This is a genomic window from Streptomyces sp. NPDC096324, from assembly GCF_044763015.1.
GTDB lineage: Bacteria > Actinomycetota > Actinomycetes > Streptomycetales > Streptomycetaceae > Streptomyces.
Map to the genome: position 1 here is coordinate 55211 of NZ_JBIWFK010000021.1, position 57671 is coordinate 112881.

The following is a 57671-nucleotide window of genomic DNA, read 5'->3' on the forward strand; positions in this document are numbered from 1 at the left end:
TCCGACCGGGGCACGTACGAGGAGTCCAGCTTCTGGAACCCCTCATGGACCACGGCCCCCGGCGCGGTGGAGACCACCGACATCTGCGACCTGGCCCGCTCGGCGTCCGGCATCGGCTCGGGCGAACTGCTCTCCGCCTCCGCCTACCGGGAGCTGCTGAACCCGGGGACGGTCGGTCTCGGCACACCCACCGCCAAATGCCCCGCGACGGTCTGCATCGCCCAGACCGAGGCCACCCACTACGGCATGGGCCTGCTCGTCCTGGGCGACTGGGTGTCTCAACACCCTCTGTTCTTCGGCTACTCCGCCTCCCTGGCGTACCTGCCGTCCCAGCGCCTGGCCATCGCCGTCTCGACGACGCAGGGACCCGACACCCCGGACGGCCACACCGCCCACACGATCACCCAGCGCATCGCCGCGGCCCTGGCTCCCGAGCACCCGATCCCCGACTTCGGCTGACCGGACGGCTCAGGGGCTCAGGCGGTGGGAATGCGTACCGTCTCCACCCAGCTCGGGGGCTGCTGTGAGGCGGCGCCGATCAGGGCCGCGATGACGCGGCAGGGCGGGCTCTCGTCGGGCCAGGGGGTGAGCCCGTCGGTGAGGACCACGACGATGTTCGGGCGGTCGGGCGTCGCGAGCGCGGCCTCGATGCCGACGCGCATGTCCGTGCCGCCACCGCCGCCGAGGGTGATCTGTTCGGTGGCCACCACCCGGGACACGGCCTGCACATCGGCGTCGCATGCCAGCACGGTCACGCGATTGCCCCGTACCCCCACCTCACGCAGGACACCCGTCACCTCGGCGAGGGCGGCGGCCAGTTCGGCGTCGCCCATCGAACCGGAAGTGTCGATGACCACGGCCACCCTCGGCAACGGCCGGCGCAGGCTCGGCAGGACTACACCGCGCAGCGCCGGGGTGCGGCGCGACGGGCGGCGATAGGTGTAGTCGACGGCTCCGCCCGCCCATGCGGCGGCCTCACGGACGGCGCCGGACAAGGCCTGGCGCCAGTCCACCGTGGGTTCCAGGATCTCCTCGGCCCAGCGTTGCCAGCCCCCGGGCAGATTGCCGCGGCCGCGCTGGTGGGCGCGCATCGCGTCGGCGGTCTGCCGGCGCAGTGCCTGCGCCTCGATGTCCCCGATCCGTGCGGTCCCGGCCTCTCCCGGCAGCTCCCAGGACACGGGGCGGCCGTGGGCACCCGATCCGCAGTCCGGCGTACGCACCTCCGGCGGCAGCCGGTCCAGATACACCTCGAACACTTGGCCCTCGGGAAGGCCGAACAGGCGGGGTTCCATGCGGCCCTCGGGCAACCGCAGACCGTCGGAGAGCAGATCGTCGTTGATCTCGCAGTCCTGGGCGACGTTGACGCGGTGCCCGTCGCGCTGGGCGGCGGCGGGGAGCCGGTCCGCCCTGCCGTGGTGGTCGCGCAGCAGGTGCGCCACCTCGTGCACCCACACGCCCGCGAGCTCGGGCACCGGAGTCGCCTCGACGAAGGCGGGGGACACATAGCAGCGCCAGTGCCGGTCCACTCCCATCGTGGGCACCTGCGTGCTCGGTACGACGGTGAGCGAGTACAACGCGGCCGCCAGATACGGCCGGTCGCTCGCCGCCCGGTAGCGGGCGGCGAGCAGTTTGGTCATGTCCAGGGCGCCACGGGCGTCCCCCGTGGCCCCCGCGGGCGTCACCGGCCGCCGCCGGGCAGCGCCCCCGACATCTGCAGCAGGTCGAGGAACCCGTCGATGCCGGGCGGTACGGGCCAGTCGAGGTGCCGCATCATCGCGAGGTCGGTGGCGGCGCGGGCGGCCACGTCCGGTACGCCCGCGTCCACGGCCTTCGCCAGGACCACCCAGCCCGCCTCCCAGCGCGGCCGGGTGAGGTCGCTCTGGATGGCGGCGACCACCGCGATGAGGAACGCCAGCTGCCGGTCTCCGCGGTCGGGCAGGGCGAAGGCCTCCGGGTCGGCGAGGACGCGGTCGGGGTCGGGCAGGTCGAGGTGTTCGAGATAGGAGAGCAGTTCGAGGCCCGCGCCGTCCCCGACGGCGCCGGTGAGCGCGGCGGCCAGCGCCTCGCGGCCGGCACCGGCCGCGTATCCGGTGGCGAGCAGCTTGAGTGCCATCTCCCAGGTGCGGGGAGAGGGCCACGACCGGCCGCGGCTCTCGGCGTCGCCGGGGATGTGGTGGACGAGGCCGGGCCGCGCCGTGAGGAAGCCGGAGATCGCGCCACGGGCCCGCGCGACCGCGCCGGGAACCTTGGCGGCGCCGACGACGGGCACGGTGACCTCGGGCCAGGTGCCGGCCATGCCGCGGGCGACGGTCCGGGGGTCGTGGGTCCAGTCGAGGTGGACGAACCGGTTGGCGAGCGGGGGGCTGAGGTGCCAGCCGTCGGCCGCGCTGGACGGCGGGTTGGCGGCGGCGACGATCCGTACGGCCTCCGGCAGGACCAGGCTGCCCACCCGTCGTTCGAGCACGACGCGCAGCAGGGCCGCCTGCACGGCGGGCGGCGCGGAGGAGAGCTCGTCGAAGAACAGCAGGCCCTGCCCTGCCTTGGCGAGGCGGACCGCCCAGTCCGGCGGGGCCATCGGAACGCCGGTCGCGGCCGGGTCGTCACCGACGATGGGCAGGCCGGCGAAGTCGGAGGGTTCGTGCACGCTGGCGATGACGGTCTCCAGCGGCAGTCCGAGCCCACCGGCGAGCTGTTCCAGGGCGGCCGACTTGCCGATTCCCGGTTCTCCCCACAGCAGCACGGGCTGATTGGCCGTCACGGCCAGTGCCAGTGCTTCCAGTTGGGGGTTCGCGGCGGGCTCGGTGCGGTGCGTACGCAGCCTGCGGTTGAGGTCGTCCGCGGCCGCCAGCGGGCCGGCCGGCGCGGTGGGGGCGCTCACGTCGGTGCTCAAAGGGGCAGCCTCTGCTCGTCGTCGGGCTCGTGCTCGTCTGGGGCCTCGAACTCGCTGGGCTCGAAGTGGTTGGGCTCGAACTCGTCGGCGGGCTGGCCGGGTTCAGGCCCGTCGTCCGCCGCTCGGGGCTCGAACCCGGAGCCCTGCCCGTCGGGTTGGAGGTCGTCCTCGGGCTCGTCGGGCTCGTCGGCGTAGTTCTCCGCCTCCTCCTCCATCCACTCGTCCCACCAGTCGGCACCGATGCCGGGGTGCTCCGCCTGGACGCGCTTCTGGAGGAAGGCCAGGTCGCGCCGCTTGTAACGGCGGACGATCTGGGCGAGCGAGAGTTCGGACTCGTCGACCGCGTCGAGCCGCGCCCCGGCGGCGACGAACGCCTTGACCAGCGCCTTCGAACCGAGGTCGTTGGCAGCCACGTACAGCGGTGTCCGTTCCCGCTGGTCACGTGCCTCGAGGTCGAGCCCGGCCGCCAGCAGTCGCGGCAGGAGCGTCTCGTGGTCGAGGAGGTTCAACAGGTGCAGCAGGCTACGGCCCTTGGGGTCCCGTACGCGCGGGTCGACACCGGCGTCGAGGAGTTCGAGCACGCCGGGGGTGTCACCGTGCTGGGCGCGCAGGAAGAGTTCGTTGCGCTGTGTCCGCAACGCCTTCGGCAAACGGCCGTCTCCGGAGGTCCATGTCTGTTCCATGGCGAAGCACCCGGCGACGGCGCCGCCGAAGGCCCGCAGGGCCCGTTCGCGCTGCTGCTCCTCGTCGGTGTGCGGCATGGCCAGCAGGCCGCCGGGGCGGAAGGCGACCTCGTGCCATTCCCCGCGGCACCTGATCCGCACCGGTTCGGGGAGGGTCGGCCCCGGTGGGCCGGCGGCTGCCGGGGCGGGGAGGGCCGGGAACAATGCTTCGCGGACGAGCGGGTGAAGATGGTCCGGCGTGATGCCTCCGGCGCGCATGAGGTCGAGGTCGGGAAGTCTGCGCCACAGGACCTCGGCGAGCGGCGGAACGCCCTTGACCTCCTCCCGGTCGACGGCTCGCATCAGCAGTCCGCCGGCGGCCGCGGGCTCCAGCAGGATGTAGGTCCGCCAGTGTGCTGCGATGACGAAACGGTCGGCGACGCCCGCGGCGATCTGCCGGCGGATCTCCGGCTCCAGACGGGTGTGGTCGAGCGCGATCCCGCCGAGGAGTTCCTCCAGGTCGACCTGGTACCAGCGCGTCTTCTCGACGGGTGTCAGGTCGGCCTCGATGCCGACGGCGGCGAGGGCGGCCCGCGTCTCGCCCTTCTGGTGCAGCAGCGTGACCCATTCGGCCCGCGCCGCCGCATCGCCCGGGCCGGGATCGGCCGTGGGCAGCTCATCGGTGCCGCGCGGGGTGGCGTCGGCGCGGAAGAACGGCGGCCGGTCGGTGCCGCCGCAGCGTTCGAGCAGTTCGGCCGTGTGCCGTGCGTCCCACAGGTGCCGCGCGTGCCGCCAGTCCTCGGTTCCCGGGCCGAAGACTCCCCCGTCCCGCTCGTCCTCGACCGTGCCGAAGCGCAGGGCGATCCGCTGTGGTCCGTCGACCATCGCGGGCGTGGTGATGTGCAAGTACGGCGCGGTCAGGCGGTCTTCGTCGGCCGCCTTCGGACCGTAGCGCGCCAGGACGACCGTCTTGTCCGTGGCGAGCGTGGTCCGGCCGCCGAGTATGCGCGGCAGATGCCAGCGCAGCAGGTCGGGGGCCAGGTGACGGAGGTCGTTCTCCAGGGCCTTGGCGACGTCGTCGCCGCGGTGCTCGGCCACCTCGGACAGTGTGAAGGCCACGTCGACGTTCGCCGCCGCGCAGGCTCCCCGCCAGTCACCCGCCAGCCGGGCCGCGGTGGCGCGTTCGATCATCCAGCGGGGCACCGCGTACCGGCGGATGCGGCGCCGGCTCGACGCCTCGTCCGCGGGGAAGCAGCGGAGTTCGCCACGAGGGCTCAACGGTAGACGCTCCCTATCGCGCGCAGGTCGGGGTGCGCCCTGCCGACGGGCCGCAGGCGCTGTGTGAAGGACCGCTTCACCTTGCGGGGCAGTCCGGGGCCAAGGCCGACGTACTCCAGGGGCGAGTTGTCGGGGACGGCCGCCAACAGGGTCTTCGCACCCCGCCCCGTCAGACCGGTGTGGCACAACTCGAGGCGGCGCAGCGGGCTTCCGGGCAGGGCGGCGGCCAGCGCGTGGGCGCCTGCGTCGCCGGTGGTGTTGGCGGGGGCGCCGAGGCTGCGTTCCGACAGTGGCCGGCCGAGGTCGAGTGCCTCGATGCCGCCGAGGGAGTCGGCGAGGGCCCGGGCACCGGCGGGGCCGATGCCGTTGCCGCCGAGGCCGAGGCGGACGGGGCGGGTGGAGTCGGCGGCGGCCGCCAGGATCGCGGCGCCCTCGTCTCCGAGGTGGTTGGCGGGGAGGTACAGCTCGCGCACGCCCGCCTCACGGATCAACTCCGCCAGGAGCGGGGCGGCTTCGGCGGTCAGGCCGTTGCCGCCGAGGAAAAGGCGTTCCACCGGGCCGGGCCGGTCGGTGAGCGTCTCGCACAGGGCGCGCAGACCGTCGGTGGTCAGTCCGGTGTTGACCAGGTCGAGGGTGCGCAGCGTGGTGTTGTGGCGGAGCATGGCCGCGAGTGCGCGGGCGCCGTGGTCGCCCACCGGGTTGCGCTTGAGCCACAGGGCGTGGACGGTCTCGTCCGTCGTCAGCGCGTCGGCGAGTGCGTCGACGCCTTCGGGGCCGATGCGGTTGCAGCCGAGGTAGAGGGTGTGCAGGCCGTGGTCGCCCGTGAGGGCGTCGGCGACCGTGCGGGCTCCCTCGTCGCCGATGGCGTTGGTGCCGAGCAGGACGTGCGTGGCGTGCGGGGAGGCCGCCGCCACGGGCATCAGCCGGGCGGCTCCGACCGCGCCGAGTCCCTGCTTGCACAGGTCGACCCGTCCGTCGGCGCGCACGGTGCCGAGCCGGAACGTCTCGTCGGCCTCGACCGACCGGACGGACCGCAGCCGGGCGAGCAGCGGTTCAAGGGCCGCGGGTTCGCTGATCGGGATGTCGGGGTGCTCGATCGCGGGGCAGCGTACGGGCGTCGGCTGCGTCATCACCACTCCACCGGTCCATCGCCGGTGCCCGGCGCGCGGAGAGCGGCATCGCCCTCCGCTCTCCGGGGGTGAACCGACGCCAATCGACATTCCTCCACGAAAAGGGTGGCAAGACCGGCCGGATTCGAACCGACGTCCTCCAGCTCGATGCTTGGGCGCGACGACCTCTGCGCTACAGCCTTGCCACGGTGATCATAACCACTGCCGCATCCTTGTTCGCCACCCAGTTGGCCCAATTCGGCGATCGGGCGACCCGGCCATGGGGCCGACCGCGCGGGGAGCTCGCCCTCAGACCTGCCGGCCGGGTCGCACCTTGGCAGGAACACCACAGTAGGGTTCCGGAACTGCCGTCCGACCGGGGGAACATGACATGCGCGTCATCACCATTCTCAGAGCTCTGCCCGCCATCGGCCTGCTGGCCTCGGTCACCGCCTGCGGGACGTCAGCCGTGCCGGACGCGTCGGGGAGCGGTACGACCGGCCCTGCGACAGTCGAGCGTCCATCGGCAAACCCTCAGCCCGTCGCCGCTGTCATGCCCGATGTCATCGGCGGCAATGCCGGGCGCGCGTCCGAGCAGATGGGCGCCAAGCTCGACATGGTGTTCAAGGACGCGAGCGGCCAGGGCCGTACGGTGGACGACCCGGCGGAGTGGAAGATCTGCGGCTCCCAACCGGGTCCGAACCAGCAGATCACCGATTTTCCGGTGGTCTTCGAAGTGGTGCAGGTTTCGGAGAGTTGTCAGGGCGCGACGTCGAAGTGATGGGCCGCCGGGCCCCGTCGGCGACGGCTCGTCGACGGGGTCCGAACCACTCGACTACGCCTTGTCGGATACGAAACGGTCCAGCGCGGCGGTGAGTTCGGCCGGCTTCTCCACGGGCAGTTCATGGCCGGCGTCCACGATCCGCACCACGGCGTCCGGGTAGGCCTTCGCCATCCGGAGCATCTGGGAGACGGGCAGCTGGATGTCGTGGAAGCCGTGGATCAGCAGGGTGGGAGTGCGGATCTCGCCGAGCCGGTCGAGGACGTCGAAGGACCGCATGGCGCCGTAGCAGGTCATGACCACCTCGCGGGGGGTGTCCGCCGAGGCACTGATGTACTCGCGGATCTTCTCGCGCGGGTAGCCGGGGGCGAAGGCCCGCTGGATGTTGGCGGCCACGAACAACTTGAACGGCACCTTGGTGGACACCGCCATCAGCAGGCCCCTCCCCCGGCTGTACGTCATCCTGCTGATGGAGTTCACCAGCACCAGCCGCTCGACCCGCTCGGGGTGGGCGAGCGTCAGGGTCTGCGCGATCATCCCGCCCATCGAGTGGCCGACGAGGACGAACCGGTCGAGCTCCAGGTGGTCGAGGACGGCGAGTACGTCACCGGCCAGCTCCGCCACGGTCCGCCGCCCCGACCCCTCGCTCTCCCCGTGCCCGCGCAGGTCCAGTCGTACGACCCGCCGCTTCTGCGCGAAGTGGTCCATCTGGTGGTCCCAGCGGTGCCGGTTGGCCGTCCAGCCGTGGATGAACACCAGGGGCACACCGTCGCCGTCGCGGGGGCCCTCGTCGTCGTACGTCAGCGTGGCGCCGTCGACTTCGAGCTGCGGCATGGGGCCTCCTGGGTGCGGTCTGGTTACTGGTCGGTACGGTAACGGGCGACGGGGCCCGCCGTCACCGTCGTTCGCCGAGGAATTCGAGGATGTGGCCGAAGACATCGAGTGCGGAGCCCCGGCCCAGGAACGTGTCGAGGTGGCCGTAGCCGGGGATCTCGGTGTACGACACGTCGAGCTGCGGTTGGCGGTGTGCCAGCACCTCGTGGCAGAGCCGCTGGGAGTCCAGCCACAGTCCGTTCTCGCTTCCGGCGAGCAGCAGCACGGGGGTGTCGATGCGGGCGGCCGCGTCCAGGGCGTTGGGCGGCAGTGCCCGGTAACGGTGGTCGGTGTCGTGCCAGCGGACGACGCTGCGGGCCAGCTCGATACGGCGCAGGTGCGGCAGGATCCACAGCGGCGCGGGACCGAGGAGTTCGGCGAGCCGGTCGTGGGTGGCGTCGGACAGATTCTCGTGCAGGAACAGCGAAGCGCCCGATCCCCAGGCCGAATTGTGAAGGATCTGGCAGGTCGGGTCCGGGCAGGCCGCCCCGCGCGAGGCCAGCGCGAACAGGGGCGTGTACCTCGACCGGAGGCCGACCTTGCGGAAGTCGACCGGAATGTGGTCGATCCGGCTCTTCAGCAGCTCGCCCGCCAGCGTCATCCGCAGCGAGGTGCGTCCCGCGAGCTTGGGCGTCAGGAACACGCCCTGGGAGACGACGCCCGCGAGGCCGGGCACCAGTCCCGCCGTCATGCTCAGCGACAGGGCGAGGGAGCCGATGCAGTGGGCGACCACGAACAGCGGCCGGTCTCCGATGCGTTCGCGGATGCGGGAGACGGCGTCGGGGATGTCGTGGAGGGCGACGTCGTCGTAGGTGTACCTCTGGCCGGTCTCGTTGTACGGCAGTCGGCAACTGCCCCGCCAGTCGAGCAGCCAGGGCTCGTAGCCGTCGTCGAGCAGGACGTCGACCAGGTTGCGGGTCTCCGGGAGCAGGAACATGTCGGCGGACGCGGTGTGGCCGTGCAGGAGCAGCACGGCGGGCCGGTCCCGCTCCCCGCTGTCGATCCGGGTGAGACCGAGTCGCACGCCGTCCCCGGCGCGGAAGGGGATCTCCTCGACGCGTGACGGGTCGAGGCGGTGGCGCAGCGGGCGCAGGGTCGTGCCGGTCCTGACCTTCCGGACCGTGGGCCTGGTACGGGAGTTGGCGCTTCTGAGGATCATCGGTGGCGCTCCGAGGGGGTCGGGGTGCGGCGCAGGTCGAGGAGGTCCGCGGTGGCGCGGGCGAAGGGGCCGAGCAGGCCGCGGCCCATCTCCATGCCGAACCAGGCGAGCCAGGTCATTTTGGCGGCGCGCTTCTCCCGCCCGGTCAGTCGCGGGTCGACCTTGATGCCGTCGATCTGGTCGCGCACATACGTGTCCGCGGGTACGACGAGCTCGCCCGCGAAGCATGCCGCTTCGCCCTCGCGGCCGATCTCGACGCTCAGCGCGCGGGTCTGTCGCCAGACGTCACGGCGGGCGCGGGCGTACTTGTGCCCTTCGAGCCACCAACGGCCTCCGTCGATGTCACGCAACGTGAGCCGGTAGCGCAGGAGTTGGTGGCGCATCCCGTGCCGCTGCGGGATGCCCTCCTCGGGGCGGATCCAGACGTCGCCGCGTTCCACGAGCAACGGCGCGGGATGGACCGCGGCGCACACCAACTCGCCGCTCACGTCAACCCGGCGCTCCTTGACCAGTTGGTACATGCTCGCGATGGAGAGGGTGAGTGCCATCGAGCAGGGGGTGTCGGTGACGGCGCCGACCGGGCCCACGGCACCCTCGGTCGTCTCGGAGAACCAAAGGTACGGCTGGTCGTCCTTGTGGGGAAGCCGGGCCAGCCCGTCCTGGGCGAGGCTTTCGAACGTCCTGAGTTGAGCCTGGGCGTCGTAGCGGGCGGCGGGGTTCAACCCCAGCGCTTCGACGAGCGCGGCGGTTCGTTCGCCCGAAGCGGCCGGCCCCTTCAGGGTCGCCTCGCACAGCTTGAGCGCGGTGGGACTTCGCAACACCCTTGTGAGGAAGTCGAGTTCGGGAACCGGTTCGGCCTCCAGGCGGGCGAGGACGTCGGTGCGCCACTCGTCCCAGTCCTGTACGCGCACATGCATCCCGCCGAACGCCATGTCCCGTACGACGTCGTCGAGGGTGTTGGGCACGCCGGTCAGGTTGTAGTCGAACCCCCAGGCGTCGGGTTCACAGATGACGGCGGCCGCGACCCGGCTCACCCAGTCCACCGGGGCCGCGTTCAGACAGTGGAAGGCGGGCACGGTGCGGAAACGGCCGAAGGCCGCGATGAGGCCGCTGCTGAGGTCCTGCGGGTTGTGCGCGCCCGTCCGGGTATGGCCTCCGATGCCTCCCGGGCGCATCGCGGTGACGATCAGACCGTGGTCGCGGGCCCGCCGCAGGGCGACCTCGGCGGCCCATTTCGTCTGGTCGTAGCCCGCGACGAGGCGGTCGACGTGGGCGAGCGGGTCGTCCTCGCCCATGGAGGTGATCCCGACCTCGTTGAAGACCGCGATCGAGGAGATGTGGTGCAGCGGTTTGGGCGGACCGGTCGCGGCCAGTTCCGCGAGGGTGAGCGCGCCGATGACGTTGCTCTGCCGCAGCGACTGGTAGCCGCGCAGGAAGTCCACTGCCGCCGCCACGCCGACGACGCTGTCCAGTTCGTGGGCGAGCTTGTGCCAGACGTCGTCGGACAGGCCGAGCCGCGGTCGCCTGATGTCGCCGGGGAGCACCGTCACCCGGCGGCGGATCTCCGCCGACCAGGGCAGCCGGTGGCTCTTCAGCGACTCCGCGAGACGCGCCGTGGCGGTCTCCTCGTCGGCCGCGCGCACGAGGCAGTGGACATGTGCGTCACTGTGCCTGAGCAGGTCGAGGAGCAGATGGCTGCCAAGAAAGCCGGTGGCGCCGGTGAGCAGGATCCGGCGGGGCGGCGCGGGCTCGGGCGAGCCGGTCCAGGGAAGGCGGTCGGCGAGGGAGAGGTCGGCCAGGATCTGGTCGAGGTCCTCGGGCCGGGCCGTGGCGTACGACGTGTCGCCACCGCTGGTCCCAGCCGTGACCGTTGCCCTGGGAGCGGCCACGATCTCGTTGCTCACCGGGGCCGAGGCCCGGGCCGGGGTCCGTGTGTCCGCCGGGGCCGCCGGCACGCTCGGGGCCGCGACGACAGTTGTGGCACCCGCGGCGGCCAGCCAGCGCCGGGCGAGACTACGTGGCCGGGCGTCGGCGAACACCTCGTCGAGGTCGACCTCCATGCCCAGCTCTTCCTCCAGCGCCGCGGCGAGTTCCACGGCGCCCACGGAGGTACCACCGGCGTCGAAGAAGTCGGTGTCGGGCGAGAGGTGCCCTCCGGGGACGAAGCGAGCGGCCGCCGCGGCCACGACGGCGGCCAGGCCGTCCGCGTCGGGGGTCACGGGGGCGGCAGAGGAGGTGGCAGGGGTGGGCAGGCCGTCGGCGGTACGGTCCTCCGCGGTACCGGAATCGTGATCCACCGCGGTACCGGTGTCGCGATCCGTCGCAGCACCGGCGTCGCGGTCCATGGCGGTACCGGCGTAGGGGTCCATGGCGGTACCGGAGACGCCGCCAGCGCCCGCACCTGCCGCAGCCACAGCCACTGCCGCTGCACCAGCACCAGCACCAGCACCAGCACCAGCACCAGCAAGCGACTCGGTGTCCGTCACGGGCGCGGGTGTGCCACGAGTGTCCGTCTCCGGGTCCTCCCCGGCACTCCACGCTCCGGTGTCGGCCTCGGCCCCCGCATCCGGAATCGCGCCGGATCTCGTCACCGTGGATACCGGGGCCGCCCGCGCGATCCTGGCCAGCAGGGCCTCCACGCTCAGTCCTCCGTCACCCCGCTCGATCGCCTCGGCGGTCGCCCGCTGTCCGGCGGACGGCGACGCGTCCTCGTTCACATCACGCATAAGAGACCTTCCCCGTGTGCACTGTCCATGTCCCCACTGCCTCCGGCCGCCGGAGCGCCCGCCCGCTCATTGCCGGCGCCAGGAGCGGAAGGCCCGCAGTTGTTCCGGCGTCACCACGGCCTCCAGCTGCTCGTCGTCCTGGTCTCCGCCACCGAGCGCGGCCAGCAGACGCCGTGCCGGTACGTTGCGGTCGGTGCGCTCGGCCGTCAGCCGGACCTTCGCGCAGCCCATCCGGTCCGCGTGGTCGGCCAGTCGGCACAACAGCCGTTCCTCGACGCCCCGGCCGAGTGCGCGGCAGCTCATCTTCCAGTCGAGAACGTCGAGTTGATCGCCTTCCGCGCGCACGGCGAGCAGGCCGATCTGGCCGTAGTCGCCGAAGCGGTCCCGTGCCGCGGCCGTCCAGACCTCGCCCCGCTCCCGCCACCGCGCGAGATCGCCACCGTCGGCGGAGCGGGGACGGAGAGTGAACTGGTTGGTGCGGCGTACGAGTTGTTCGGCCCGCTCGATGTCGGCGTCGGACACGGTCCGGATGTCGACCTCAAGCTCCAACTGGGCAAGGAACTCCTCGAACCCGGCCTGTTCTCGCATCGCGTCCCGCTCGCGCTCCTGGGCGTAGAACCCGGCCCGCAGCTCGTCCTCGGCCGTCGCCGCCGCCGGAACGAGCGGCCACAACCGGCGCAGGAACTCATCCAGTTCGGCCGCCGGAGGGCAGGTCACCGACAGCACCTCGGGCAGGGCCGAGCGCACTCCCCCGATCTCGACCGGGTTGTCGTCGAGGAACAGGAAGCTGTCCAGCCCCAGGTTGAGGGTGCGGGCGGCTTCCGTGAGCCGGCCGGGCTTGGGGCCCCAGCCGGCGGACAGCACGCTGAAGTGTTCCGCCTTCAGGGTGCTGTCCGGACGGTCCAGGACGGCTCGTACGATGTCCTCGTCGTTGTTGCTGACCAGGGCCAGCAGCGCGCCCGCGGAACGCCACCGCAGCAGCGTCCGTGCCAACTGAGCGCGCGGGCCGGTCAGATCCACCGACTCGGGGCCGATCTCCCCGGCAACCCCTCCCCACAGGGTCTCGTCCCCGTCGATCGCGATCACCTTCGGTGCCGGACGCAGGACCGCTCGTACCACCTGGGCCAGTCGCAGGGCCACGGCCGCCTGGAATTGCGGGGTGAACGGGAGATGAGCCAGCCGCTCGGTCCGTCCGTCGAAGCGCTCCGCCACGGCGTGTTGGCGTGTCCAGTCGTCCGGGCCGAGTACCGCGATGCCGGTCGCGTCGGCCAGTTCCGCGACGAGGTCGTGCTCCCATCGTGCGAAGCGGTCGTCGTGCCGTGCCGAGGGCAGGATGCCGACGACCAGTGGTCTGCGGGTCCGCTCGGACAGGGCCCGCAGCGCGGCCGGGTAGGCGGTGCGCAGTTCGGTCAGGACGGCGTCGGTGACCGGGCCGAACCGTTCCAGGTCCACGGCCCGCAGCAGCACCACACCCACCGCTGTCGTCGGATCGGCGAAGACGCCCGAGGGATCACGCAAGGCGGCGAGCACCTGGTGGTACGGCGCCTCGGCCACCGTCGAACCCTCGTCCCGCCCCCGCTTTCCTGCCCTCTCCCGGGCGTCCTCCTCCATCGCCGCCTCGCACAGCAGCGGCAGATTGCCGAGCGCGAAGGTGGCGGCGAGGGCGAGCGAGGTGCGCGGGTGAGCAACCGGGTCTCGCTCGACCGGGGTTGCGGTCGAACGGACCGCTATCGTCGGGTCGTCGGCCGTCGCCGCGAGCAGCCGCAGGAACTCCTGCGCCAGCTCGGTGGTGGTCGTCGCGTCCAGGATGTCGAGATTGTGGTCGAGACGGATACGGCCCGCGTCCGGGGTCATGGTGACCATGAGGTCGAGGTCGGAGTATCCCGTTCCGGCCGGCAGCACCTCCAGCCGGCCGAGGTGGGCCGCCGAGGAACGTACGTAGTTGAAGTACACCTCCACGAGCGGGGCGTTCGCCCGGTGCAGTCCCTGCCTGGCCAGGGTCGCCAGCACGTCCGAGAACATGGCGCCCTTCGCGAGAACGCGGTCCAGGCGCGCGTCCGTGCGACGCAGTACTTCCTCGATCCGCTCCCCCGCGCCCGCCTGTGCCGGGAACGGCACCGGTACGCCGAAGAAGCCCACCGCGTCGTACGCGTCGGCGTGGATGCGCGTGTCGACGGGCACGGCGAGCACGAAGCGTTCCCGTTCACGCATCCTGGCCAGCAGTACGGTCAGGGTGCCGAGGGAGAAGGCGGCGGGGGTGACGGCGAGCGCGCTCGCGGCCGCCGACACCCGCTTCATCAGTCCGTCGGGGATCGCGACGGTCACGCTCCCGGCCCGGTACGAACGCGTCGCCGGGCGGGGCCGGGCGAGCGTCAGGTCGAGACGCTCGCTGCCGTGGAAGGCCTCGCGCCAGTCGGTGCCGGCGGCGCCGGAGCCGTCACCGCCTCGCTGGGCCTCGATGAGCAGGTCGATGTCACGGTTGGTGACGGCGTCGCCGAGCGAAGTGCCGGAGAGTTCGGCGTCGATCTCCCCCGCCACGAGCAGCAGCGACTGCAGGTCGCTCACCGCGTGGTGCGCGCCGAACACCAGGGTCTGACCTCGTGCTCCGGCGTCGAGCAGTTCGAACCGCCACAAGGGCGCTCTCGCCAGGTCGAACGGAGTCTCCAGCAGTCGGGACAGCCGTGCGTCGGCGTCCGGTTCGGCTTCGGCGGGCAGGGCCGTCCAGCGCACAAGCGGATCGGCCGACTCCCGCTCCACACGGAGCTGTCGGGTTCGTCCGTCACCGCCGTCGATGGCTGTGCGCAGGGCCGCGTGGCGCCCGGCGAGACGGGTGACGATGTCGGTGAGCGCCTCGCGGGTGGTGGGTGTGGTGAGCCGGACGGCCAGGCCGACGGCGTGTGCCGCGTCCGGCATGCCGGGCTGGGCGCTGCGCAACAGCCGTACGACATCCCGGGTCGCGGGCCGCAACTCGCTCTCGGGCACCTCGGAAATGACGTCTGGCTGTGGCTCTTCGTTTCGTGGAGCGGTGTCGCGTTCGGGCAGTACCTCGCCCAGGGCCCGCGCGAGGCCTCGGATGTCGGACGCCGAGAAGACGGCGGCGGCCGGGAGTTCGGCGCCCAGCTCGCGGGTGAAGGCGTTGCGCAGCCGGACCAACATGAGGGAGTCCAGGCCCAGTTCCTTGAGGGCCGTGGTCGCGGACACCTCCACGGCACCGCCCGAGACCTGGCCGACCTTGACCCGTACATACGCTTCGAGCCGAGCGGCGCGGTCCTGGTCCGTCGTCGCCGCGAACACCCGGGCGACGAGGCCGTCCGTGCTCGCGGGGCCCGTGGCGACGGTGATCAGGTCGGCCAGGATCGGGCGGGTGCGGGCCGCGTCCGGGTCGAGCTCAAGCGCCGCCAGGTCCAGGGCGAGGGGGGCGAGCTGGCGGCGGGAGGTGGCGAGCACCCGCTCGAACAGGTCGCCGCCTTCCGCAGAGGTGAAGGCGACCAGACCCGAACGGCTGGTCTCCGCGGCCCGGGTGCCGGAACCGGCGACCATGCCGACCTCCGCCCAGGCGCCCCAGTCCAGGCTCAGCGCGCCTCGGCCGCTACGGGAGAGGTGGTGTGCCCAGGCGTCGAGGTAGGCGTTCGCCGCGGAGTACGGGCTCTGGCCGGCCGAGCCGAGGACACCGGCCGCCGAGGCGAAGAGGACGAACCTCGCAGCCTCCGGGGCCAGTTCGGTGAGCAGGGTGGTGCCCAGGACTTTGGGGGCCAGTACGCGCAGGACGCGTTCGTCGGTCAGGTTCGCCACCGTGGCGTCGTCGAGGACACCCGCCGCGTGCACGACGGTGGCGATCGGTCCGGCCTCGCGTCGTAGGGCGTCCAGGGCGGCCGTCAGCGCGGTGCGGTCGGTGACGTCGGCGCGGGCGAGGTGGACGGTGACACCGCGTTCCTGGATCTCTTCGATCCAGTCCTGGGCGGCCGCGTCGGGTTCGCCCCGGCTCAGCAGGGCGAGTCGGCGGGCGCCCCTGCGGACCAGTCGCTCGGCGACGACTCGGCCGAGGCCGCCCAGTCCGCCCGTGATCAGGTGCACGCCGTCGGCGCCGGTCCCGCCGTGCGTGCCGTCGGCGCTGACCCCGTCGTGACCGCTGTCGTCCGGGCGGGTGCGGGCCAGTCGTGGCACCAGCCGGCCCGATTCCCGCAGCGCGACGAGGCGTTCGTCGTCCGCGTGCAGGAGCTGCGTCCACAGGGCGTCGTCGCCGTTCGCGGCCGGGAGGTCGACCAGTGTGGTCGACAGCTCCGGGTACTCCTGGGCCACCGAGAGTCCGAAGCCCCAGGCGAGGGCCTGCTGAGGGTGCGTCACCTGCGTGCTGTCACCGGCGGCCTGACTGCCCCGCACGACCACGAACAGGCGCGGGGCGCGGCTGCGGGGCCGGTCGGCGAGCGCCCGTACGAGGTGCAGGGTGCTCAAGGTGCAGCACCGCGCGGCTTCTCCGGCCGTGGCGGCATCCGTGATGGCGGGGGCGTCGAGTGCCGAGAGCTGCACCACCCGCGCCGGCGGCCCGTCAGGGAAAGCCTCGTCGAACAGACGGCTCAACTGCTCCGGATCTGCGGGATCGAGGACATAGCGATCAGGGCTCTCGGCTCCGAACCCCGCGCCCCTGCGCGCGATCACATGGGGCACGTCGGCCGCGGCGAGCCGCTCCGCGAGCGCCTCGGCCACTCCGGTCTCGTCGGCAAGGACGAGCCAGGGGCCGTCGACAGGCCGGGCATGTGCGACCCGGCGCGGCTGCCAGCGCGTCTCGAAGAGCGCGCCGTCCAGCGGTGAGAGCGCGGTGAGTTCGAACTCCAGGGCTTCCAAGACGAGTTGCTCCTTCTCGTCCCAGAGCCGCACGTCCAGGAGAGCGGTGTCGCCGTCCACGGAGCGCAGTCGGCAGGTCGCCCACGCGGGCGCGGAGCGCAGGCCGGTGTGGCGCAGCCGTCCGACACCGGCGGGCACGAAGGCCCGGCCCGCGGGCGCGTCGGCCGGCAGGGCCGCGGTGTGGAAGGCGGCGTCGAGGACGGCGGGGTGCAGCAGGTGACCGCCGGCGGGCCGCCGGGTGAGTCGGCCGACCGCCGCGGTGTCCGTGCGCCGGCCCTCTTCCAGGAGCCGGAAGGCGGGGCCGTACTCGATGCCGAGGCCCGCGAGTCCCGCGTAGACGGCGGGCAGGTCGGCTTCCTCCTCGCACCGGTCGCGCAGCACGGCCGGTTCCTCACCGAAGTCGGGTGGGGCGACCGCCGGTTCGGCGGCGCCGTCGACGACCCGGCCGGTGGCATGCCGCTCCCAGGCCGCGCGCGGCACCCCGGCCGGGGCGGAAGCGATGGTGAACTCCCGTGAGCCGTCGTCCCCGGTGGGCTGCAGCACCAGTTGCAGCCGTACGGGCCTCTGCGCGTCGAGGGCCAGGGGCCGCACGAACCTCACGTCGGCCAGTCGTACCTGACCCCGCTCTCCCAGCGCGGACGCGGCCTCGAGCGCCAGGTCGAGGAAGGCGGCGCCGGGCATCCAGACCTCGCCGGTGACCCGGTGGTCGGTGAGGTAGGCGAAGCGGCTGTCGCGCAGGTCGATGTCGCTCTGGAAGATGTGCCGGCCGGGTGTGTCGCTGGCCTCGACATGCGTGCCGAGCAGGGGTGATCCAGCGGCGGTCCGGGAGGTCAGGACGGGCGCGCGCCAGTGGCGTTCGCGGGCGAAGGCGTACGTGGGTAGGTCGATCCGGCGGCCCTGGGGGAACAGCACCGGCCAGTCGGGGGTGTGCCCGGCCTCGTACAACTCCCCCAGCCGACCCAGCAGTACGCCCCGTCCCTCCCGTTCACGGCTCAGCGAGCCGACCGTGACCGCGTCGATCCCCGCTTCGGCCGCCACCGCTTCGATCGACGCGGTGAGCGTGGGATGCGGGCTCAGCTCGACGAAGTAGCGGTAGCCGTCGTCCAGCATCCGCCGGATCGTGTCGGCGAAGCGGACGGGCCGTGCCAGGTTCGCGTACCAGTGGTCGGCGTCCAGTCGGTCGCCGGGCACCGGTTCGGCCAGCACCGTCGAATAGAGCGGGGTCGGCGTCGGTGTGCCGCGGATACCGGCGAGGTGGTTGAGCAGGTCCGCGCGAACCGGGTCCATCAAGGGGGTGTGGGAGGCGAACGGCGTCGACAGCCGCCGTACCGGGATGTCCCGCGCTTCGAGGTGCACGCGCAGTTCGGCCAGTGCCTCGGTGTCACCGGAGACGGCCGTGGAATGCCCGCTGTTGACCGCAGCGACGAACAGCCGGTCGGCATAGGGCGCGAGCTCCTTCTCGGCCTCCTCGCGCGACAGCTCAAGGGACAGCATGCCGCCCTGTCCGACCAGCGGGGCCACCGCTCGGGCGCGTCCGGTCACCACGGACACGGCGTCGTCCAGAGCCAGAGAGCCCGCGCTGTACGCGGCGGCGATCTCGCCGAGGCTGTGCCCGGTCACGGCGTCCGGGCGGACACCGAGCGCACGCCAGGCGGCCGAGAGGGCCGCGTTGACCGCGAACAGCACGGGTTGCAGGTACTCGGTGCGGTCGAGCGGCGCGAACTCCTCCGGGGCGCGCAGCACGTCGAGGACCGACCAGCCGACCTGACGGCGCACCGCGTCGTCGATTCGGGCGAGCTCCTCACGGAACGCGGGCGACTCGGCCGCCAACTCCATTCCCATGCCCGGCCGTTGTCCGCCGTGTCCGGCGAAGACGAAGGCCACCTTGCCCACGTGCTCCACGCGGGCCGGGGCCAGGGGTGTCCGTCCGGCGGCCAGCGCGTCGAGCCGGGACCGCAGTTCGTCCCGGTCGCCGGTCACGATCGCCGCTCGGTGTTCGAAGTGGCTGCGGTGTCGGGCCAGGGTGTGGGCGATGTCGGGCAGGTCGACGTACTCGTCCAGGTGCCGGGCCAGCCGTGCGGCCTGCCCCCGCACGGCGGTCTCGCCGCGACCGGACAGCACGAACAACCGTGCACCCGGCCCCGTTTCGTTCACCGGCGGTACGACGGGGGGCGCGGCCTCCTCCACGATCAGGTGCGCGTTGGTGCCGCTGATCCCGAAGGCGCTCACACCGGCCCGGCGCACGCGTCCGCCCGAGACGGGCCAGGTCACCGTCTCCCACAGCAGGTGCAACCCGCTGTCGTCCCAGTCGACATGGCGACTGGGCGTGCCGGCGTGCAGCGTGCGCGGCAGGGACTGGTGGCGCAGGGACTGTACGACCTTGATCAGACCGGCCACGCCCGAAGCGGCCTGCGCGTGACCGATGTTGGACTTGAGCGAGCCGAGATGCAGCGGGCGGCCGTCGGGGCGTGAGGCGCCGAAGACCTCGGCGAGGGCGTTGGCCTCGATCGGGTCGCCGAGCGTGGTGCCGGTCCCGTGCGCCTCGACGTAGTCGATGTCGGCGGGGTCGAGACCGGACAGCTCCAGGGCCCGCCGGATCACCTGCTCCTGGGCCGGGCCGTTAGGCGCCGAAAGGCCCTGGCTGCGGCCGTCCTGGTTCACGGCCGAGCCGCGCAGCACGGCCAGGACCTCGTCGCCGTCGCGCCGGGCGTCGGACAGTCGCTTCAGTACGACCATGCCGGCACCCTCCGCCCAGATGGCACCGTCGGCGTCGTCGGAGAAGGAGCGGCACCGCCCGGTCGGGGACAGCCCCCGCAGACGGCTGAACTCGACGAAGGTCCCCGGCGTCACCATCAGCGTCACCCCGCCGGCGAGCGCCAGGTCGCACTCGCCCGACCGCAGCGCCTGTGCCGCGAGGTGGACCGCCACCAGGGAGGACGAGCACGCGGTGTCGACCGTCAGCGCCGGTCCGTTCAGGCCCAGCGTGTACGCGAGCCGGCCCGAGGCCACGCTGGCGGCCGAGCCGGTGCCGACGTAGCCGTCCAGTTCGTCGAGCCGGGTGCCCGCGAGATAGTCGCTGCCGAACATGCCCACGTACACGCCGGTGCTGGTGCCCGCCAGCTCGGCCGGGACGATCCCGGCGCGCTCCAGTGCCTCCCATGCCGTCTCCAGCAGCATGCGCTGCTGCGGGTCCATGGCCGCCGCCTCCTTCGGTGTGATGCCGAAGAAGCCCGCGTCGAAGGACTCCAGGTCGTCGAGGAAGCCGCCCTCTCGTGCGTACGACGTGCCCATGGCCTCCGGGTCGGGGTCGTACAGCGCTTCCATGTCCCAGCGGTCCGCCGGGAACGGGCCCACCGCGTCACGGCCCTCGGCTACGAGACTCCAGAGTCCCTCGGGGTCGCTCACGCCGCCGGGCAGTCGGCAGGCCATGGCCACGAGGGCCAGCGGCTCGTCCGACGTCGCCGACGTGGTGCGGTGGGAGCGCGGCTCGGGTGCCCCGCGTCGCGTGGTGCGGCCGTCCGTGGCGAGTGCGGTGGCCAGCAGGTGGGTGGAGAGGCGGGCCGCGGTGGGGTGGTCGAAGAGCAGGGTCGCGGGGAGCCGGGCGCCGATCCTGGTGCCGATGCGGTTACGGAGCTCGACCGCCGTCACGGAGTCCATGCCGAGTTCGCGCAGTGGCTGATCGGGGCGGACGGACTCCACCGAGGGCAGGCCGAGCGCCCTGGACGCCTCTTCGCGGACCAGGGCCAGCACGCGTGCGGCGCGGTCGGCCTCGGGGAGCCGGGCGAGCCGTTCCGCCAGACCGACGCCGGCCTCCTGGCCGGTGCGACGCGCGGGCAGCAGCGAGCGCCACAGAGCCGCCGAACCGACGTCCATGGCGGCCGTGGTCGTGCGCAGGCGGGGCAGGTCGAGGGCCGAGGCGATCAGGTGCGGTGCGCCCCGGCGCACGGCGAGTTCCACGAGTTCACGGCCCTGGTCGGGAGTGAGGGCACGGTGGCCCAGCCGGGCCATGCGGTCGAGGTCGGCGTTCTCCGCGGCCAGCCCCTCGCCCGCCCAGGCGCCGAAGGATACGGAGACGGCGGGGAGACCCAAGCTCCGTCGGTGGTGGGCCAGTTGGTCGAGGAAGACGTTGGCTGCCGCATAGTTGCCCTGGCCCGGGTTGCCGAGCACGCCGGCGGCCGAGGAGATCAGCAGGAACAGGTCGAGCGGTGTGTCTGAGGTGAGCCGGTGCAGATGGGCGGCGCCGTCCACCTTGGGGCGCAGCACCTGGGCGAGACGTTCGGGCGTCAGCTCGGCGACCACCCCGTCGTCCAGGATTCCGGCGCAGTGGACGACGCCGCGCAGCGGGAAGGTGTCGTCGACCCGGGCGAGTACGCCGGCCAGGGCGGCCGCGTCCGCGACATCGCACTCCGCGATCTCGACCTCGGTTCCCAGCGAGGCCAGTTCGGCGGTGACCTCGGCGGCACGCGGGTCCGACAGCCCTCGGCGCGAGGTCAGAACCAGTCGGGGGGCACCTCGTTCGGCGAGGAGCCGGGCGATGTGCAGACCGACGGCCCCGAGTCCACCGGTGATCAGCACGGTGCCGTTGGTGGGCGCCAGGACGTCGCGGCCGGTGAGGACCGGGATCGGCGGCGCGTCGGACGGGCGAGCCCGCACGAGCCTCGGTACGAGCAAAGAACCCTGTCTGAGGGCGAGTTCGGGCTCGCCGGTGTGGAGGGCGGCTGCCGTCAGAGCGTCCGCGGGATCGGAGCTCCCGAGGTCGAGGTCGAGCAGGGTCAGCCCGAGGTGCGGATGTTCGGCGCGGGCACTGCGGGCGAGACCCCACAGCACCGACTGGGCCAGGCCGGGCACGGTGTCCCCGGCATCGGCCGCGACCGCACCCCGGGTCACCCAGAGGGTCCGGGCGGGCAGCCGGTCCTCCGGGAGAGCGATCAGGTCGCGCAGTTCGGCCAGCGCCAGGGCGGCCAACTCGTGCGCGGCGGCGGCCGGTTCGAGATCAGGAGCCGGACGCGGCCAGAATCGTACGACGATGTCCGCACCCGTCTCGCGCACCTGGACGCCTGCCGCCTCCAGGCCCCGCAGGGTGGCCGCGACATCCGAGTCCAAGGGGTCGCCCTGGACGGCCCAGGCGGCAGGCCGCTCTGCCGCGGCGGGCTGTTCGGTCGGGGCCGTCCACGCCACCTCGTACAGGTGACGGCCGGTCTCAGAGACGCCGTTCAGGTCAGCCCGGTCGACGGCCCGCAGTCGTACGTCCTCCAGCCGGCCCGCCGGAAGGCCGTCGGCGTCCCACAGGGTCACGTCGAGGGTGCGGTCCGTCGCCGAGCCGCCCGTCCGCCGTATCAGCGCCGTGAGGTCGCCCGCTCCACCGGGCGGCAGGACGCAGCGGCCCACCGCGACCGGCAGCAGCACCCGTTCGTCGGACGCGTCCAGCGCCGCGGCCACGTGCAGGGCGGCATCCAGCAGCGCCGGGTGGACGGGGTAGGGATCGTCCGTACCCCGGGCCACGGCGGGCAGCGACAGCCGGGCCAGCAGCTCGCCTTCGGCGGTGGTCGTGGCCGCCGACCGGACGCCCTGGAAAGAGGGGCCGTAACCGAGACCGAGCGCGGCCAGCCGTTCGTACGTCTCGGCGCTCCAGACGGACTCGGCGGCCTCCGGCCACACCGGCGGCCCCTCCCCCGCCACAGGGGCGGGGGCGGACGCCGAGGCGGTGGCGTGAAGAGTCCAGCCCAGGGCGTCGCCGCCGCGCGGGCGGCTGTACACGGTGACCTCCGGCGCGGCGCCCGTGGTGACGACTTCGACGGACACCTCGACCGTGCCGGCTCCGGGCAGTACGAGGGGCGTGAGCAGGAGCAGATCCGTCACGTCGCCGGGATCGTCTGGGCCGGCCACGGCGAGCGCCGCGCGGCACAGCTCCATCATGGTCGTGCCCGACACCACGGTCCGCCCGAATACGGTGTGGTCGGGCAGCCAGTCGGCGGTGGCCGGGGACCATTCGTTGCGGAAGGTCCAGCGGGTCTCGTCCGCCGACTGCAAGTGAACGCCCAGCAACGGGTGGGCGGCGCGGTCGAAGAGGCCGGAGGCCACGGCGCCGGACTCGGGTGCGGACTCGATCCAATAGGAGTGGAGATCCCAGGCGTACGTGGGCAGTTCGGCCACTTCCGCGTCGGGAACGACGCGGTGCCAGTCGATCCGCCGTCCGTGGACGTGGAGTTCGGCGGCGGCCCGGTCCAGGCAGGTGGGCCCGTCCTCGTCGCGGCGCAGTGACCCGACGGCGACCAGGTCCTCGTGGCCGTGGTCCTCGGCGACCGTGCGCACGGCGGTGACGAGGGAGGGGTGGGGGCTGAGTTCGACGAAGTGTCGGTAGCCGTCGGCCGCCATGCGTTCCACGGTGGGCGCGAAGCGCACGGGTTCCCGCAGGTTCGTGTACCAGTAGTCGGCCTCCAGCTCCCGGGTGACCGGCTCGCCGGTGACCGTGGAGTACCAGGCGACTGGGGTCGGGGAGGTGGTGACGCCGTCGAGTTCGTCGAGGATCGTCGCGCGCAGCGGCTCGACCCGTGCACTGTGGGAGGCGTAGTCGACGTCGAGTCGGCGGACGAACACCTGCTCACGGTCGAGGTCGGCGAGCAGGGCGTCGAGAGGTTCCACTTCGCCGGCGATCACCGTCGAGCGGCCGCTGTTCACGGCGGCCACGGAGACCCGGCCGCCGAGGTCGGCGAGACGCGCCTCGACCTCGCCGTGCGGCAGGGCGACGACGGCCATGGTGCCGGTGCCGGACACCTCCCGCAGGGCCTGGCTGCGCAGGGCGACCACCGCGGCGGCGTCGTTGAGGCTCAGCGCCCCGGCGACGCAAGCCGCGGCGACCTCGCCCTGGCTGTGTCCGATCACCGCGTCCGGCCGGACGCCGCGGGCCCGCCACACCGCCGCCAGGGAGACCATCACGGCGAAGAGCACGGGCTGGACGACGTCCACCCGTTCGAGGGAGGGTGCGCCCTCGTCGCCGCGCAGGACAGCGGCCACCGACCAGGTGGTGAACGGGCGCAGTGCGGCGTCACAGCGGTCGAGTTCGTCGGCGAACACCGGTGAGCGGTCGAGGAGTTCGCGGGCCATGCCGGACCACTGGGCACCCTGGCCGGGGAAGACGAATGCCAACTTGCCCGGTGGCAGGGTCTCTTGCGGGCCCACGATCAGGTCGGGGTCCGGAGTCCCCTCGGCGAGGCCGCGGAGCGCGGTGAGCAGTTCGTCGTGGTCGGCCGCCTGGACGACGGCACGGTGCTCGAAGTGTGTGCGGTGGTGGGCCAGCGTTCCGGCCACGTCGGGCAGTTCGGGTCGCGGTTGCGCGGCGAGCGCGTCGAGCAGGCGCGCCGCCTGTCCCTGGAGGGCCGGAAGCGTGCGGGCGGACAGGGGGAAGAGGGTGGGCTTTTCGGTCGGTGCCTGAGTCGTGGTCGGCGTCGGCTCCGCGGCCGGTGTCGGACTGGCGGCCGGGGTCGGCTGCGCGGCCGGTGTAGGACCAGTTGCCAGAGTCGGCTCAGCGGGCGATGTCGGACCAGTGGCAACGGTCGGGTGCGCGGCCGGTGTCGGATCGGTGGCCGGAGTCGGCAGCGCGGCCGATGTCGGACCAGTTGTCAGAGTCGGCTCCGCGGCCGGTCGGGTCAGGTCCGCCGGGGATTCCTCCAGCACCACATGGGCGTTGGTGCCGCTGATCCCGAACGCGCTCACCCCGGCCCGCCGTACGCGGTCGGCGCTCCGTGGCCACGCTTCGGCGCGGCTGCGCACCCGCAGCCCACTGTCCGCCCAGTCGACGTGCTCGGTCGGGGTCTCCGCGTTAAGGGATGCCGGGATGCGGTCGTGGCCGAGGGCCAGGACCGTTTTGATGACGCCGCCGATGCCCGCCGCGGCTTGTGTGTGACCGATGTTGGACTTCAGGGAGCCGACACTCAGCGGCCGGTCGGCCGGGCGTCCCGGTCCGAAGACCGATGCGAGCGCCCGTCCCTCGATGGGGTCGCCGAGCCGCGTACCCGTGCCGTGCGCCTCGACGTAGTCCAGGTCCTCCGGCCGGAGTCCGGCGTCGTCGAGCGCGGCGCGCAGCACCCGTTCCTGCGCGGGACCGCTGGGCGCGCTCAGGCCCTGGCTGCGGCCGTCCTGATTGATGGCCGACCCCTTGACGACCGCGAGGACCCGGTCGCCGTCCCGGCGTGCGTCCGCGAGCCGCTTGAGGAGCACCAGACCGCAGCCCTCGGCCCACACCACACCGTCCGCGTCGGCGGAGAACGGGCTGCACCGCCCGGACGGCGACAGGCCGCGCAGCCTGCTGAACTCGACATGCCCGCGCGGTGTCACGAGGAGGGTCGCGCCACCGGCCAGCGCGAGGTCGCACTCGCCGCCGGCCAGTGCCCGGGCCGCGAGGTGCAGGGACACGAGAGAGGAGGAGCAGGCGGTATCGACCGTGACGGCCGGCCCCTGGAGTCCGAGGCTGTAGGCGATGCGCCCGGACGCCACGCTGGCCGCCGAGCCCGTGCCGACGTGCCCGTCGAGCCGGTCCAGCGGGGCCGAGGCGAGGTATCCGCTGTCGTACAGGCCGACGTAGACACCTGTCCGACTGCCGTTCAGCGTCTCCGGGACGATCCCGGCACGCTCGATCGCCTCCCAGCCGGTCTGCAGCAGCAGCCGTTGCTGCGGGTCCATGGCCGCGGCCTCGCGCGGCGAGATCCCGAAGAAGGACGCGTCGAAACGGTCGATGCCGGACAGGAAGCCGCCGCGCAGGGTGTACGCCTTGCCGGAGGCGTCCGGGTCGGGGTCGTAGAGCCCGTTCGTGTCCCAACGGCCCGCGGGCACCTCGCCCACGACGTCCTCACCCGCGGCCAGCAGGCGCCACAGGGCCTCCGGGTCGTCGGCTCCGCCGGGGAACCGGCAGGCCATGGAAATGATCGCGATGTCGTCGCCGCTCCGCACGGACGGGTCGACCGGCACGGAGGCCGAGGCCGGAAGCGGATCGGCCGCGCCCGGGGACCGTTCGTCGAAGACGACTTCGGCGATGCCCGCGATCGTAGGGTGGTTGAAGACGACGGACGGATCGAGGGGCCGGCCGGTCCACTCGGACAGACCCGCGACCAGCCTCACCAACTGCACGGATCCCAGGCCGAATTCGGCGATCGGACGCTCCGGTGCGACGGCCGACGGGGCGAGCCCGGCCGCTTCCGCGACGGCGGACGTCAACCAGGCCCGTACGTCCTCGGAGGTCGTCGGGGACATCTCGGGGTACGGCTTCGGGGACTCGTTCGCAGGCATCTGGGCTGGTGTCCTCGTGAACTTGGGCTCAGGTGGATTCGGTACGGCTGACGCGCCGGGCGCGGACAGTGGCGTACGACTGATGGCGCCGGCGCACAGCGCGCGACGCACGGCGGGGGCGGGGGGGGACGGCTGACAGCTGACAGCTGACGGGCGTGGAACTGGCCGACCCCAGGCCCCCCTTTGAGCCTCCGACAGCGCGCCGCGCACGCCGCCGGAGGGGGAGGTCAACTCGTCGCGGGCCCGCCGACCAGGGAGAGCGTTCCGTCTAGATACGCCGCCCGAGTGGCACGGCGCTGGATCTTCCCGCTCGACGTCTTGGGGATGGTGCCGGGGTGGACGAGTACGACGTCACGTACCGGCAGGCCGTGTGCCTCACTGATCGCACCGCGGATCAGATCGATGATCTTCTCGGACTCGCCCACCGCCTCGGGTGCCGTCTCGGCGACCACGACGGGCTGCTCTCCTTCTCCTCCGCCGTCCACTGAGAAGGCGGCGGTGCAGCCGGGCCGCAGCCCCCAGTGGGACATCTCGGCGGAGAGCTCCAGGTCTTGGGGGTAGTGGTTGCGTCCTTCGATGACGATCAGGTCCTTGAGACGACCGGTGACGAAGAGTTCGCCGTCCCGCAGGAATCCGAGGTCGCCGGTGCGCAGGAACCGGCCCTCGCGGCCTTCGAGCGTGGCCCGGAACGTCTGCCGGGTGGCGAGTGCGTTGCGCCAGTAGCCCTTGGCGACGCTCGCGCCCGACACCCAGATCTCGCCGACCTCGCCCTCGGGAAGTTCTTCCTGCCGTTCGGGGTCGGCGATCACCAGGGTGACGCCGGGGCCGGGCCGGCCCGAACCGACCGCCGCCGCGTCCATCGACCTGGTGTCCGGCACGGTTGGCCCGGTCTCATCGATGGCATGGGCAACGGCGAGTGTGGGCGGGGCCTGCACCGAACTGCCGGTGACGATGAGCGTGGCCTCGGCCAGGCCGTAGCACGGATACAGCGCCTCACGGCGGAAGCCCGCGGCGCCGAAGGTCTCGGTGAACCGTCGCAGCGTCGCGGCCCGCACCGGTTCCGCGCCGTTGAAGGCGACCCTCCACCGGCTCAGGTCGAGTCCGTCGACGAAATCCGGTGTGGCGTGCTTCAGACTCAACTCGTAGGCGAAGTTGGGCCCGCCGCTGGTGTGCGGACGGTACCGGCTGACGGCGGTCAGCCAGCGCTCGGGCCGCTGCAGGAAGTGCAGCGGAGAGAAGAGCGTGGCGGTCACGCCGAGGTAGGCGGCGTTCAGGACCGGGCCGATGAGGCCCATGTCGTGGTAGACGGGCAGCCAGCTCACGAAGAGTTCATGGTCGTACTCCTCGATCACGTCCGGCGTGTGGCCCATCCGCTCGGTGATGACACGCTCGTTGTCGAGCAGATTCCCGTGGGTCACCATTACCCCGCGGGGGGCGGAGGTGGATCCGGAGGTGTACTGGAGGAAGGCCACCGAGTCGGCGGTGAGGTCGGGTTCACGCCAGGAACCGGCCGCCTCGTCGGGGATGTCCTCGGTGGCGACGCAGGTGATCTCGGCGAGTTCGGGCAGGTGTTCCGACATGCCGGCGAGTGCCGCGATCGCCTCGCGGCCGCCCAGGATCACCTTGGCGTCCGCGTCGGCGATCAGGCGCTTCATCCGGAGCAGGGCGCGGTGGTTCTGCGAACGCCCGTGCGGCGGCACGCCGGGTACCGCGACGACCCCGGCCGAAAGACAGCCGAGATAACCGCAGATGAACTCGAGGCCGGGCGGATACAGCAGCATGGCGCGGGAGCCGGCCAGGCCGCGCTCCTGCAGCCAGGCGGCGATGGCACGGGACCGCTCGGCGAGCCGCCCGTAGGAGATGTCCTGGATCTCTCCGTCGCAGTCGCCCGTGACGAGATACCGGTACGCGGTCCGGTCGGGTTGCCGGGAAGCGTGCATGGTTAAAAGATCGACCAGGGAACGAGCCATAAGAGGAGTCTCACCTGTTCGGATGAGTGAGCGAAAAGACTGGAGTTCGAAGGCCGCGTCATACCTACGCGCAGATGCCGCGTCCGCCTGGCCCCCTTGCCAGAACGTCCGTCTCGGCCGAATCCGCCCGGGAAACGACAGCGACATTCGCGCCGACTCCCCGAAGCCCCCTACGGATTGCTACCAACGAGTAACACCCTAGCAAGCCAGATCGGCTTCCCAGATGTAACTCCCGGTACTAATTACGCAATTGCACAGTCTGACGGTCGGTCACGGGGCATGAACCGAGCGAAGTGGCTGGTACGCGGGATACACCGGCGGCACGTGTGTGCCGCATCACGCACTCCGAACAACGTTCGAGCAACCCGGCCCACCGGTCGGCCAGGGAGACCGAAGGCCAAGTCGTCAGGGACGCCCCTGTTCGCTGCCGTCCGCACACTTCACACTGACGTGATGGCCGACCGATCACGCTATGACGAGCACCTCGACCTGCTGATCGCGCTCATCACCTATATGGCACTGACGAGGTGGCGAAGCCGCTCCCCCAACGGGCTGGCCTCGGACCTCGGACTGCTCGAGTCAGACGTGAAACGAACCCTCGACGAGTTTCCCGGGCTCTTCCGGAAGAGCGCGAATTTCTACGCGACCGCTCTCGGCCCGCAGAACTCGTACACGCTCCACGCGCGCTTCGCGCGAAGACGTCCCCGGGGCATCGACCCCGCCGGTCAGCAACCTCCCAACACCCAGAACCTCGCGCTCCTCAGCGATCCGGAGCCGACCCAAGAGGGATCCGCGAGGAGTTGGACGCTGACACGCTCAGGGCGCTGTTGGATTTCGTGACAGGCCGGGCGGACGCCGAACGGACGGCTCATCTGCATTCCGCTTCCCAGAGGTATGTGCTGCTCGGTGCGGTGGTCGCATCGCTCGTGAGCCTCACGGCCACGGCCATCCAGGTATTCCACTGAGCGGCACCGCAATAGCTCCGCACTCCCGGCTCCAAACTGAACGGCTCCGCCCGTAGGCCGACGCCGGTGGGCGTCGAAACCGTACGGACGGAGCCGTTGGAGCCTCCTAGGGCGCGGAAGTAGCCCCGGATACCTGTGTCAGGAGCGACGTGCGCGGCGAGACATGACCACGGCGCCGGCTCCGGCGACGATCACCAGGGCCGCACCCCCCGCGATCGGGCCGATCGGGCCGCTCGCACCGGTCTCGGCCAGCGGCGGCGTGCTGTCGCTGGGCGACGGCGCCGGAGTGGCGGGCGGCGTCGAGGTCAGCGGCGGCACGTCCGGCGTGGTGGAGGGCGTGCTGGACGGCTTGGGGCTGGCGGGCTCGGTCGTCTCGTCGGCGGGCGGCTCACTGGACGAGGGGGTCGCGGGCGTGGCCGGAGCGGACTGCGACGGAGTGGGCGAGTCCGGCGTCGCGGGGGTGCACGCCTTCTCGCCGCCGTTCCAGGCGGCTATCAGGTGGTAAGGGGTCGCGACGTTGTCGGGCTGGTAGGGCAGGGGGCCGTGCCCCTCCCCGGTCTTGCCGTCGTACGAGACGTCGTCACCGTACAGGTCGATCTGGCCGTAGCAGTCGGGCGCCCGCACCTCAAGCTTCTGCCAGGTCTGCTTCGCGTCGCCCGAGTCGGCGACGTCCGCGGCCGTGAGGTAGACGGTGGCCTTGTCGACCAGGCTCTGGTGACCGGAGACGAACCAGTTCGGTCCCTCGGTGGTGTATTCGGCGAGGGAGACGGGGTACTTGCAGCCGTCGCCGACGCTCTGGCTCGGGGCCAGCCGGACCTCCACCGTTCCGGGAACGCTGTCCCACTGGTGGAACCCGCCCTGGGAGGACCAGTCCGCGCCCACGGGCTTTCCGTCCGCGTCGACGATGCGGTACTGGACCGTGGCGGACTGACAGTCGCCGGACGTCGCGGCACTCGCGGATCCCGCGCCGACGAGCGGAATCACGGCACCTGCGAAGGCGGTCGCGGCGAGAGCCGTGAGAATTCTTGTTTGTTGCGAACGCGACAAGATAGGCCTCTGTGAAGGTCAGGGTGTGGGAGGTGGCAGAGTGCGAGCGGTCGACAGGGGCGGGTGCCATGAGACATGGCCGACGAAGACATGGCCGCCTGCGTCACTCGCGTCGCTTCGCTCTCTTCAGACACAGCGAAGCGAGCCGTATTCTTGTCGCCATTCACAACTCCCGTCAATTCTGCACGGGTTGAGCACAGAGACGACCTCGGCGGACGGCTCCACCTCGACGATCGAATGGGTGAGGCCGCCCCGTTTCCACCCGGAATGGCGACCTGCGCGCCGCCCGTCGCGGGGTCCTCGGCGCCGCCGACGAGTTGCCCCGTAGTCCGAGTTCCACGTCAACTGCCGCTACGGGCAGGGCTTGTCCGCCCGCACGGCGACGGGGTGAACGACCCGTTCGCTCTTCCCGTCGGAGGCGGTGAGCACCGGGACATGTGGCCAACCGTTCGCGCTCCCGGCCCAAAGCCTCGGCGGCGGACGGTCACGGGTCACGGGTCACGGGTCACGGGTTGAACACATGGGTCTGAAGCGAGCGCTTCACACACGATGATGCTTCCTCGGCTCGCACGACTTGGGGGGACCATGCGCACCAGCAGCAGCACTACCGCCACCACCGTCACTGTCACCGTCGCTCTGCTGCTGGCCGCGGCCACGGGCTGTACCGGAGGCGGCGCCACCGCGAAGCCGACCACGAAGTCCGGCACGACACGGGCTGCCGAGAGGAGCACATCCGCGAAGCCGAGCCCGAACCCGAAGGGGCCTCGCGCGTTCGGCGGGTCGTTCGTCTACACGACCGACGGAGCGACGATGGCCATGACCGCGCTCCGCTACGAGCAGGGGAACTTCCACCTTCGACGCTCCGCCGACGAGGAATTCGGTACGACCGGATACACATGGGCCGTGGTCGAGATGAAGGCGTGCCTGAAGAACGGCTTCGCCGTGGTCACCCGCAACTCGTGGGTGCTCGCGTACGCGGACGGAGCACGGATCAAGCCGAGCAGCGTGACGTACGACGACTTCCCGCGGCCGAAGTATCCCCGCATGGCAACCGTGAAGGCGGGCACGTGCGTTCGCGGAAAGACGGTATTCGCGGTGCCGGCGAAGCTGCGTCCGGTGCGGGTGCTGTACACCTCGACGACGCCGGAGAATCCGGCGGAGTGGTCGGTGCCGAAGGGATAGGCGGTGTCGTGGTTCGTGGTGGCTGGTTGTCTCAGGCCCACCTTGATGAGTGAAGGGAACCGGACGGCCGCCCAGGTTCAATGCCTCGCGCTTGCCCGCCCACCTGCTGTGACAATAGTCCGATGAGCGAAGCCCCCACCGCGTCGATGCCCGTCATTCTCGGGATAGACGACCTCCGACCCGTCCCAGATGCACGAGGATCGCCCGCACCAGCCGTGAAGGCATCCAACTCCTCGAAGAGCACCGCCACAGCTACATCGACGAGCTTTGGCTCGACCACGATCTAGGCGGCGACGACACCATCATGCCGGTGGTGACCCTCTTGGAAGAGGCTGCCTTCAACGGACGGCCCTTTCAGGTCGGAACGGTCTTCGTTCACAGCGCCAACCCCATCGGCGCCGAAACCGTCATGCGCTCACTCGCCCGCTGGAGCTACCGCGTCGAGCGGGCCACGGCATAGAACGCCCAGCGTTCCTTAGTCCCTGTTGCCTCGGGCCTGGCGGTCCAGGAACTCAATCAGCCGTGTTTCCGAACGTGCAAGCCTCTCCCGTTGTTCGTCAGCAAGCGAAGCGAGGGCGTCGACCAGGACCCGCTTTCGCGGGACGTGCACCATATCGCCGGAGTAGATCCGGCAACTGGAACACCAGGCGAGCCCGATGCACCGCTCGAACATGGACGACTCGGGCGGATAGAAGCGGTACTGGTACGAGCGCACGGGCGTTCCGCAGGCGGCACAGATCCGGCAGTCCCCGTCGGAGACCGTGTCCCAGGTCCCGACCTTGCGCCAGTGCTGCCGCCCGGCCGGTGCTCTTCAAGTCGTCATGCCCGGCATTCTCCCACGGCAATTCGCCCAGCACGTCCGTCCCGGCGAAGGTGGGGCCGGAGCAGACCGGAAGCCGGGGCGCACCGGGCCGAGGAACGTGCACGACAGTGCCTTCAAAGACCTGCCCGAAGCGCAGTCTCCTCCGCAACCGAGTCCACTCGGCGTCCATCACCACGAGCGCACGCCCTCGCGCCTTGGTCCAGGCCGCGAGAACTCTGCTCGGCGGCAGAGTCCCGCGAAGTGGCGACGAGGGCAGGATTCGAACCTACGTCCACCCGGGATCAGAGCCGGGCGCTCCTCCGCAGAGCTTCCTCGTCGCCGCGTCGATCATGGATGAGGCAGTATTTCTGGGCAACTCATTTACCCAGGGACCTGGAACCAGGGCACGCGGTCACAGCCACTCTCTCGCCGCTGCGCGCTTGCCCTGGCCGGAGAACACACCTGCCGACCGGAGGGCACTGGCCATGAGGGGGTCCGCCACGGCGACACCGTGCACGAGTTCGGGCGTCCGGCGGAACGCGACAGCCTCGGCGGTCGGCCGGGGCGCGGTCCAGGCGCCGGCGACGGGATCCCTGCGGTGTCGGACGCAGACCGCCTCGACCAGCGAGCGTGGACATTCCTTCTCCCCCCGGAGTACTTCCCAGGGCAACGGCAGCTCCGCCCAGATGTAGGTGTCAGGGTGCAGCCCGCCACCGCTCATCCGGTGCCAGTACGCCACATCGGCAGCCATCAGGCGGGGAACCTTGCCCGGGCAGAGCCGGTCCAGAATCTTCTCCTGGCCCAGCTCGGACAGAACGGCGAACCAATGAGCTCGGGCCGTGTTCCACGCCTGCGCGGCTTGGTTCCACGTCGATGAGTCGTCGCCACGGCGCACGATCATCGTTTCGCGCTCCAGCGGATGCCGGTTCCAGGCATCCTCCAAGAGGTCCGCGACCTGGCGCAGGAAGCCGTTCCATCGGACCAGCAGTTGAGTGAGGTCCTCGTCGGAGACGGCCGCCAGGACCTCCGACGTGGGATGCACATGCGCGACCGCAGACCAGCAGGTCCGTTCTGGCCGCGCACGCAGGCGCTGGAACAGGGCTTCGGCGACCTCGTCGTAGGCCTGCCGCTGGCGACCGTTGGTGAAGACGCTGCGCATGTAGCCCCGCGCCGTGATGTAAGCGATGAAGGCCGCCGTGTCCGGGTCCGCGACGAAGAGACCGTACGGCAGTACGTGCGCGAGCGCTCCCTTGCCCGTCATCGTCACCTCACGGCGGCGTTGCTCGTGGATCAGCCGCGCCAGTTTGGACTCCATGCGGCGCAGCAGACGGAAACGCTTGTTGTACTGGCGCTTGGACACCTCGCCGAGACTGGCAGCGAGCCGCTCAGCCCGGTCGAGACGGTCCATCCCGAAGTCGTTCTGGCCGTAAGCCCGGCCTATGGACTCACCCGCACGACGAATCACGGTCTCGATGCGGTCCGGATCGTCCCCCGCGCTCTCCGGAAGCACCGGCACATCGGTGAACAGGGTTGACGCACGGGCGAGTTGTCGCTGCGCGCCGACCGGGCAGGCGAAATCCTCCCGCATGGAGGTGTAGCCGTGCCAAACGTTGCGGAGCGAGTGTTCGGCGGCTTTGGCGAGGGCCGCCTCAGTGACCTCGTCGACTGCGGTGCCCTGTGCCGCGTACAGATCCTGGATGAGCTGGGCCACGTCCTCCGGACGCTTGCGCAGCGTGAGCGAGGCGTGCAGTTCCCGGAGGAGTTCTTCGACGGTGGGCGACGGCATGTGCGTCACCCTGTCATTCCTCGGCCAAGTGCCCAACTGGATATCCCCGAGCCGCCACCACGGAGGGCTTGCTCCCTCGATCGCGAGACTCCTTTGCCAGGTTCTCTGAACCGTCTCCTCAATCCGCTCGTCTGCAACTACGGCAGCAGTTGGGTCCTTGATGATTGGACAGCGGGTGGAGAACGAACGGCGTCGCCCCGATTCGGCGGACCTCGTCGTGGCCGGAAGTGGATGGCTCTTGATCGTCACTGTCGTCGCGCTACCCGGTCTCGCCCTGAATGACGGGCCGCTGACGGCGTACCTGATGTCAGTCGGTGGCTTGATCGGGTTCCCGTGGGCCCGCAGGAGGTTGACGGTCCGCACTTACTGACTTCGCGAACTCCGGATGTCAGAAGCGAACGCCAAGGGGCGGGATTCGACGGAAGCGCTCATGCCCGAAATCCGCAGGGCCGTTCGCCGCCATCGCGCTGGTCAAGGGAGTTGTCCGCCCGTGCGAGGAGCAGGCGGATCGGGTTCGAGGTGACGGGCCAGGGCCACCCTGGAGCGCACCCCGAGTTGGGTGAAGATGTTGCGCAGGTGGTACTCGACCGTGCGGGTGCTGATCGACAACTGGCGTGCCACTTCACGGTTGGTGGCGCCCTGGGCCACCGAGTGGGCGATGCGCTGTTGCTGCGGGGTGAGCCGAGTCAGCGGTTCCGTGTCGGATCGGCGGGAGGTCACGGAGGTGGGCGTCTCTCCGGCCGCTCGCAGCTCCGCGTCGGCCTGCTCGGTCCATACGTCGGCGCCGCATTGGTCGAACCCCATGACGGCACGGCGTAGTTGGGTACGTGCCTCTACCGGACGGCGTCGACGTCGCAGCCACATCCCGTACGCGAGGTGCGTCCGGGCGTGCTCGTAGGGGCTGTCGACGTTCTCGTGCCGGGCCAGGGCCGCGATGAAGAGGTCCTCGCTCTGCTCGTCGCCCGCCACCAGCGCCCGGCAGCGCAGGACGACTGCCGGGGCTTGCGGGTCAGCTCCCCGCGAAGCCCACTGGGCGTACTGGTCGATCAGTCGCTCCACATCCGCGTCCACGTCGTCGCCGGTGAGAACCGCGGCCTCGACATAGCAGGGAACCGCCATCATCCACAGACCGAAATGGCCCTGCCGCGGTCCCGCGTGAACGAGCGGAGCCAGTCGCGCGGCGGCGTGTTCGGCGTTGCCGTGGCCCAGGTCCGCGCGGGCCCGGGCCCACTCGGCGAGGGTTCTCGCCTGGCCGAGCCCGTGGGCGTGGGCGATGTTCAGAGCCGACTGCGCATGCGTGGCGACCTCGGCCGGGTCGCCCGCGATGGAGGCGGCCAGGGCGAGGACCGCGGACAGTCCGGCCGTCACATTGCTTTGCGAGTGCTCGACGGCGGCGCGCAGTCCGGCCTCCGCGTGCACACGGGCCTGGTGGTATCTGCCTTCCCGCAGTTCGGCGTAGGCGAGGTGTTCCAGGATGCGGGGAAGGAACGTCGGCGTCCTCTCGGAGCGTGCGGTGGCCAGTGCGAGGCCGAGGACCTGTCGTGCCGTCGCGAGGTCGCCCAGCATGAGCGCGATCGTGCCCGCTGACGAAGCCGCGAGGCCTCCTGTTGCACCCTCAGTACGTTCAGTACGGGGCCGAGCAGTGCGTTGGCGCGTTCGAAGTCACCGTGCAGGGCACTGCGCATGCCGTCACGGTATGCGCGCCAGAAGACCTCGACCGCGTCATGGCCGGCCTCGGCGAGAGGTTCCCTGTCGGGAGACACGGCTGGAAGGGCGGCTGGAGGGCAGAGCTCGTCGAGCGCCGCGAGGTATCCGTCCCGATCGCCCGCGGACCAGGCTGCCAGGGAGGCCTGGACGCCCGCCTCGCGAGAGCGGGCCGGGTCGGTTGTTCGCAGGGTTCTGGAGGCGAGGAGCAGAAGGTTGTGGGCGTCGCCGACGGGACCGTCGCGCAACAGACGAAGGCCGAGCGTCATCTCCGTTTGAGCGGGAGGCTGTTGCTCGGCTCGTGCAGGTGGAGCTTCCGTTTGGTCGGGATCCCTGCCAGTCGCTTCATGGCCCACGCGCACCACCGTTCTCTGTGGTCTTGCCGTGCCCGATGGTAACGAGCGGCCGACAGGCGCGGATCCGGTTCCGCGGCATTGCCGACTGTCCATCCAACAGGCGTGCACCGGTGATCGACTGGTGATTCCACCGATACGTGTGGGGCGTGGCGCTTCCTACGGTGCTGTTGCGCTCGGAGAACGAACCCCCGTCTCGGGCGCTCGTACCACCGCTCGAGAAAGAGGAACCCCATGTCCCGTCATGCGTCACGGCGTCGTCTCACTCTCGTGTCCCTCGCCGGCGTCGGCGCCCTCAGCGCGGCCGGCCTCACCCTGCTGCCCTCGATGGCGTCCGCGGCCCCGTGCTCCGACGTCGAGGTAGTCTTCGCCCGGGGCACCGGGAAAGCCCCGGGGCTCGGCATCACGGGAACCCCGCTGGTGAGGAACATCAAGAGCGCCCTGCCGGGCAAGACCGTGTCGTCGTACGCCGTCGGCTACGCGGCGAACTTCTCCCAGACGAGCGCCGGACCCGGCGCCACCGACATGACGAACCGCGTCAAGTCCACCGCGGCCAACTGCCCCAACACCTCCTTCGTATTGGGCGGCTATTCGCAGGGCGGCAGCGTCACGGACATAGCCCTGGGGATCTCGACCCGGCTGGGCACCGGCCGCACCATCCCCGCCGGGCTCGCCGGTCGCGTCAAGGCGGTCGTCGTCTTCGGCAACCCGCTGCGGTTGTCCGGCCGCACCATCGCCTCGGCCGGTGACCCGTTCGGCTCCAAGGCCAAGGAGTTCTGCAACACCGGCGACCCGGTCTGCGGCAACGGCCGCAACAGCGCCGCGCACCTGACCTACCACCTCAACGGCAGCGTCGAGCAGGGCGCGCGGTTCGCCGCCGACAGGATCAGCCGAGGCTAACCCCTGGGTGAACGTGGCCCCCGCGCCTCTACGGAGGATCCGCCGCCCGAGTCCGAAGCCCCAGGCGGCGGATCGCCGACGGTGATCGCGCCGGCCACTCCCGCACCTCGCGAGTGCCTGGACGGGCTGGGTCAGGACCATGATTGAGGCGAATGTTCATGAAACTCGGCGACACTGACCCCACCTCACCGGTCGGATGTCATGATCATTCAGTGGCCTCACGCCTCGGCACGTACTCCGGTGGCTCCGGGCCGCATCGTGACGACCTGACCAGCGGAGGGCCCCGCCATGCGCAAACTCGTCCACTACATCGCCGCCACTCTCGACGGCTTCATCGCGGGACCGGACGGCGCCGACCCCACGGGTCCGAACGGCTTCTGGCCCATCTCGACGGACTACATAGAGCATCTTGTCGCCGAGTACCCGGAGACGTTGCCCGTCCAGGCCCGGCAGGCGCTGTCCGTCACGGCGGAGGGCACACACTTCGACACCGTCCTCGAAGGCCGACGCAGCTACGAGATCGGCCTCGCCGCCGGAATCACCAACGCCTACCCCCACCTCCGACACCTGGTTTTCTCCCGAACCCTGACGGAGAGCCCGGACGCGGCCGTCGACCTCGTCGCCGACGACCCCGTAGCCACCGTGCGCGAGCTCAAGCAGCAGGAGGGCAAGGACATCTGGTTGCTCGGCGGCGCCGAACTCGCAGGCTCCCTGTACGCCGAGATCGACACCCTGATCCTGAAAATCGGCCCGGTGACGGTCGGCGACGGCATCCCGATGTTCTCCCGCAAAGCCGCCTTCGACCCGCGCACCTGGGCCCTCGAGGACCACACCGTTCTGCAGAGCGGCGCGGTGATCCTCACGTACTCGCGCGCCAACGACTGAGCGCGCTCTGGGCCGACCCCGCCGCGCGTGCCGGGGCGCGGGTCGCCTCAAGTGAGCGAGGTCCTCGAGGGCACAGCGACATCAAACCCGGCCGTGTGCCATCAGGGCTGCGTGAGGCAACAGCAGATCACCGTCGGGACCGGTGAACTCCGTGCAGAGCGAGTCGAAGTGGCCTTTGATCTCGGCGATGACCACCGGGTTCTGACTCGTCACGATCTGGCCGATCGTCGCCACTCCGGCGGCCGGTCCGCTCCACCATTCCTCAGGCGTCGTCCGGTGGTCCCAGGTCACGGTGTCGCAAAGGACGTCTGCCAGACCCGCCTCGCCGAGCAGCGCGGCCAAGCCCTGTTCAGTACGGGGAAAGTCGTCTTCGGAAGCAAGAGTCGGCAGGTGAGCCGGACGTGTGACGCCTGCTGCCTGGAGAGCCCTGCCCAGCAGAGCCTGGCCGGATGCCTGGGGAACGGCCCAGATAGTGAGGGCGATCCGCCCGCCGGGACGCGTCACCCGCCGCAACTCCCCCAACGTCGCCCGAGGTTGTCCGACATGGTTGAGAACGAAGTTGCCGACCACGGCGTCGAATTCGTCGTCGGCGAAGGGCAAGCGGGGCAGCGCGGCAAGCCGCACGTCAGCCTTCGGAGCCGCCAGCGCGGCCTGGGCGACCATCCCGGAGTCGGCATCCGTCGCCGTCACCTTCGCTCCACGCTCACAGGCAAGGGCGGCGACCGTGCCCGTACCCGTTCCCACGTCGAGGACCCGTACCCCCTCCCCGATCCCGGCGGCATCGAGGAGTCCAGGCACCGAATAGGCGCATAGTTTTCCAAAACTAACGGCATAGGCATCGGCTCGCCCCGCCCACATCCGCCGCTCGGACTCGTCAAACGCCCTCTGCACTACGCATTACCTCCCGGAACAGCGACTACCCCGACCACAAGCCTGCACCCTGACGCTAACCCACAGCTGATCAACAACACCGCAGGATCGGAAGCAGGTGCCTTGCCGGCTTGTTCAGTCGGCCCGGGCCAGGAGATCGATCTCCCCGACCGGGCACTGAAGTGGGCCGCATGACGGTCCCAGGCCGCCGAGCTGTGGGCCACCCCCCTGTGCAAGTCCGTGACGACTGCGCCGGCCCCGGTCAGCCTCCCTCGCACGGACTACAACCCTCAACGAACCTCGGGTGTCTTCTGGGTGAGCGGGAGAAGGCGCAGCTCTCAACTCGTCGTCTGACAAGGGGACTCGTATGACTCCAGCCGCCGTGCGCCAGGCGCGAAGTCATTGCTGCCCTCCCGAACCGCAGACCCCGTCCGCCTCGGCCGAGCCGGACGCCGCAGGCAGTCCAGGAACCCAAGGAGGTTCGCTCCTGTGCGTCACATCAACCGTGCGGCCCTGACGGCCGCGGCGCTCTTCGCTCTCGGTGGCGGCGCGGTGATCGCGGCCCCCGCGGCACAGGCCGTAACGCCATTCCCATCCATCGGCTGGCAGCAGCACAACTGCGACTTCGACGGCAACGGATTCGACGACGTGCTGATCGGCGCCCCGGGCGCCACGGTGGGCGGCGCCAAGTCCGCCGGCTACGTCTCCGTGCAGTACAGCTCGTCGAGCGGTCTCAGCACCACCAAGAAGAGCGTCCTCCATCAGAACACCTCGGGCGTTCCGGGCGCTGCCGAGGCCGGCGACGGCTTCGGCAGCGCCGTGGCCTCCGGTGACCTGAACAATGACGGCTACGACGACGCGATCGTCGGTATCCCCGGCGAAGACCTCGCCGGGCTGTCCGACGCGGGCGGTGCCGTCGTCTTCTGGGGCTCGCCGAGCGGCCTGCACGGGTCCGACAGCACCTGGCTGAAGGACACCGACGACCTACGAGCCGGTGCGAAGTTCGGTCTGGCCATCGAAGCCGCCCGGTATTTCGCCCCGGACCCCGCGCACCCGGACGCCGACCCTCGCGACAGCATCGCCGTCCTGGAGAACGACACGCTGCTGTTCTTCACCTCCGCGCCAACCGCGGCAGCCCGGCAACTGAAGTCGGTGGACACACGGGTCCGCGCTCGGGACGTGAGTCCGCTGGACACCGGCTTCGCGTTCCGGAGCCTCAGCCACGGCAACTACAACGAGGACTCCTGGGCCGACCTGGCGATCTCCGGTGTCACCACCGGCGACCAGCCCGGCGTGGGCGCCACCCAGGTACTCCACGGCGCACCCGACATCGATGCGCTGGGCGACGGCGGTGCGTTCGCAGGCGGTCCCGCGATCGTCTCCAGCGACTTCAACCACGACGGCCAGGACGACCTGGCCATCGGCGACACGGGCGTCGGCTCGGCCGTCGGGGGATCCGTCTCCGTCTATCTGGGCAAGGGCGACCTCTCCGGCCTCGAACCGACGCCGGCGCAGACGTGGACGCAGGACTCTCCCGGCGTCCCCGGCGCATCCGAGGCCGGCGACCGGTGGGGCGCCGAGCTGTCCTCCGGTGACACGGACGGCGACGGCCGTCCGGACCTCGCCATCGGGGCGCCCGGGGAGGACGTGGGTTCCGTGTCCGACGCGGGCGCGGTCTGGACGCTGCGAGGCGCGCCGGGCGGGCTGACCGCATCCGGCGTGCGCAGCTTCGACCAGAACTCCTCCGGCGTTCCCGGCGCGGCGGAGGCCTCGGACCGCTGGGGCGCCCAGGTGCGGCTGATCGACGCCAACAATGACGGACGCTTCGGTCTTCTGGCGGCGGCACCGGGCGAGAACACCGACGACGGCTTCGTATGGGTCATTCCCTCGTCGTCATCGGGCCTCACCGCCAAGGATTCGTGGACCTATGACGGAGGCCGCCTCGGGGCACCGACGGCCAACGCACGGTTCGGCACGGCGATCGACGATTGACATCCTCCCGGTCTTAAGGGCCGGGGATTCCCGCCTGCACCCAGCCGGCCGGCTGACTGCTTCGGGTGGGTTCCTGCATCTTCCGCACCGGGGTGCGGATTGCGCGCTGTGCCGGTACGGATACCGGCCTTACCTGCGCTCCACAGGCGTTTTGGGTCTCCGTCTGTCCGGCGGCGACCTTGGATCCTTCAGTTCGGACGTTGCGGGCCGCGTTGACGTCCCGGTCGTGGACGGTCCCGCAGCCAATGCAGGTCCACTCCCGGACGGCGAGGGGCTTGGGGCCGTCCTTGAACCCACACGCCGAGCAGAGCTGGGAGGAGGGGAAGAACCGGTCGACGCGGGTGAAGACACGTCCGTACCGGGCAGCCTTGTGCTCCAGCATCGACACGAACTGGGCCCAGCCGGCATCGTGGACGGACTTGGCGAGGCGTGTGCGGGCGCGGCCTTTCACCGCGAGGTCCTCGACGTGAACCGCTAGGTTCTCGCGGATGATCGTCGTGGACAGCTTGTGGTGGAAGTCCTTGCGGGCGGCGGCCGTATGGGCATGAGCCCGCGCGACCTTCACGACAGCCGTCTTGCGGTTGCTGCTCCCCCTCGCCTTGCGGGCGAGGGACTGCTGTGCCTTGCGAAGCTTCTTCTCCGCGCGCCGGAAGACCTTCGGTGCTCTGATCTTGCGGTCGTCGGACAGGACCGCAAAGTGAGTGAGGCCCAGGTCGATGCCGACCTCACCCGTCGCCTCGGACAGAACCTCACCGCCGCCGGTCTCCACGACGAACGAGGTGAAGTACCTCCCGGCCGCGTCCTTGACCACGGTCATCGTGGACGGCGTCGAGGGGAGATTGCGGGACCACCTGACCTTGACGTCGCCGATCTTCGGCAGGCGCAGCTTCCCGCCGGGTGTGATGGACCAGCGGGCGTTCGCGGTGAAGCGAACAGCCTGCCTGTTGTCCCGCCTCGACTTGAAGCGCGGGGCACCCGATCGCGGTCGCTTGCCCAAGCGACCGCTCTGCCCCCGGCTGAGGTGAGCAAGGCAGATCCATGCACACCGTTGTGGTCAGAGCAGTTCTCAGAGTTGCTTCACCACCCTGACGGACGGTGCACCGCGAATGAATCCGGTGGCGAAAGACCCAAGGAGGCTTGAGAGTTCGGCAGATTCGCTTCAGAAATCACCAAGCTGTACACCGGCCCGTCGGTCAAGGAGCGTAAGCGGGAGCGGATTTCGGACCCGACAGCCGCACCGTACTCGCCACCAACGCCAGACAGCCCAGGACGAAGAACCACGCACCCGATTCGAGGAAAGACAGGTCCCCGCGGCCTACGAGGCCCAGAGTGACGTAGAGGACGAGCAGTCCTCCCGTGAGAGTAGTCGCCACATAGTGTAGGCGCCGGACAACACGGGGAATCGGCCCCGTCGGGAAGCGGCGCAGCTTGGCCAGCACGACGACGCAACTCGTGACGGCAAGCCCGGCGGCGAGCACGAACGGCCAGGTACCGCCGAAAGGCCAATCGGTGGACCACCACGGCCACCAGCCAGTGAACAGGAATGCGAACACGGAAGCGCCACCGCCGAAGGAAAGGCACAGTGCCGGCACGAACGCGATACAGGCGACCGAAAGGAAAAGAACGCGACGTACTGCCCAGGGATGGGGACCGACGGGTGCGACGGGCGTTACTGAGGCCTTGAGCTCTCCGGGGAGCGCGGGACGGGTGGCGGGTGCCTTCGTCGCTGTCGTCGACCGGGTGGGCGGTGGGTCTACCGCGGCGCTGCGCGTTGGCTCGGCGGAGACCGTGGGGGGTGCGGGCGCCAGAGCAGCGGTCGGTGGAGCAGCGGGCGCTGGCTTCGGGCGGTCCGGCTTGCTGCCGGACGCGGACGCCGCCGCCGTCCTGGGCTTCCGCGGCACAACCGCGCCCGGAACAGCGGGTGTTGGCGCGGTACGTGGCGATATAGCCGCTGCCGGCACTTTGGCTGCCGTGACCGTTGCCGAAACGGCGGCCGCCAGCTGCTCCGGCAGCCACGTCACGGTGTCGCTGACGATCTCGGTAGGCGTGTACCCCAAGTCTCCCGCCATGTGGGCGAGTTCCCTGATGAGAGTGCTCACGTCCGGTCGCTGTTCCGGAGCTTTCGCCAGGCAGCGGGCCACGATCTCCAGGCCCTCGTCAGGCAGCGCGTCCAGCCGAGGTTCCTCGTACGCGATACGGAAGTTGAGCGACTGGGCGGATCCGGTCCCGAACGGGCCTACGCCGGTTGCCGCATAGGTCAGTACGGCACCGAGCGCGAACACGTCCGTGGCGGGTGACACCGGGTCCCCGGTGAGTTGCTCGGGTGACATGAATCCGGGCGTGCCGACAGCGGTACCGGTGCGCGTCAGCACCGTGGCCTCGGCCGCCACGGAGATCCCGAAATCGACCACCCGGGGCCCGTCGGGAGCGATGAGCACGTTCGACGGTTTGAGATCGCGGTGGATCAGACCGGCCTCGTGGATGGCTTCGAGCGCTTCGGCCAGTCCCGCTCCGAGCGCCCGTACCGAGGCAACGGGCCACGGACCATGCGCGGCGACCGCCTGGTCCAGCGCCAGCCCCGGCACGTAGGCGGTGGCCAGCCACGGGGGTGAGCCGTCAGGGTCGGCGTCCACGAGCGCGGCCGTGAAGAAGCCGGTGACCTTCCGTGCGGCCGCCACCTCCCGGGCGAACCTGCGCCGGAACCCGGGGTCGTCGGCGAGTTCCGGCCGCACCACCTTGACGGCGACCAGCCGCCCGCTGGGCGAACGCCCCAGGTACACGCGGCCCATCCCGCCGGCCCCGAGCAGCCTCGCGATGCGGTACCGGCCCACTTGCCGCGGATCGGTCGGCTTCAACGCCTCCACCGGGCTCCCCCTGACTCCCCCGGATCACTGTGCATGCGTCATTACACAGGCACTCCTGGCGAGCAGGGCGAGCCTCACGCGCCCGGCTGAAGTCCCGGCCCGACCACCGATCTCAGGCTCGCCCCTCACGCAGTACCGCTTGTGCGGGAAGGCTGACGGCAAGCAGGCCGAGACCGACCGCTGCCGCGGCGAAAGCCCCGTACACGAGCGGGGGTATGTACGGGGACTCCCCCGTCAGACCGCGCGTCATCGGGATCAGCGTGGCGACGGCGATGCTCGTACCCAGGACCACACCCGCCGTCGCCACCAGCAGCCCCTCCCAGCGGAGCATCCGCATCACCTGGACGCGGGTGGCGCCGACCAGACGGAGCATGTCCAGTTCCCGGCGTCGGTCGAGGACTGTCATCACGAGCGTGTTGGCGGCGGCGACGGCCGCGAAGCCGCCGAGGACCGCGGCCATCGTGTAGTTCGCCCAGGCGTTGAGTTCGCTGTCGGTGGTCCGCTCGACGGCGTAGCCGGAGGCGTCGGTGACCTTGCCCAGGGGCGCCAGGGCCCTGGCGTCGCCGCCCCGCACCAGCAGTGTGCCGTCGAAGCCCGACGTGACGTGGGCGGCCAGCGACGCCCGGTCCATGGTCACCGCCGCCAGGCCGAGGCCGCGCCCGTAGACGGCGACCACTTCGGGGCTGACCTTGGTGCCGTCGGGAAGGTAGAGGGGCAGTTTGTCGCCGATCCCGACCTTCGCCGAGGTGGCGAGCGTCCTGTCGATGGCGATACGGCCCCGGCCGACCCGGTCGAGGTCGCCCCTGCGTACGTCGAGGTCCTGCACCTTCGCGAGCTGCGCGCCGGAGCCGGAGATGCCCTGGGTCGCCGCGCCTTCGAGCCATCGGTCTCCGCCGGAGCCGACGGGCACGAGTACCTGCGTCGCGAGCAGGCCGACGGCCACGTCGACGCCCGGCGAGCGGACGGCCCGGGAGACCGCGTCGGCGGGCAGTCCAACCGGATCCGTGACGACGTGGTCCGCGGTGACGCCGACACGCAACTGCTGAGCGGCGACGTGACTCTCGCTCGTGTGCAGGAAGACGAGGGTCGACGCGAACGCCATGGCCAGCACGATCGGGGTGATCGCGGACGCCATCCGTCGTGCGTTCGTACGGGAGTTGGCGGCGGCGAGTGAGGCCGCGGCGCTGCCGTCGCGCAGCGCCAGCCCGAACAGCGTGGCACACAGCCGCGCCACCAGAGGGCCGAGGAGGGCGACGGCGAGCATGAAGAGCATGACGACGCCCAGGGCCGCGTTGGCGGCGTCGTCCCCGGCCGAACGGGCGGCGAGACCGGTGAGGAACCCTCCGCCGACGAGGGCTCCGATCCCCAGTCCGGTACGGATCACGCCGGGCCGCAGCCGCTCCACCGACGCGTCGGTGAGCGCCTGGCCCGGCTTGGTCTTCGCGGGCCTGCGCCCGGCCGCCCAGCCGGCCACGAGCGCGGTCAGCAGGCCGAGGCAGACGGCGACGACGAGCGGGATGAAGGACACGTGCAGGTCAACGGCTTCGGGGATGGCTCCGCGGTCCTTCAACTGCCCGAACCACCAGTGCGCGAGGCCGACCCCGGGCAGACAGCCGACCAGCCCCGCGAGGGGCGCCACGAGCAGTGCCTCCGCGGCGACCGCGCGGCGGATCTGCCGCGGGGTGGCTCCGATGGCGCGCAGCAGCGCGAATTCCCGGGCGCGCTGGGCGACGGACAGAGCGACCGTGCCGGCCGCCGTGAAGACGGCGACCACGGCGGCGATCCCGCCGAAGGACCCTCCGAGGCCGGTGAGCGTCTCCTTGGCGTAGCCGAGCCCGTGCTCTTCGACGGCGCCGCGATCGTCGCCGGTGTACACCTTGGCCCGGGTACCGGCGAGCGCCTTTTGCACACCGTCGGCAACGGCGTCGGCGTCCGCCCCGGGCTTCGCCAGTACGGCGATGGCGTCGGCCTTGCCCGGGTGCCCGGCGAGCGCCGGCGCCTGAGCGTCGGAGAACCAGCCCGTGGCACCCCTGGGCACGTCACCGGATCCGGCCTCCGCCAGCCCGGAGATACGGAACTCGGCCCGCCCGGTGGCGGTTTCGAGGGAGACAGTGTCGCCGACGCCGGCCTTCACCGCCCTCGCGGCCGCCTCGTCGAGCACGACCTCGCCGGTACGGGGGGCGGTCCCGGAGACGAGCCCGGCATCGGTGAAGGCATGCGATCCCCAGCCGTGCCCGGTCAGCGCTCCGTCGCCCTCACGCACGGGGAACGTGAAGTCCGGCACGGCCGACTTCACTTGGGGCACGCGGGCCGCCTTGTGCGTCAGTGCGGCATCCACGCGGGCGGTGTCCGGCAGCAGTCCCGGTGAGTCCGAGCGGCTGTCGCCACTGCCCGTGACCACGTGGGCGTACTGGTCTGCCGCGACGACGACCGCGGACTTCGCATACCGCTCCGCCGGCACCGAGGCACGCGCTCCCGTCTCCAGGAGGATGCCGCAGGCGCAGACGATCAGGGCCGACATCATCAGCGCGACGAACGTGCCCGCGAACGAGGCGGGTTTGAAGCGAACGGCCGCGCGGGCGAGCCCGTTGGGGGCGAGGCTCTTCACGCCGCGGCCCTCGCCATCGCGCCCGTCGGGGAGGTGAGGGCGGCCATCCGCGCCGCGATCTGCTCCGGCGAGCCGCGGTCGAGGCCGCCGGCGAAGGCGCCGTCCGCGAGGAACAGCACGCGGTCGGCCCAGGTGGCGGCGGCCGGGTCGTGGGTGACCATGACGACCGTGGCGCCGAGGGCGTCCACCGCGTGCCGGAGCAGACCGAGGATCTCGGCCGCGGTGTTGGTGTCGAGGGCGCCGGTGGGCTCGTCGGCGAAGATCACGTCCGGGCTGGTGACCAGCGCGCGGGCGATGGCGACGCGCTGTTGCTGACCGCCGGAGAGTTCGCCGGGCCGGCGTCCGGCCTTGTCGGCGAGCCCGACCCGCGCCAGGACCTCGGCGGCGCGGCGGCGGTCCCGGCGCTGTCCGGCCAGCCGCATCGGGAGCAGCACGTTCTGCTCGACGGTGAGGGACGGCAGCAGGTTGAAGGCCTGGAAGACGAAGCCGAGGCGGCTGCGGCGCAGCTCGGTGAGCTGGTTCTCCCGCATTCCGGTGATCTCCGTACCGCCGAGGCGTACGGAGCCGGCCGACGGCCGGTCGAGCCCGGCCGCGCATTGCAGGAACGTGGACTTGCCGGAGCCGGAGGGGCCCATGACGGCGGTGAAGGTGCCGCGCGCGAGGGCGAGGTCGACGCCGGTGAGGGCGTGCACGGCGCCGTTGCCGCGGCCGTACTGCCGCCGCACGCCGCGCAGTTCGACGGCGAAGGCGGACGTGCCCCCGACAGCCGCCGGGCCGTCTGTCGTCCGCCGCTTGTTCCCGCGCAGCCTCAAGGTTCCGCCCTCTCATGATCTTCTCGTAGCGACACCTCGACGCTACGCATCGCGGTCACCGCGGACCATGACGGTTGCTGGCTGATCGAGGGTGGGGTTAACCCGAGGCCGGACTCCTCGCGGAGGGCGGAGACGACAAGGCCGAACCCTTCGCGGAGCATGGAGACGAAAGGCCGAACTCTTCGTGAGGCACAGAGACGACGAGGCCGAACTCTTCACGAAGCACGAAGACGATGAGGCCGACGCGGGAGCGCACACGTCACCGTCCAGCCCGCACCGGCGCAGAAGGCCCGACACTAGCCGCCGGAGTGGCGGCCCCCCGTCCGCCACTCCGGAATCCGACCACGCCGCATGCACGGTCCGGGCAGTTCAAGCCATCTCGCCGGCCGCTCAACTCCGGGGATCCGCCGACCGATTCGAGAAGCCTTCCTCCCGGCTCCGCCCCAGGCCATCCGGTCGGCTCGCGGACCGGTGCCCGACGCCGAACGGGCCGATCGGATTGTCCGGATCTCGGCACCGCGTCCACCCGATTGTCAGTGGCGTGACCCAGGGTTCCGTTCCTCTGCCCATCCACACCCACTGAGGAGACCGGTGCTTTCGACGCCCTCACGCAATCCCCCGTTCGGGTCATGCCTTCGCCGCTGCCCCCTGGCCGAGTGAATCGAACGGGCATCGACGCAACCCGCGCCTGCCCGCCGCGCCCCATCTCGAACCTGCGCTCGAACCGTCGCCCGGTCCGCCCCGTATCCGCCTCGTGACCAGCCGCGTTGTCCGGGGTGCTCCACTCGATCCCTACCGAGGAGAAGTCCGTGAATCCCGTACGTCCCCTTCCCGCCGCTCACCCCTCGTTCGAAAATCCTCCCGCTGTGTCCGTCAAGCCCGTGGTGCTCCAGCGCCCGGCGGACGCGCGCCGCGCCCCGTTCGCATCGGCATCACGACCGTCACCGAGGTGGGGGGCATGAGCGACGCGAAGGCACTTCCCACGGCGCTGCGCGGCTGGGCCGAGCGGGAGATCGGGGCCGTCGCCGAGGTCCGGGACGCCTCCCACCCGCGGCGGACCTCCCGGGTGTGGGAGCTCGTACGCGGCAACGGCTGCCGGTTCTACCTGAAGGTCTCCCGCACGGCGCGGACGTACGAGCGGGAGACGTTCGCCCTGCGGCACGCGGTGCCCGCGCTGGGAGCCGGCCGAGCGCCCCAGCTACGGGCCTCCAGCGCCGAGCACTTGACGCTACTGACGACCGCCGTGCCCGGCCGCCCGGTGCAGGAGCTCACGCTCACTGCGGCCGAGGAGTACGAGGCACACCGCCAGGGCGGTCTGCTCCTGGCCCGGCTGCACGCGGCCGGCGACCTGAGGGGCCGCTGGCGCATCGAGGCCGAAGGAGCCCTGCGCGCGGCGACACACGACGTGGAGAGACGCCTGGAAGATGCCGGGGATCGGCTGACGGAGGCGGAGCGCACGCTCGTACGCACCCTGACCGAACAGCTCCGCTGGGTGGGGCCGTTGCCGCTCGGATTCATCCACGGCGACGCCTGGCCGAGGAACCTGCTCTGGTCGGAGCGCGTGGCCTGGGTCGACTTCGATCGGTCCCGATTCGCCCCCGTGGTGCAGGAGTTCGTCGCGCCGGCCTGCGGTGTGTGGGCCGACAGACCACGGCTGCGCACCGCCTGCCTGAGCGGGTACGGACGTGAGCTGACACCACCGGAGCTCCATGTGCTGAAGTGTCTGGCCGCCGTCGACGCGGTAAGCGCCCTCAACCAGGGCGAGGAGCACGACGATCCATGCCTCGCCGCACGCGGGCGGCGCACCCTTCACCGGCTGATGACGGGGGTGTTCGCGTGAAGCGACTCCGCAGCACCGGCAGGCCGCCGACGGCCGCCGTGCCACAGACAGTGTCCGCCGCAGGGGACAGCACGGCGGCCGTTCCCGGCGCCCGTTCGGCAGACCCTCAGCCCTCGGCTCCCCCCGAGCTGGACTACAACGGGCGCAAGCACCGCCGGGCCATGGACGACGCCACCTTGTGGGAGATGGCCCGCCGTATCCCGATGGCGCTCGCCCAGTCGGCCCGGCTGGCCTGGTCCGTCGACCGACGTATGACGCTCACGATCCTCCTGTGCCAGCTGCTGTCCGGCCTCGGCACCGCCGTCATGCTCACCGCGGTCTCCAGGGCGCTGCCCCACCTCGCCACCGCCGACGCCCGCACCGGGCTCCGGCAGGCCTGGCCGGCCCTGACCGTCGCGGTCATCGCGATGGCCATGGGCGCGGGTATGTGGATCCTCGCCGACTGGGCGACCCGCCGCCTCAATCCGAAGATCGCCTCGGCCGCCGATCTCACCCTGGTCGACCTCCACATGAGGGCCGAGCTCTCGGCGTACGACACGGAAGGGTTCACCGACCGGAGCCAGGCCGCGGAGATCGGGGCGCTGCGCGCGGTCGACCTCGCCGACGACGCCAAGACGCTCACCAACGGCTTCGTCCAACTGGTGTCCGCCGCGACCGTCCTCACGTCCCTCCACCCTCTGCTCCTGGGCGTGTTGCTGCTGTCGGTCGTCCCCAGGGGCCTGGGCGGAGTCATCGCCGCGCGCATCGACTACCGCGTCCATGACCGCACCCTGTCCGCCCGCAACGTGCGCGGCATGATGCGCTGGTGGCTCACGACCTCGGAGCTCGCCGACGAACTGCGCGCCAACACGATGCGCCCCTACCTGCACTCCTGGTACCGGGCGATGTGTGACCGGGTCGAGGGACGCGAACTGCAGGGAGCCCGACCGTACTTGCTGGTGACGCTCCTGGCGGCCTCCTTGGCGGGCCTGTTCACGCTCGGCATGTGGGCCTCCTTGGCGGCGCTCGCCATCTCGGGAGCGATGTCGACGGCGATCGCCGGCACCGCTGTCGTCGCCTCCCAGACGGCCGGCCGCGCCCTCAACTCGATCGTGCGGTACGGCGCGGTGATGTTCCACCACGGCCTCTACCTCAGCGACTACTACACGTTCATCGACGAAGTCCGCTCCATGACCACCGCCCGCGGCACCACCCGGGCCGAGGCGCCGCGGCAGATCCGCCTGTGCGACGCGGAGTTCACCTACCCCAACAAGGACGCCCCCGCCCTGCACCCGATCACCCTCACCCTCAACCGCGGCGAGGTCGTCGCGCTGGTCGGCGAGAACGGCGCCGGCAAGTCGACCCTCATCCGCCTGCTCACCGGGCTGACCATGCCGACCGGCGGAACCGTCCGGTGGGACGACACCGATCTCGCCGCCGCCGACGCCGAGTCCGTCTGGCGGCACGTCGGCCTCGTCCCCCAGAAGAACGGACACTGGCCGCTGCGCGCCCGGGAGAACATCACCCTGGGCCAGCCCCGTGAGCACGGCGACGAACGCGTCTGGGACGCCGCGGAACGCGTGGGGATGGCCAAGGTCCTTCAAGGGCTCCCGGACCAGCTCGACACCCTGCTGGCCCGCTCGGTATGGGGCGGGCACGAGTTGTCCGGTGGCCAATGGCAACGCCTGGCCTGCGCCCGGGCGATGTACCGCGAGCCGGCCGTGCTCGTCCTCGACGAGCCGACCAGCGAGATGGACGCCCGCGGCGAGCACCTGATCTTCCGCAAGCTCCGCGAGATGGCCCCGGACCGGATCACCGTGGTCGTCACACACCGCTTGGACAACGTGAGGATGGCCGACCGCGTCATCGTCCTCGACCGAGGACGCGTCCGCGAGGAGGGCACCTTCGACACCCTCGTCACCACGGAGGGAAGCCTCTTGGGCGAGCTCTACGCACTCGCCCAGGACCGCTGACCCCTCATCCACCCCGGCGGGGCCGTGTCGGACGCGGCCCCGCCCCTGACAGCGGTGGGGAGTTGGAGCAGTCGGTGGTGCCGAGGCTGTAGAGCACCTGGCACGGACACCACCTCACACACAACACCTGCGCACGGAGCGTCGGTTGCCGTCAGGCCTTCCGGGCCATCCCCGCGGCGATGAGGTGTTCCCAGACGGTGAGTTCCCTTGCGCCGCCGTCGTTCCACGGGTTGTCTTCGTCCACCGCCGCGGGTCGCCACAGCGAGGCGGCTACGACTCCGGGGTCGAGGATCTCCAGACCGTCCAGCAGGGACGCGATCTCCTCGTCGGTACGCCAGCGGCCACGACCGAACGTCTGCTGGAGGACCTTCTCCGCCTCGGCCGTCTCCGGGTTGTTGCCGGACCGGAAGTGGCTGACGAAGAAGTAGCTTCCGGAGGGCACGCGGTCACGCCAGTAGCGGACGATCCCGGCAGGGTCCTCCTCGTCGTTGACGTGATGGAGGATGGCACTGAACACGACGGCCACTGGGCGGTCGAAGTCGATCATTTCCCGGGTTTCGGGGTGGTTGTAGACGGCTTCTGGGTCACGGACGTCCGCTTCGATGACCCGGGTCCGGTCGTTCTCCTCCAGCAAGGCCCGTCCGTGGACGAGCACTTGGGGATCGATGTCGACGTACACCACGCGGGACTCCGGGGTATGGCGCTGCGCGACCTGGTGCACGTTGTCGGCGGTCGGCAGACCGCTGCCCAGGTCGATGAACTGGGTCACCTCGGTGGTCGTGGCGATCTCCGCGACCGCCCGGGTCAACGCGGACCGGTTGGCGAAGGCGATCGCCACCGAGCCGGGAAGATCACGCTTGAACACGTCACCGATCTCCCGGTCCACGGCGTAGTTGTCCTTGCCCCCCAGCAAATAGTCGTACACACGCGCAATGCTGGGCCTGGTGGCGTCGATCGAGGTGCCTTCGCTCGTCATGACGACCATCCTCCCCCGCGAGAGAACGCGCTGCCCAGCACTTTGGACCATCGAACTGCCAAGTCCTGCTTCTTCGTTCAACCCGGCGGCCAGCCTGCGCGGGGAACTACGCCATAGCTTCCGGTCGCGAGGGACGGCTGAGCATCTCACGCTCGACTTCAGCAACTCGCTTGTACTCATTCAAAATCTCGCGCATCCTTCAAGCATGACTTCACAGGAATCGCTGGAAGACATCTTCGCCATTCGCTGGCCGCGGCCGGGCCTCCCCGAGGACGAACAGGCCCCTGTGGCAGCGCGTCACGCCGCGTTGGACGCCAGAGGTAAGTCCCAAGCGGCCTTCTTCGAGAAGCTTCGAGCCGCAGAGAAGGAACACGGACCGGACCACGATCCGCTCCTCGTCGCTCTCGAGGAACTCGCCGAGATCAAGCGGGTCGCCGATGAACAGATGCGCCTGCTCCTGGCCTACGGCCGGGTCTACGTCACTCCGCGCCCACACACACTGGAGACCCTCGGCCAGGCCGTCGGCCTCACCCCTTCCGGTGTGAGCCGCGCCTTCGGCGCCAAGGAGGTTCTCGCCGTCGGGAGCCTCACCGGCCAGCGCCCCACCGCAGTCGAGATCCGCGATCACGACCCCGAGTTCTTCACCGGTGACGCAAGCCGACGGCGTTGCACTTGGGGCGGCAGCAAGGACAACCCCTGCACCGACGAGCCCAAGTACGCCGTCACCGACAAGTCCGGCACCAAGTGGGCTTGCTGCGACCGCCACTTGCCCGGCTACCTCCGCTCCCGTCCGCGAACCTGAGCGGCCCGGTTCCCCATGCTTCTGGGAGAGCTCTTCACTCCCGTCGCCTCGTAAGCCTCACGAATCGGCAAGGGGATGCGCCCTCCATCATTCACGAGATAGCCGTTTGCGCGTGCTCTCCAGTCTCGCGAGGACACTGCTTCCAGCCTGTCCGCCGCCTCTACGGTTGCACCTCCTCCAAGGCCATCTGACGGCTCACCCTGGTCTCTGACACGCAGGCAGCCCTGCCCGGTTGCGGGAACCGGGTCCCGGTGATCGCCCAACTGGTGCAGGCCGACGAGGACACCGTCCGGGATGTGATCCACCGGTTCAATGAGATCGGCCTGGCCTGCCTGGACCCTCGATGGGCGGGAGGCCGTCCCCGCCTTCTCAGTACCAACGACGAGGACTTCGTCCTCCAGACGTCCACCACCCGCCCGACCAAGCTTGGCCAGCCCTTCACCCGCTGGTCCATTCGCAGACTCGCCGCCTCCCTGCGGAAATTCCATGGCACAGGGTCATCCGCATCGGCCGCGAGGCATCACGCCGCCTGCCGGCCCGCCGCGGCATCACCTTCCAGCGGACCAAGAGGTGGAAGGAGTCCCCGGACCCCGACCGTGAGGCGAAGCTGGACCGAATCGAGCATGTCCTGGAGCGCTTCCCGGACCGGGTCTTCGCGTTCGACGAGTTCGGCCCGCTCGGCATCCGCCCCACCGGCGGTGCGGGCTGGGCCCCCGCCGGCCACCCCGGGCGGGCACCCTGCGACCTACCATCGCACCCACGGCGTCAGGTACTTCCACGGGTGCTACCCGATCCGCGACGACACGCTCTGGGGCATCAACCGCCGGAAGCAGGGTGCCGCGAACACGCCGACCGCGCTCAGGTCGATCCGAACCGCCCGCCCGGACGGCGCCCCCGTCTACGTCATCCTGGACAACCTGTCTGCCCACCAAGGGTGAGACGATCCGTCGCTGGGCGAAGAAGAACCGCGTCGAGCTGTGCTTCACGCCCACCTACGCGTCCTGGGCTAACCTGATCGAGGCGCACTTCGGGCCGCTGCGGCAGTTCACCAGCACCAACTCCGACCACCACGAACTCCGACCACCGCAACCACATCGTGCAGACCCGGGCCCTGCAGTCCTATCTGCGTTGGCGCAATATGAATGCCCGTCACCCCGACGAGCCGCCAGCCCAGCGCCGCGAGCGGACCCGCATCCGAAGCGAGAGGGGTATCCGCTGGGGAGGCCGCCCACTCGCCGAAGCGGCCTGACCCAACGAGAAGAGACACTCCGATGGCAGTAGAGATCATCTACGAGACTCACGCCACCACCACCGACAACCAGGCGGGCATCGCTACCGGCTGGCTCCCGGGCCGGCTCTCGGAACTGGGCCGCCGCCAGGCCGGGGAACTGGGCGAGCGCCGACGCGACGACGCGCTCGCGACCGTGTTCACCTCCGACCTTCACCGCGCCGTGGAAACCGCCCGGATCGCGTTCCCCGGCGGCAAGCCCGCGATCCATCAGGACATCCGACTACGCGAGTGCAACTACGGCGACCTCAACGGAACATCCGCCAACCTCATCGCCGCCCAACGGGCCCGCCGGATCGACGACCCCTTCCCAGGCGGACAGAGCTACCGCCAGGTCCTGGCGGCCACCGACGCATTCCTCCATGACCTGGCCACTGACTGGGACGGCTGCCGGATCCTGCTGATCGCCCACTCGGCCAACCGATGGGCTCTGGACTGTCTGCTCACCGGAGCATCACTGGATGACCTGCTCGAAGCCCCACCTGCGTGGCGCCCGGGCTGGCGCTATACGCTTCCCGCCGACTGGCCTGCCCCAACCCGGTGAACCTTCTGAGTCACGGCACTGGCCACCGGCGCCGGCTCCTCAGCCCGGGTATGCGATCGAGCCCAGTGGCGGGCAGGGGCCGAGCAAGGTGCCGGCGCCGGTGCGTTCGACGAAAGCCCGAGCCGCGGCGGCTCGGCGTCGCTCGGATTCCAGCTCGTCGGCTCACCAGGCATTACGCCTTGCACGCGTAGTCCCATGAGTCGTCGATGACACTGAGGCTCATGTTTCCGGTGCTGCGCTGCATGTCCGATTTCGTGGCGGCCTGCTGGAATGCCGTCTGGGCCGCGGCGAGATCAATGAGTTCGCTTTCCGGCGGCCGCTCTGGCAAGACTGGGCGGATGACAGCCGGCGCGCCCAGAGGACATGTCGACCCTCCACGCATCGTCACCGAGCACGCGGAGGGGCGGCCTGTGCGGGCCGTATGGCAGAACAGGCTCGGCGGGCTGACGTTCCAAGTCGGCTCGGGTGATACGCGGCGGTTCGTGAAGTGGACACCGGCCGACAGCGGAGTCGATCTCGCGGCCGAGGTGGCACGCCTGCGGTGGGCGGCGCGGTTCACCCTGGTGCCGCGGGTACTTGGTGAGGGTGCCGACGCCTCGGGGTCTTGGATCATCACCCAGGGCCTGGCCGGGTGGATGGCGGTGGACGATCGCTGGAAGCACGACACCGGTACCGCCGTACGCGCGATCGGCTCGGGGCTACGGGCTCTCCACGACACCCTGCCCGTCGCGGACTGCCCGTTCGACTGGTCCGCCGAAAGGCGACTGGAGCGCGCGCGGTCGCGAGCGGCGGCGGGCCGGATACACACGGCGGACTGGCACCAAGACATTCAAAGGTTCGGCACGGTCGAGCGCGCACTCGGCGCCCTCGCCGACATTCCGCCCGTCGACCGGCTCGTCGTGTGTCACGGTGACGCCTGCGCTCCCAACACCCTTGTCTGCGCCGACGGTACGTGCGGCGGACACGTCGACCTCGGCGCCCTCGGCCTCGGGGACCGTTGGGCCGACCTCGCGGTCGCCACATGGAGTACGCGGTGGAACTACGGTCCGGGATGGGAAGAGCCCCTGCTCGATGCCTACGGGATCGAGCCGGACCGGGAACGGATCACGTACTACCGGCTGTTGTGGGAACTGGCGGACTGAACAGCGGCCCCGGCACCGAGTCCGGGGTCGGACACTCCGGACGGTCGGTCACCGGTTGGATGTCGAAGAGGGTTTCCTCCTGCGATGGAATCGGAGGGTCGAGGGTGTCGCGGAGGCGGGCGATGCCTTGGCGCCACCTCGGCCCGTCCGGAGCCCCGTCCCACAGTCCGCGTGTTCGGTCCACGGCCCGTCGGAGCCGTTGCCGAACCTCCCTGCCGACTTTCGAACACTCGCCGTCGACGCCCTGGACCAGGTGATCGCTGAGGTAGCCGAACTCGCCGAAGCTTCGGAGATCGTCGCACCGACCACTGACAACAGGGGCGACGGGCTCGGGGAGCCCATCTCCCCTTGGCCGTCACGCCATTGGGAGTGTTACTTGCGCTTCGCCCTCGGTCCGAGCCCTATGCCAGTTGATGCTTGTCGGTTCCCAGTGGCTCGTCTCGCAGCGTTGGCCGGGCAATCGATCTGCTGCGCCGATTTCAGGGGGGTTACGCAGCCGAGTTCACGCAAGACCGGCGAGGGGGGCACTGGGCTGCCAGGAGACGGGCAGGACAACGTCGACGCCGTCACGGCGCGCCAAGGGCATCAGTCGGCTCATGGTGGTGTCGAGGTCGTCGAACAGGTAGGGCATGGGGCGCAGTGGCCGGTCCAGGCCCAAGAAGAAGTCGTCCCAGTGCACCAGGATGACCCGCCTGGCCCCGGTCGCGGCCACCACCTCATCCCAGTAGGTCCGAAGGAACTCGGCGGGCTGCTTCCCCAGCATGCCGACGCCCAGGTATACGACGTCGGCGTGATGACCGCGCAGCGCACCGAGCCGGTAGTTGGCGCTGGCGTGCAACAGCACGCGGCCGTAGGGGTGGGTGACGAGCACGGAGTAGGCGGTGCCGGTCTTCCAGGCACCGGCGCGAGCCGGCGGGATCAAAGGCTGGTCAACGGTACCGGGGTAGTGGTCACCCGGGCTGTGCACGGAGTCCAGGAAGGTCAGCGTGAAACTGCCGTAGGTCACGGTGTCGCCATCGCCCACCACCCTCAAGGACGACTCGGAGACCTCCAGGCCGCGCCCAATGTTGGCGGTGGACTCCGACCCGACCAGGTCGGCGCCGGTCTCCAGCGCCCAGACCGGTGCGTCGAGGGCGTGGTCGTAGTGGGAATGGGCGCACACCACGGCGGCGAGGTCGTCCACCCGAAGCCGCTCGATGGCGGCCCGGACCAGCGCGCGATTCGGGGCGATCTTGCCCATGCCCACGCGCATCATTCCCGGGCGGGTGACGAACCCGTCGCTGAGCACGGAGGTCTGCCCGTCCGACAGCAGTACTGAACTGGTGCCCAGGAAGTGAGCGCTCAGCCCCTCATGGTGCGCTGCAGTGCGCTGCTGGTAAGGCAGATAGGGCCGCAAACTCGGCCGGCCGATCGGCACCTTCATGCGAGCATCTTCGGACCCCAGGTATCGCAGTGCCAGCTCTGGACCCAGTGTGCCCGCTCACAAACGATCGAACGGTCAAGCCGAGGGAAGCGGTGTCAAGCATCCGGTGAAGGCATCAACCGAGACAAGACAAAGCCCCGAAGCCCCAGCTTCTAAAACTGCCGATCATCGTTGACACCTGGGTCTCTGATCACTAGGAGATCCACATGTCGAAGACACCCCCGCTCGATCGCGAGGCCAAGCGACGCCTGGCCGTCATACGCCATGTCGAAGAGGTCACCGGCAACGTCGCCATGAGCTGCCGGTACTTCGGCATCAGCCGGCAGGCGTACTACATCTGGTATCGCCGATAGCAGGCCGAGGGCGTCGAGGGGCTGCGCACTCGCTCGAAGGCGCCCAAGCACAGCCCGCACGCCACGCACGTGGAGGTCGTCGGGAAGATCATCTATCTCCGGCAGAACTACCACTTCGGGCCCGAGAAGATCGCCATGTACCTCAAGCGGTACCACGACGTCACGATCAGCAAGTCGGGCGTGTGGCGGATCCTCAAGCGCCTGGACATGGGCCGCCTGCCGGCCTCCCAGCGCTACAAGCGCCACGACCGCAGATGGAAGCGGTACGAGAAGCAGCTGCCCGGCCACCGCGTGCAGATCGATGTGAAGTTCATCGAACCGCTCGCCTCCATGCCTCAGGGCCGGCGCGGCGGCCGCAACAAGTACTACCAGTTCACGGCGATCGACGACTGCACCCGGCTGCGGGTCCTGAAGATCTATCCGACGCTCAACCAGGCCACCGCTATCCAGTTCGTCGACTACGTCCTGCAGAGGCTGCCGTTCCAGGTGGAGGTGATCCAGACGGACAACGGAGCCGAGTTCCAGTCCGCCTTCCACTTCCACGTGCTCGACAAAGGTATCGGCCACGCCTACATCAAGCCCCGCACACCGCGGCTGAACGGAAAGGTCGAACGCTCTCACCGGATCGACGGCGAGGAGTTCTACCGGCTCCTGGAGGGCGTCGTCATCGACGATGCCGAGGTCTTCAACGACAAGCTGCGCGAGTGGGAGGACTACTACAACTACCATCGCCCCCACGGCGGCCTCGGCGGCCAGACCCCTTGCGAACGCCTCAAGCAGAAGACCGCACCCCAGGCGTAAACGATCATCGTCGGTTGCACAAGGCTCTGTCAGCCATTGAGTAACAACCTTCTTTACGGGTTCAAGCCCCGGCTGCGCTCCGCTCCGCCGGGCGCGCTCCTGGCTCCGCTCCGCCGCCGCTCCTGCCTTCGGCCCGCTCCGGCGGGCTGCGCCAACGCGCGCCACGAGAGAAGGCCGAGGCGTAAGGAAGCTCCCGTAAACCCGCTGA

At 70.7% G+C, this 57671-nt stretch carries 32 protein-coding genes, 2 tRNA genes and 2 pseudogenes (1 of these 36 cut by a window edge); 15 read left to right on the top strand and 21 right to left on the bottom strand.

All coding sequences use genetic code 11. The features are described from left to right. On the top strand, nucleotides 1-459 hold the end of the coding sequence (locus tag ACIQ7M_RS37355) for a serine hydrolase domain-containing protein (protein WP_403652684.1). It extends 774 nt beyond the left edge of the window; only the last 459 of its 1233 coding nucleotides appear in the window; the start codon falls outside the window, past its left edge; the stop codon is at nucleotides 457-459. Between the two features lie 17 nt (nucleotides 460-476). On the opposite strand, the gene ACIQ7M_RS37360 is transcribed toward ACIQ7M_RS37355, so the two are convergent. The 5 genes from ACIQ7M_RS37360 to ACIQ7M_RS37380 all read right to left on the bottom strand — a co-directional run bounded on the left by ACIQ7M_RS37360 (nucleotide 477) and on the right by ACIQ7M_RS37380 (nucleotide 6142). After that, nucleotides 477-1637, bottom strand: coding sequence for a VWA-like domain-containing protein (locus tag ACIQ7M_RS37360; protein ID WP_403652687.1), 1161 nt, complete (start codon nucleotides 1635-1637; stop codon nucleotides 477-479). A gap of 41 nt (nucleotides 1638-1678) precedes the next feature. Further along, nucleotides 1679-2890 (bottom strand): sigma 54-interacting transcriptional regulator, encoded by a 1212-nt coding sequence (locus ACIQ7M_RS37365; RefSeq protein ID WP_403652690.1) that lies wholly within the window; start codon nucleotides 2888-2890, stop codon nucleotides 1679-1681. Further along, a complete protein-coding gene (locus ACIQ7M_RS37370; protein ID WP_403652693.1) occupies nucleotides 2887-4830 on the bottom strand; it encodes an ankyrin repeat domain-containing protein in 1944 nt (647 codons plus the stop codon). The genes ACIQ7M_RS37365 and ACIQ7M_RS37370 overlap by 4 nt, the downstream gene beginning before the upstream one ends. Next, complete coding sequence (locus ACIQ7M_RS37375) at nucleotides 4827-5960, bottom strand: gala protein (RefSeq protein ID WP_403652696.1); 1134 nt, start codon at nucleotides 5958-5960, stop codon at nucleotides 4827-4829. The genes ACIQ7M_RS37370 and ACIQ7M_RS37375 overlap by 4 nt, the downstream gene beginning before the upstream one ends. 106 nt (nucleotides 5961-6066) lie before the next feature. Then, nucleotides 6067-6142: transfer RNA gene (locus ACIQ7M_RS37380), tRNA-Arg, on the bottom strand. A gap of 188 nt (nucleotides 6143-6330) precedes the next feature. Between ACIQ7M_RS37380 and ACIQ7M_RS37385 the strand changes: the two genes are divergently transcribed. Next, nucleotides 6331-6720, top strand: coding sequence for a hypothetical protein (locus tag ACIQ7M_RS37385; RefSeq protein WP_403652699.1), 390 nt, complete (start codon nucleotides 6331-6333; stop codon nucleotides 6718-6720). Nucleotides 6721-6774: 54 nt separating this feature from the next. On the opposite strand, the gene ACIQ7M_RS37390 is transcribed toward ACIQ7M_RS37385, so the two are convergent. From ACIQ7M_RS37390 to ACIQ7M_RS37410, 5 genes are all read right to left on the bottom strand, one after another. Further along, nucleotides 6775-7554 carry an alpha/beta fold hydrolase gene (locus tag ACIQ7M_RS37390; protein ID WP_403652702.1) on the bottom strand — a complete coding sequence of 260 codons (780 nt, stop codon included), beginning with the start codon at nucleotides 7552-7554 and terminating at the stop codon, nucleotides 6775-6777. Nucleotides 7555-7615: 61 nt separating this feature from the next. After that, nucleotides 7616-8752, bottom strand: a complete 1137-nt coding sequence (locus ACIQ7M_RS37395) for an alpha/beta hydrolase (protein WP_403652705.1) — start codon at nucleotides 8750-8752, stop codon at nucleotides 7616-7618. Continuing rightward, nucleotides 8749-11121, bottom strand: a complete 2373-nt coding sequence (locus ACIQ7M_RS37400; protein ID WP_403652708.1) for a thioester reductase domain-containing protein — start codon at nucleotides 11119-11121, stop codon at nucleotides 8749-8751. The genes ACIQ7M_RS37395 and ACIQ7M_RS37400 overlap by 4 nt, the downstream gene beginning before the upstream one ends. Before the next feature lie 423 nt (nucleotides 11122-11544). Continuing rightward, nucleotides 11545-25602, bottom strand: coding sequence for an SDR family NAD(P)-dependent oxidoreductase (locus ACIQ7M_RS37405; protein WP_403652710.1), 14058 nt, complete (start codon nucleotides 25600-25602; stop codon nucleotides 11545-11547). A 227-nt stretch (nucleotides 25603-25829) separates the two neighbouring features. Then, nucleotides 25830-27572, bottom strand: coding sequence for a fatty acyl-AMP ligase (locus tag ACIQ7M_RS37410; RefSeq protein ID WP_403652713.1), 1743 nt, complete (start codon nucleotides 27570-27572; stop codon nucleotides 25830-25832). 453 nt (nucleotides 27573-28025) lie between these two features. On the opposite strand from ACIQ7M_RS37410, the gene ACIQ7M_RS37415 reads away from it, so the two are divergent. After that, the gene (locus ACIQ7M_RS37415; RefSeq protein WP_403652715.1) at nucleotides 28026-28412 is read left to right on the top strand and encodes a hypothetical protein; all 387 of its coding nucleotides are present in this window, start codon (nucleotides 28026-28028) and stop codon (nucleotides 28410-28412) included. 263 nt (nucleotides 28413-28675) lie between these two features. Here the strand turns inward: ACIQ7M_RS37415 and ACIQ7M_RS37420 are convergent, their stop codons facing one another. After that, nucleotides 28676-29521, bottom strand: a complete 846-nt coding sequence (locus tag ACIQ7M_RS37420) for a hypothetical protein (protein ID WP_403652718.1) — start codon at nucleotides 29519-29521, stop codon at nucleotides 28676-28678. Nucleotides 29522-30169: 648 nt separating this feature from the next. On the opposite strand from ACIQ7M_RS37420, the gene ACIQ7M_RS37425 reads away from it, so the two are divergent. Next, nucleotides 30170-30766, top strand: coding sequence for a hypothetical protein (locus tag ACIQ7M_RS37425; protein WP_403652721.1), 597 nt, complete (start codon nucleotides 30170-30172; stop codon nucleotides 30764-30766). A gap of 223 nt (nucleotides 30767-30989) precedes the next feature. Next, nucleotides 30990-31226, top strand: coding sequence for a cyclic-phosphate processing receiver domain-containing protein (locus ACIQ7M_RS37430; protein WP_403652789.1), 237 nt, complete (start codon nucleotides 30990-30992; stop codon nucleotides 31224-31226). A 604-nt stretch (nucleotides 31227-31830) separates the two neighbouring features. On the opposite strand, the gene ACIQ7M_RS37435 is transcribed toward ACIQ7M_RS37430, so the two are convergent. The 3 genes from ACIQ7M_RS37435 to ACIQ7M_RS37445 all read right to left on the bottom strand — a co-directional run bounded on the left by ACIQ7M_RS37435 (nucleotide 31831) and on the right by ACIQ7M_RS37445 (nucleotide 34920). After that, nucleotides 31831-31906, bottom strand: a tRNA-Gln gene (locus ACIQ7M_RS37435). A gap of 74 nt (nucleotides 31907-31980) precedes the next feature. Further along, complete coding sequence (locus tag ACIQ7M_RS37440; protein WP_403652724.1) at nucleotides 31981-33354, bottom strand: hypothetical protein; 1374 nt, start codon at nucleotides 33352-33354, stop codon at nucleotides 31981-31983. 471 nt (nucleotides 33355-33825) lie between these two features. Beyond that, complete coding sequence (locus ACIQ7M_RS37445; RefSeq protein WP_403652727.1) at nucleotides 33826-34920, bottom strand: LuxR C-terminal-related transcriptional regulator; 1095 nt, start codon at nucleotides 34918-34920, stop codon at nucleotides 33826-33828. A gap of 725 nt (nucleotides 34921-35645) precedes the next feature. Here ACIQ7M_RS37445 and ACIQ7M_RS37450 point away from each other — a divergent pair. Together ACIQ7M_RS37450 and ACIQ7M_RS37455 are read left to right on the top strand one after the other, a co-directional pair. Next, entirely contained in the window at nucleotides 35646-36311 is a 666-nt protein-coding gene (locus ACIQ7M_RS37450) for a cutinase family protein (RefSeq protein WP_403652730.1), read from the top strand. 288 nt (nucleotides 36312-36599) lie between these two features. Next, on the top strand, nucleotides 36600-37196 hold the full coding sequence (locus ACIQ7M_RS37455) for a dihydrofolate reductase family protein (RefSeq protein WP_403652734.1): 597 nt from the start codon (nucleotides 36600-36602) through the stop codon (nucleotides 37194-37196). Between the two features lie 81 nt (nucleotides 37197-37277). On the opposite strand, the gene ACIQ7M_RS37460 is transcribed toward ACIQ7M_RS37455, so the two are convergent. After that, nucleotides 37278-38054 (bottom strand): class I SAM-dependent methyltransferase, encoded by a 777-nt coding sequence (locus ACIQ7M_RS37460; protein ID WP_403652792.1) that lies wholly within the window; start codon nucleotides 38052-38054, stop codon nucleotides 37278-37280. Between the two features lie 501 nt (nucleotides 38055-38555). Here ACIQ7M_RS37460 and ACIQ7M_RS37465 point away from each other — a divergent pair. Then, the gene (locus ACIQ7M_RS37465; RefSeq protein WP_403652737.1) at nucleotides 38556-40058 is read left to right on the top strand and encodes an FG-GAP repeat protein; all 1503 of its coding nucleotides are present in this window, start codon (nucleotides 38556-38558) and stop codon (nucleotides 40056-40058) included. 13 nt (nucleotides 40059-40071) lie between these two features. Here ACIQ7M_RS37465 and ACIQ7M_RS37470 read toward each other — a convergent pair whose 3' ends face one another. From ACIQ7M_RS37470 to ACIQ7M_RS37485, 4 genes are all read right to left on the bottom strand, one after another. Then, complete coding sequence (locus tag ACIQ7M_RS37470) at nucleotides 40072-41055, bottom strand: RNA-guided endonuclease InsQ/TnpB family protein (protein ID WP_403652740.1); 984 nt, start codon at nucleotides 41053-41055, stop codon at nucleotides 40072-40074. A gap of 196 nt (nucleotides 41056-41251) precedes the next feature. Beyond that, nucleotides 41252-42922, bottom strand: coding sequence for a protein kinase (locus ACIQ7M_RS37475; RefSeq protein WP_403652743.1), 1671 nt, complete (start codon nucleotides 42920-42922; stop codon nucleotides 41252-41254). Nucleotides 42923-43034: 112 nt separating this feature from the next. Continuing rightward, the gene (locus tag ACIQ7M_RS37480) at nucleotides 43035-45530 is read right to left on the bottom strand and encodes an ABC transporter permease (RefSeq protein WP_403652746.1); all 2496 of its coding nucleotides are present in this window, start codon (nucleotides 45528-45530) and stop codon (nucleotides 43035-43037) included. Next, nucleotides 45527-46342 carry an ABC transporter ATP-binding protein gene (locus ACIQ7M_RS37485; protein ID WP_403652749.1) on the bottom strand — a complete coding sequence of 272 codons (816 nt, stop codon included), beginning with the start codon at nucleotides 46340-46342 and terminating at the stop codon, nucleotides 45527-45529. The genes ACIQ7M_RS37480 and ACIQ7M_RS37485 overlap by 4 nt, the downstream gene beginning before the upstream one ends. Before the next feature lie 958 nt (nucleotides 46343-47300). Here ACIQ7M_RS37485 and ACIQ7M_RS37490 point away from each other — a divergent pair. Together ACIQ7M_RS37490 and ACIQ7M_RS37495 are read left to right on the top strand one after the other, a co-directional pair. Continuing rightward, nucleotides 47301-48182, top strand: coding sequence for a phosphotransferase enzyme family protein (locus ACIQ7M_RS37490; RefSeq protein WP_403652752.1), 882 nt, complete (start codon nucleotides 47301-47303; stop codon nucleotides 48180-48182). 185 nt (nucleotides 48183-48367) lie between these two features. Next, nucleotides 48368-50134 carry an ATP-binding cassette domain-containing protein gene (locus tag ACIQ7M_RS37495; protein WP_403652795.1) on the top strand — a complete coding sequence of 589 codons (1767 nt, stop codon included), beginning with the start codon at nucleotides 48368-48370 and terminating at the stop codon, nucleotides 50132-50134. A gap of 151 nt (nucleotides 50135-50285) precedes the next feature. Here ACIQ7M_RS37495 and ACIQ7M_RS37500 read toward each other — a convergent pair whose 3' ends face one another. After that, nucleotides 50286-51110, bottom strand: coding sequence for an SAM-dependent methyltransferase (locus ACIQ7M_RS37500; protein ID WP_355773175.1), 825 nt, complete (start codon nucleotides 51108-51110; stop codon nucleotides 50286-50288). Here ACIQ7M_RS37500 and ACIQ7M_RS37505 point away from each other — a divergent pair. The 4 genes and pseudogenes from ACIQ7M_RS37505 to ACIQ7M_RS37520 all read left to right on the top strand — a co-directional run bounded on the left by ACIQ7M_RS37505 (nucleotide 51079) and on the right by ACIQ7M_RS37520 (nucleotide 54886). Continuing rightward, a complete protein-coding gene (locus ACIQ7M_RS37505) occupies nucleotides 51079-51912 on the top strand; it encodes a hypothetical protein (protein WP_403652756.1) in 834 nt (277 codons plus the stop codon). The genes ACIQ7M_RS37500 and ACIQ7M_RS37505 overlap by 32 nt on opposite strands. A 200-nt stretch (nucleotides 51913-52112) precedes the next feature. Beyond that, nucleotides 52113-53161, top strand: a pseudogene (locus ACIQ7M_RS37510) (IS630 family transposase). Between the two features lie 22 nt (nucleotides 53162-53183). Further along, the gene (locus ACIQ7M_RS37515; protein WP_403652758.1) at nucleotides 53184-53744 is read left to right on the top strand and encodes a histidine phosphatase family protein; all 561 of its coding nucleotides are present in this window, start codon (nucleotides 53184-53186) and stop codon (nucleotides 53742-53744) included. 338 nt (nucleotides 53745-54082) lie between these two features. Further along, a complete protein-coding gene (locus ACIQ7M_RS37520; RefSeq protein ID WP_403652761.1) occupies nucleotides 54083-54886 on the top strand; it encodes a phosphotransferase in 804 nt (267 codons plus the stop codon). A gap of 502 nt (nucleotides 54887-55388) precedes the next feature. On the opposite strand, the gene ACIQ7M_RS37525 is transcribed toward ACIQ7M_RS37520, so the two are convergent. Next, nucleotides 55389-56309 carry an MBL fold metallo-hydrolase gene (locus tag ACIQ7M_RS37525; protein WP_403652764.1) on the bottom strand — a complete coding sequence of 307 codons (921 nt, stop codon included), beginning with the start codon at nucleotides 56307-56309 and terminating at the stop codon, nucleotides 55389-55391. A 206-nt stretch (nucleotides 56310-56515) separates the two neighbouring features. Between ACIQ7M_RS37525 and ACIQ7M_RS37530 the strand changes: the two are divergent. Continuing rightward, nucleotides 56516-57463, top strand: a pseudogene (locus tag ACIQ7M_RS37530) (IS481 family transposase). Nucleotides 57464-57671: the final 208 nt, after the last annotated feature.

Coding starts and splice junctions, on each gene's coding strand:
- ACIQ7M_RS37360 (WP_403652687.1), bottom strand. CDS start 1,637: ATGACCAAACTGCTCGCCGCCCGCTACCGGGCGGCGAGCGACCGGCCG.
- ACIQ7M_RS37375 (WP_403652696.1), bottom strand. CDS start 5,960: ATGACGCAGCCGACGCCCGTACGCTGCCCCGCGATCGAGCACCCCGAC.
- ACIQ7M_RS37385 (WP_403652699.1), top strand. CDS start 6,331: ATGCGCGTCATCACCATTCTCAGAGCTCTGCCCGCCATCGGCCTGCTG.
- ACIQ7M_RS37390 (WP_403652702.1), bottom strand. CDS start 7,554: ATGCCGCAGCTCGAAGTCGACGGCGCCACGCTGACGTACGACGACGAG.
- ACIQ7M_RS37395 (WP_403652705.1), bottom strand. CDS start 8,752: ATGATCCTCAGAAGCGCCAACTCCCGTACCAGGCCCACGGTCCGGAAG.
- ACIQ7M_RS37400 (WP_403652708.1), bottom strand. CDS start 11,121: ATGGACCCCTACGCCGGTACCGCCATGGACCGCGACGCCGGTGCTGCG.
- ACIQ7M_RS37405 (WP_403652710.1), bottom strand. CDS start 25,602: ATGCCTGCGAACGAGTCCCCGAAGCCGTACCCCGAGATGTCCCCGACG.
- ACIQ7M_RS37410 (WP_403652713.1), bottom strand. CDS start 27,572: ATGGCTCGTTCCCTGGTCGATCTTTTAACCATGCACGCTTCCCGGCAA.
- ACIQ7M_RS37415 (WP_403652715.1), top strand. CDS start 28,026: ATGGCCGACCGATCACGCTATGACGAGCACCTCGACCTGCTGATCGCG.
- ACIQ7M_RS37425 (WP_403652721.1), top strand. CDS start 30,170: ATGCGCACCAGCAGCAGCACTACCGCCACCACCGTCACTGTCACCGTC.
- ACIQ7M_RS37440 (WP_403652724.1), bottom strand. CDS start 33,354: ATGCCGTCGCCCACCGTCGAAGAACTCCTCCGGGAACTGCACGCCTCG.
- ACIQ7M_RS37445 (WP_403652727.1), bottom strand. CDS start 34,920: ATGCTGGGCGACCTCGCGACGGCACGACAGGTCCTCGGCCTCGCACTG.
- ACIQ7M_RS37450 (WP_403652730.1), top strand. CDS start 35,646: ATGTCCCGTCATGCGTCACGGCGTCGTCTCACTCTCGTGTCCCTCGCC.
- ACIQ7M_RS37455 (WP_403652734.1), top strand. CDS start 36,600: ATGCGCAAACTCGTCCACTACATCGCCGCCACTCTCGACGGCTTCATC.
- ACIQ7M_RS37460 (WP_403652792.1), bottom strand. CDS start 38,054: ATGTGGGCGGGGCGAGCCGATGCCTATGCCGTTAGTTTTGGAAAACTA.
- ACIQ7M_RS37490 (WP_403652752.1), top strand. CDS start 47,301: ATGAGCGACGCGAAGGCACTTCCCACGGCGCTGCGCGGCTGGGCCGAG.
- ACIQ7M_RS37495 (WP_403652795.1), top strand. CDS start 48,368: ATGGCCCGCCGTATCCCGATGGCGCTCGCCCAGTCGGCCCGGCTGGCC.
- ACIQ7M_RS37500 (WP_355773175.1), bottom strand. CDS start 51,110: ATGACGAGCGAAGGCACCTCGATCGACGCCACCAGGCCCAGCATTGCG.
- ACIQ7M_RS37515 (WP_403652758.1), top strand. CDS start 53,184: ATGGCAGTAGAGATCATCTACGAGACTCACGCCACCACCACCGACAAC.
- ACIQ7M_RS37520 (WP_403652761.1), top strand. CDS start 54,083: ATGACAGCCGGCGCGCCCAGAGGACATGTCGACCCTCCACGCATCGTC.
- ACIQ7M_RS37525 (WP_403652764.1), bottom strand. CDS start 56,309: ATGAAGGTGCCGATCGGCCGGCCGAGTTTGCGGCCCTATCTGCCTTAC.